The organism is Streptomyces yangpuensis (genome assembly GCF_001005295.1).
Lineage (GTDB): Bacteria > Actinomycetota > Actinomycetes > Streptomycetales > Streptomycetaceae > Streptomyces > Streptomyces yangpuensis.
Genome location: NZ_LBMK01000001.1, coordinates 824485 through 880518 on the forward strand (window position 1 = coordinate 824485; position 56034 = coordinate 880518).

The 56034-nt window shown below is 73.0% G+C and carries 53 protein-coding genes and 1 riboswitch (1 of these 54 only partly in view); of the genes, 32 read left to right on the plus strand and 21 right to left on the minus strand.

The features are described 5' to 3' along the window. Positions 1–195: 195 nt before the first annotated feature. The gene (locus AAT21_RS03715; RefSeq protein ID WP_030036325.1) at positions 196–477 is read right to left on the minus strand and encodes an Lrp/AsnC family transcriptional regulator; all 282 of its coding nucleotides are present in this window, start codon (positions 475–477) and stop codon (positions 196–198) included. Continuing rightward, positions 474–1208 (minus strand): rhomboid family intramembrane serine protease, encoded by a 735-nt coding sequence (locus AAT21_RS03720; RefSeq protein WP_046775210.1) that lies wholly within the window; start codon positions 1206–1208, stop codon positions 474–476. Before AAT21_RS03720 ends, AAT21_RS03715 begins: the two co-directional genes overlap by 4 nt. Before the next feature lie 124 nt (positions 1209–1332). On the opposite strand from AAT21_RS03720, the gene AAT21_RS03725 reads away from it, so the two are divergent. The 7 genes from AAT21_RS03725 (at position 1333) to AAT21_RS03755 (ending at position 9731) form a co-directional block, all read left to right on the plus strand. Further along, the gene (locus tag AAT21_RS03725; protein WP_030036330.1) at positions 1333–1572 is read left to right on the plus strand and encodes a hypothetical protein; all 240 of its coding nucleotides are present in this window, start codon (positions 1333–1335) and stop codon (positions 1570–1572) included. A gap of 43 nt (positions 1573–1615) precedes the next feature. Beyond that, the gene (locus AAT21_RS03730; RefSeq protein WP_046775211.1) at positions 1616–2980 is read left to right on the plus strand and encodes an NYN domain-containing protein; all 1365 of its coding nucleotides are present in this window, start codon (positions 1616–1618) and stop codon (positions 2978–2980) included. A gap of 252 nt (positions 2981–3232) precedes the next feature. Beyond that, entirely contained in the window at positions 3233–4261 is a 1029-nt protein-coding gene (locus tag AAT21_RS03735; protein ID WP_046775212.1) for a C40 family peptidase, read from the plus strand. A gap of 230 nt (positions 4262–4491) precedes the next feature. Next, entirely contained in the window at positions 4492–5553 is a 1062-nt protein-coding gene (locus tag AAT21_RS03740; RefSeq protein ID WP_046775213.1) for a C40 family peptidase, read from the plus strand. Between the two features lie 87 nt (positions 5554–5640). Next, positions 5641–6771 carry a hypothetical protein gene (locus AAT21_RS03745; RefSeq protein ID WP_046775214.1) on the plus strand — a complete coding sequence of 377 codons (1131 nt, stop codon included), beginning with the start codon at positions 5641–5643 and terminating at the stop codon, positions 6769–6771. 20 nt (positions 6772–6791) lie between these two features. Next, positions 6792–7934 (plus strand): glycosyltransferase family 4 protein, encoded by a 1143-nt coding sequence (locus AAT21_RS03750; RefSeq protein WP_046775215.1) that lies wholly within the window; start codon positions 6792–6794, stop codon positions 7932–7934. A gap of 183 nt (positions 7935–8117) precedes the next feature. Further along, the gene (locus tag AAT21_RS03755; RefSeq protein ID WP_046775216.1) at positions 8118–9731 is read left to right on the plus strand and encodes a GMC oxidoreductase; all 1614 of its coding nucleotides are present in this window, start codon (positions 8118–8120) and stop codon (positions 9729–9731) included. A 42-nt stretch (positions 9732–9773) separates the two neighbouring features. Here the strand turns inward: AAT21_RS03755 and AAT21_RS03760 are convergent, their stop codons facing one another. Beyond that, a complete protein-coding gene (locus tag AAT21_RS03760) occupies positions 9774–11570 on the minus strand; it encodes an AMP-dependent synthetase/ligase (RefSeq protein WP_046775217.1) in 1797 nt (598 codons plus the stop codon). A gap of 243 nt (positions 11571–11813) precedes the next feature. Between AAT21_RS03760 and AAT21_RS03765 the strand changes: the two genes are divergently transcribed. The 6 genes from AAT21_RS03765 (at position 11814) to AAT21_RS03790 (ending at position 16885) form a co-directional block, all read left to right on the plus strand. Then, a complete protein-coding gene (locus AAT21_RS03765) occupies positions 11814–12629 on the plus strand; it encodes a metallophosphoesterase family protein (RefSeq protein WP_235438670.1) in 816 nt (271 codons plus the stop codon). 144 nt (positions 12630–12773) lie between these two features. Further along, complete coding sequence (locus tag AAT21_RS03770; protein WP_030765795.1) at positions 12774–13214, plus strand: SRPBCC family protein; 441 nt, start codon at positions 12774–12776, stop codon at positions 13212–13214. A 107-nt stretch (positions 13215–13321) separates the two neighbouring features. Next, positions 13322–14479, plus strand: a complete 1158-nt coding sequence (locus AAT21_RS03775) for an ArsA family ATPase (RefSeq protein WP_046775588.1) — start codon at positions 13322–13324, stop codon at positions 14477–14479. A gap of 75 nt (positions 14480–14554) precedes the next feature. After that, the gene (locus AAT21_RS03780; RefSeq protein WP_046775218.1) at positions 14555–15019 is read left to right on the plus strand and encodes a DUF5304 domain-containing protein; all 465 of its coding nucleotides are present in this window, start codon (positions 14555–14557) and stop codon (positions 15017–15019) included. Between the two features lie 61 nt (positions 15020–15080). Continuing rightward, complete coding sequence (locus tag AAT21_RS03785) at positions 15081–16022, plus strand: ROK family glucokinase (protein ID WP_046775219.1); 942 nt, start codon at positions 15081–15083, stop codon at positions 16020–16022. Positions 16023–16120: 98 nt separating this feature from the next. Then, the gene (locus AAT21_RS03790) at positions 16121–16885 is read left to right on the plus strand and encodes an endonuclease/exonuclease/phosphatase family protein (RefSeq protein ID WP_046775220.1); all 765 of its coding nucleotides are present in this window, start codon (positions 16121–16123) and stop codon (positions 16883–16885) included. Positions 16886–17138: 253 nt separating this feature from the next. Here the strand turns inward: AAT21_RS03790 and AAT21_RS03795 are convergent, their stop codons facing one another. Next, positions 17139–17732: a hypothetical protein gene (locus tag AAT21_RS03795; RefSeq protein ID WP_046775221.1), complete on the minus strand. Its 594-nt coding sequence runs from the start codon at positions 17730–17732 to the stop codon at positions 17139–17141. After that, entirely contained in the window at positions 17725–18504 is a 780-nt protein-coding gene (locus tag AAT21_RS03800; protein WP_046775589.1) for an alpha/beta hydrolase, read from the minus strand. Before AAT21_RS03800 ends, AAT21_RS03795 begins: the two co-directional genes overlap by 8 nt. A 170-nt stretch (positions 18505–18674) precedes the next feature. On the opposite strand from AAT21_RS03800, the gene AAT21_RS03805 reads away from it, so the two are divergent. The 5 genes from AAT21_RS03805 (at position 18675) to AAT21_RS03825 (ending at position 22964) form a co-directional block, all read left to right on the plus strand. Further along, a complete protein-coding gene (locus tag AAT21_RS03805) occupies positions 18675–19433 on the plus strand; it encodes a lysophospholipid acyltransferase family protein (RefSeq protein ID WP_046775222.1) in 759 nt (252 codons plus the stop codon). Positions 19434–19473: 40 nt separating this feature from the next. After that, positions 19474–20691: a MacS family sensor histidine kinase gene (macS, locus tag AAT21_RS03810; RefSeq protein WP_046775223.1), complete on the plus strand. Its 1218-nt coding sequence runs from the start codon at positions 19474–19476 to the stop codon at positions 20689–20691. Positions 20692–20747: 56 nt separating this feature from the next. After that, positions 20748–21392, plus strand: coding sequence for a response regulator (locus AAT21_RS03815; protein ID WP_046775590.1), 645 nt, complete (start codon positions 20748–20750; stop codon positions 21390–21392). A 154-nt stretch (positions 21393–21546) separates the two neighbouring features. Beyond that, positions 21547–22575, plus strand: a complete 1029-nt coding sequence (locus AAT21_RS03820) for a 6-phosphofructokinase (RefSeq protein WP_046775224.1) — start codon at positions 21547–21549, stop codon at positions 22573–22575. An 83-nt stretch (positions 22576–22658) separates the two neighbouring features. Then, entirely contained in the window at positions 22659–22964 is a 306-nt protein-coding gene (locus AAT21_RS03825) for a hypothetical protein (RefSeq protein WP_046775225.1), read from the plus strand. Here AAT21_RS03825 and AAT21_RS03830 read toward each other — a convergent pair. Next, positions 22945–24861, minus strand: a complete 1917-nt coding sequence (locus AAT21_RS03830; protein WP_046775226.1) for an anthranilate synthase family protein — start codon at positions 24859–24861, stop codon at positions 22945–22947. The genes AAT21_RS03825 and AAT21_RS03830 overlap by 20 nt on opposite strands. 331 nt (positions 24862–25192) lie before the next feature. Here AAT21_RS03830 and AAT21_RS03835 point away from each other — a divergent pair, with 331 nt between their 5' ends. Both AAT21_RS03835 and AAT21_RS03840 read left to right on the plus strand, forming a co-directional pair. Further along, on the plus strand, positions 25193–26554 hold the full coding sequence (locus AAT21_RS03835) for a class II 3-deoxy-7-phosphoheptulonate synthase (protein WP_200904322.1): 1362 nt from the start codon (positions 25193–25195) through the stop codon (positions 26552–26554). A gap of 173 nt (positions 26555–26727) precedes the next feature. Beyond that, positions 26728–26994 (plus strand): (2Fe-2S)-binding protein, encoded by a 267-nt coding sequence (locus AAT21_RS03840; protein WP_079025410.1) that lies wholly within the window; start codon positions 26728–26730, stop codon positions 26992–26994. 57 nt (positions 26995–27051) lie between these two features. Here the strand turns inward: AAT21_RS03840 and bfr are convergent, their stop codons facing one another. After that, positions 27052–27528, minus strand: a complete 477-nt coding sequence (gene bfr, locus AAT21_RS03845) for a bacterioferritin (protein ID WP_030037303.1) — start codon at positions 27526–27528, stop codon at positions 27052–27054. 173 nt (positions 27529–27701) lie between these two features. Between bfr and AAT21_RS03850 the strand changes: the two genes are divergently transcribed. Next, positions 27702–28334: a sulfite oxidase-like oxidoreductase gene (locus AAT21_RS03850; protein WP_046775228.1), complete on the plus strand. Its 633-nt coding sequence runs from the start codon at positions 27702–27704 to the stop codon at positions 28332–28334. 121 nt (positions 28335–28455) lie between these two features. Here AAT21_RS03850 and AAT21_RS03855 read toward each other — a convergent pair whose 3' ends face one another. The 5 genes from AAT21_RS03855 to thiO all read right to left on the minus strand — a co-directional run bounded on the left by AAT21_RS03855 (position 28456) and on the right by thiO (position 33596). Further along, positions 28456–29316: a deoxyribonuclease IV gene (locus AAT21_RS03855; protein ID WP_046775229.1), complete on the minus strand. Its 861-nt coding sequence runs from the start codon at positions 29314–29316 to the stop codon at positions 28456–28458. Positions 29317–29322: 6 nt separating this feature from the next. Continuing rightward, entirely contained in the window at positions 29323–31233 is a 1911-nt protein-coding gene (pknB, locus tag AAT21_RS03860) for a Stk1 family PASTA domain-containing Ser/Thr kinase (RefSeq protein WP_046775230.1), read from the minus strand. 196 nt (positions 31234–31429) lie between these two features. Then, positions 31430–32224: a thiazole synthase gene (locus AAT21_RS03865; RefSeq protein ID WP_046775231.1), complete on the minus strand. Its 795-nt coding sequence runs from the start codon at positions 32222–32224 to the stop codon at positions 31430–31432. A 5-nt stretch (positions 32225–32229) separates the two neighbouring features. Continuing rightward, a complete protein-coding gene (thiS, locus tag AAT21_RS03870; RefSeq protein WP_046775232.1) occupies positions 32230–32430 on the minus strand; it encodes a sulfur carrier protein ThiS in 201 nt (66 codons plus the stop codon). Continuing rightward, positions 32427–33596, minus strand: a complete 1170-nt coding sequence (thiO, locus tag AAT21_RS03875; protein WP_046775233.1) for a glycine oxidase ThiO — start codon at positions 33594–33596, stop codon at positions 32427–32429. The genes thiS and thiO overlap by 4 nt, the downstream gene beginning before the upstream one ends. After that, positions 33594–33705, minus strand: a riboswitch (TPP riboswitch). (Overlaps the previous gene by 3 nt.) A gap of 81 nt (positions 33706–33786) precedes the next feature. Here thiO and AAT21_RS03880 point away from each other — a divergent pair. The 5 genes from AAT21_RS03880 (at position 33787) to AAT21_RS03900 (ending at position 38160) form a co-directional block, all read left to right on the plus strand. Continuing rightward, positions 33787–35007: an NAD(P)/FAD-dependent oxidoreductase gene (locus AAT21_RS03880; RefSeq protein WP_046775234.1), complete on the plus strand. Its 1221-nt coding sequence runs from the start codon at positions 33787–33789 to the stop codon at positions 35005–35007. Positions 35008–35092: 85 nt separating this feature from the next. Next, positions 35093–35458, plus strand: coding sequence for an Rv2175c family DNA-binding protein (locus tag AAT21_RS03885; protein WP_046775235.1), 366 nt, complete (start codon positions 35093–35095; stop codon positions 35456–35458). Between the two features lie 76 nt (positions 35459–35534). Continuing rightward, complete coding sequence (thiE, locus tag AAT21_RS03890; protein ID WP_046775236.1) at positions 35535–36170, plus strand: thiamine phosphate synthase; 636 nt, start codon at positions 35535–35537, stop codon at positions 36168–36170. A gap of 175 nt (positions 36171–36345) precedes the next feature. Continuing rightward, entirely contained in the window at positions 36346–37260 is a 915-nt protein-coding gene (metF, locus tag AAT21_RS03895; protein WP_046775237.1) for a methylenetetrahydrofolate reductase [NAD(P)H], read from the plus strand. A 42-nt stretch (positions 37261–37302) separates the two neighbouring features. After that, on the plus strand, positions 37303–38160 hold the full coding sequence (locus tag AAT21_RS03900; RefSeq protein ID WP_046775238.1) for a chromosomal replication initiator protein DnaA: 858 nt from the start codon (positions 37303–37305) through the stop codon (positions 38158–38160). Between the two features lie 70 nt (positions 38161–38230). Here the strand turns inward: AAT21_RS03900 and AAT21_RS03905 are convergent, their stop codons facing one another. From AAT21_RS03905 to AAT21_RS03925, 5 genes are all read right to left on the minus strand, one after another. Continuing rightward, complete coding sequence (locus AAT21_RS03905; protein WP_079025411.1) at positions 38231–39649, minus strand: phytoene desaturase family protein; 1419 nt, start codon at positions 39647–39649, stop codon at positions 38231–38233. Positions 39650–39685: 36 nt separating this feature from the next. Beyond that, positions 39686–40312, minus strand: coding sequence for a DUF4126 domain-containing protein (locus AAT21_RS03910; RefSeq protein WP_046775240.1), 627 nt, complete (start codon positions 40310–40312; stop codon positions 39686–39688). Positions 40313–40419: 107 nt separating this feature from the next. Then, entirely contained in the window at positions 40420–40821 is a 402-nt protein-coding gene (locus AAT21_RS03915) for a DUF3040 domain-containing protein (protein ID WP_030663992.1), read from the minus strand. A 292-nt stretch (positions 40822–41113) separates the two neighbouring features. Further along, complete coding sequence (locus AAT21_RS03920; protein ID WP_046775241.1) at positions 41114–41872, minus strand: methyltransferase; 759 nt, start codon at positions 41870–41872, stop codon at positions 41114–41116. Positions 41873–41945: 73 nt separating this feature from the next. Next, on the minus strand, positions 41946–42452 hold the full coding sequence (locus AAT21_RS03925) for an SAV_6107 family HEPN domain-containing protein (protein ID WP_046775242.1): 507 nt from the start codon (positions 42450–42452) through the stop codon (positions 41946–41948). 172 nt (positions 42453–42624) lie between these two features. Between AAT21_RS03925 and AAT21_RS03930 the strand changes: the two genes are divergently transcribed. The 3 genes from AAT21_RS03930 to AAT21_RS03940 are packed head-to-tail and all read left to right on the plus strand — an operon-like array spanning position 42625 to position 46401. Continuing rightward, positions 42625–43674 carry an ATP-binding cassette domain-containing protein gene (locus AAT21_RS03930; protein ID WP_046775243.1) on the plus strand — a complete coding sequence of 350 codons (1050 nt, stop codon included), beginning with the start codon at positions 42625–42627 and terminating at the stop codon, positions 43672–43674. Continuing rightward, positions 43646–45739 carry a YhgE/Pip domain-containing protein gene (locus AAT21_RS03935; protein ID WP_046775244.1) on the plus strand — a complete coding sequence of 698 codons (2094 nt, stop codon included), beginning with the start codon at positions 43646–43648 and terminating at the stop codon, positions 45737–45739. The genes AAT21_RS03930 and AAT21_RS03935 overlap by 29 nt, the downstream gene beginning before the upstream one ends. A gap of 29 nt (positions 45740–45768) precedes the next feature. Continuing rightward, the gene (locus AAT21_RS03940) at positions 45769–46401 is read left to right on the plus strand and encodes a TetR/AcrR family transcriptional regulator (protein ID WP_046775245.1); all 633 of its coding nucleotides are present in this window, start codon (positions 45769–45771) and stop codon (positions 46399–46401) included. A 472-nt stretch (positions 46402–46873) separates the two neighbouring features. On the opposite strand, the gene AAT21_RS03945 is transcribed toward AAT21_RS03940, so the two are convergent. The 4 genes from AAT21_RS03945 to AAT21_RS03960 form a co-directional block, all read right to left on the minus strand. Beyond that, positions 46874–49285: a transglutaminase TgpA family protein gene (locus tag AAT21_RS03945; protein ID WP_046775246.1), complete on the minus strand. Its 2412-nt coding sequence runs from the start codon at positions 49283–49285 to the stop codon at positions 46874–46876. Beyond that, entirely contained in the window at positions 49282–50649 is a 1368-nt protein-coding gene (locus AAT21_RS03950) for a DUF58 domain-containing protein (RefSeq protein ID WP_046775247.1), read from the minus strand. The genes AAT21_RS03945 and AAT21_RS03950 overlap by 4 nt, the downstream gene beginning before the upstream one ends. After that, entirely contained in the window at positions 50649–51659 is a 1011-nt protein-coding gene (locus tag AAT21_RS03955) for an AAA family ATPase (protein WP_037881272.1), read from the minus strand. Before AAT21_RS03955 ends, AAT21_RS03950 begins: the two co-directional genes overlap by 1 nt. 136 nt (positions 51660–51795) lie before the next feature. Further along, complete coding sequence (locus tag AAT21_RS03960; RefSeq protein ID WP_079025412.1) at positions 51796–52377, minus strand: beta-class carbonic anhydrase; 582 nt, start codon at positions 52375–52377, stop codon at positions 51796–51798. A gap of 361 nt (positions 52378–52738) precedes the next feature. Here AAT21_RS03960 and rsmH point away from each other — a divergent pair, with 361 nt between their 5' ends. From rsmH to AAT21_RS03975, 3 genes are all read left to right on the plus strand, one after another. Next, a complete protein-coding gene (rsmH, locus tag AAT21_RS03965; protein WP_046775249.1) occupies positions 52739–53668 on the plus strand; it encodes a 16S rRNA (cytosine(1402)-N(4))-methyltransferase RsmH in 930 nt (309 codons plus the stop codon). After that, on the plus strand, positions 53665–54213 hold the full coding sequence (locus AAT21_RS03970; RefSeq protein WP_235438671.1) for a hypothetical protein: 549 nt from the start codon (positions 53665–53667) through the stop codon (positions 54211–54213). Before rsmH ends, AAT21_RS03970 begins: the two co-directional genes overlap by 4 nt. Positions 54214–54474: 261 nt before the next feature. After that, positions 54475–56034, plus strand: partial view of a peptidoglycan D,D-transpeptidase FtsI family protein gene (locus tag AAT21_RS03975; protein ID WP_107081190.1) — the 5' portion only. 462 nt of this gene lie beyond the right edge of the window; the window shows 1560 of its 2022 coding nt (coding positions 1–1560); it begins with the start codon at positions 54475–54477; its stop codon lies beyond the right edge, outside the window.

The window sequence follows — 56034 nt, forward strand, 5'->3', positions numbered from 1 at the left end:
CGCGCAACCGGGGCCGCCTGGCCGGGGCGTACCCGCACGCGCCGAGCCGAGGAGACACCCCGTACCGGCACCGCTCCCCGACCCGGGCGGAGCCAGAGCCGGACCGCCAAGCCTCCGCAGGGCACCCCCGCCCGGGCGGAGCCAAACCGGCCGCCTGCAGGGAAAGGGCCAGATCCGCAGACCGCGCCGGAGGCGTCAGGCGTCGAGGCCGATGGCGAACGCCGCCTCCAGGTCGTGCTGCGAGTACGTGCGGAACGCCACGTGCGTGTCCGTCGCCTCGACGCCCGGGATCTTGCTGATGCGGCCGGGGATGATGTCGGCCAGGTTCTCGTGGCGGTTCACGCGGACCAGCGCGATCAGGTCGTACGTCCCCGTGACGGAGTAGACCTCGCTGACGCTGTCCAGCGCCGCGATGGACTCGGCGATCTCGGGGATGCGGTCCACGCTGGTCTTGATGAGCACGATCGCGGTGATCACGGCTGGCTGTCTCCCTCGGTGGCCGTCGCTGGTCGCCTCACTCTAGTCGTACCCCGATAGCGGGCCCATGCGTAGAGGAAGCCGAGCGAGAACCCCACCAGATGGGCCAGATAGGCGACTCCCGGCCCGCTGTCGGCGCGGTGCGCCGCCACCCATTGGAGGGCGAACCAGAACAGCAGCACCATCCAGGCCGGGAAGCGCAGCGGCAGGAAGAAGAGGAACGGGAACAGGCTCGTCACCCTCGCCCGCGGGAGCAGGAAGAGGAAGGCGCCCAGGACGGCCGAGATCGCACCGGACGCGCCGACCAGCGTCTGCGCGGACTCCGCGTTGGCCGCCGCGTACGCCGCCAGCGCCAGGTAGCCCGTGCAGAGGTAGAAGACGAGGAACGCCGGACGGCCCATCCGCTCCTCGGCCAGCGCGCCGAAGACGAAGAGGAAGAGCATGTTCCCGAGCAGGTGCAGCCAGCTGCCGTGGACGAACAGCGCGGTCAGCGGCGTCAGCCAGGCGCGTGGGGTGTCCGTGAAGAGCTCGTCCGGGACCACGCCCCAGCGCCGGAAGTACGCGGTGCCCGCGGCCAGCAGGTCGTCACCGGTTCCGTAGCCGGGATCGAGCCCCGACGCGGGGCTCAGCACGAACACCACCGCGCAGCCCGCGATCAGCGCATGGGTGACCACCGGTCCCCGGGCAGCTTCGCGCACGGTCCGCCACCTTACGATCATGTGACAGAGCATGACGCAACGCGACCCCCCTGGAGCGGTGGCAGGCCGTAGGGTTACGAGCTGCGGTGCTCAGGCCGACGCGGACGGCCGAACGGACCGCTTTAATTGAATCAGCTACGAAGGAGAGAGCGGCCCGATGACGGTTCCCCTGCCGACCGACACCACGCGGTGGCGCTGCACCCTGTGCGGCAACCTCACCCGCTTCGACGTCACCCGCTCGTCGAAGGTCGTCGAGTACATCCACCTGGACCTCGCCGGGGAGCCCAAGGTCGAGGAGCGCGAGGTGGTCAATGAGACCATCGAGTCTGTCCGCTGTCGCTGGTGCAACGCGGTGGACCAGATCGAGCTCGTGGACAGGCCGGGCGCGGACTCCTGAAGGAGCCCCGCCCGCAGGTAGACCATCACGGTAGGGGTGACGGATTGTGGAGCCAGCAAGCGGCGCCGGGGCGGCCGACGCGGCCGACGACGCCGCGGAGGCGCTCGACCGCCCGCTGCCGGAAGGCGTGCGGCGCCGGGTCGTCGCGCTCGTCTCGGACGCCTTCGGCGCGCTGACGGTCGCGGACCTGCCGGCGCAGCTGCGCCAGTACGCCCGGTTCACCCCGACCCGGCGCGCCAAGTTCGCGGGCAACGCCATGGCCGCCGCGGTCGAGACCGACCCGGTGTTCCGCAGCAGGGTCGCCGAGAAGCTGCGCGAGGCGCAGTCGGACCTGGCCGGCGCGCTGGAGTCGGGCGCGCCGCCGGCCGCCGCGGACCCGCTGGACGTGGCGGCCGCCGCTTTCGTCCTGCGGCCCGCGGGGTGGGTCAAGCTGGTGGCCGCCGCAGGCGAGGAGGCGCTGCGCGCCGACGCCGAGCGGGTCGGTGAGGAGAGCCGGCGCGAGCTGGAGCGGCTGCGCGAGGAGCTGGAGCACGTACGGGAGCTGCAGCGTACGGGCGGTGAGCAGGTACGGGCCGAGCTGGAGGCGGCGCGCAAGGAAGCGGAATCGCTTCAGCGGCGGCTGCGCAGTGCGCTCAGCGACGTCAAGCGCGGCGAGGCGGCCCTGCGCAAGGTGACCGCCGAGATCGACGGGATCCGAGGCGAGGCCGCGACCCGTGTGGCGGCCGCCGAGAGCGAGAGCCGGCGGCTCAAGTCCCGTCTCTCGGAGGTGGAGACGGCGCTGGAGACCTCGCGCCGGGCCACCCGCGAGGGGCGCAGCATCGAGGACATGCGGCTGCGGCTGCTGCTGGACACCGTGCTGGACGCGGCGCAGGGGCTGCGCCGTGAGCTGGCGCTGCCTCCGGTGAACACCCGCCCGGCCGACACGGTGGACGCGGTGGAGCCGGGCCGGATGACGCCGAAGGACATCGCGGCGCGCGCCCTGTCGGAGACCGATCCGGCGCTGCTGGACCAGTTGTTGGCGCTGCCCCAGGCCCATCTGGTGGTCGACGGCTACAACGTGACCAAGACCGGCTATCCGACGATGCCGCTGGAGAAGCAGCGGCTGCGGCTGCTCGGCGGGCTGTCGATGCTGGCCGCGCAGACGGGCGCGGAGATGACCTGTGTCTTCGACGGCGCGGAGCTGGCGGCCCCGGTGCTGCTCGCGCCGCCGCGCGGGGTGCGGGTGCTGTTCTCCAAGGCCGGGGTGACGGCCGACGAGCTGATCCGGCAGCTGGTGCGGGCGGAGCCGCCGGGCCGGCCGGTGGTCGTGGTGTCCACGGACCGGGAGGTCGCCGACGGGGTGGCCAAGGCCGGAGCGCGGCCCGTAACGTCCGCTTTGTTGCTGAAGCGGCTTTCGCGCGTTTCCTAACTCCCGCACCGAATGCCGGAATTGACGGGTCCTGTCGAGGACGCACCGTCAAGTACCCGGCACGGAGCGTGGGCTGAAGGTAAAGAACCTGGTCGGGGCCCGAGTTTTTTCCCGGCAGGATTTGAACTGATCACAGCTGGGTCACTAGGGTCTGCTCAAACCTTCGTGCGGTAGATCACTCATTCGGGGTGGCAGCGAAGGTGCTGCCGAGTTGCGTTCTTCGGCGGCTCCAGGAAGAAGGAGATCGCCTTCGTGGCGTCCCACCGTCGACCCAAGCAGCCGACCCGCGCTCGTGTGACCGTACTCACCTCGGTCGCGGCCGCAGCCGTCGCCCTCACCGCACAGAGCGCCTCCGCAGCTCCGGCCAAGCCGAGCAAGGACGAGGTCAAGAGCCAGGTCGACGCCCTCTATGAAGAGGCGGAGCAGGCCACCGAGAAGTTCAACGGGGCCAAGGAGCGCCAGGCGACGCTCGAGAAGGAGATCGGGCAGATCCAGGACCAGGTCGCGCGCGGCCAGAGCGAGCTCAACGAGCTGCGCAGCGTGCTCGGTTCGATGGCGAGCGCCCAGTACCGCACCGGCGGCATCGACCCCTCCCTCGCCCTCCTCCTCTCCGAGGACCCCGACAGCTACCTCGACAAGGCCTCCTCCCTGGAGCACCTGAGCGGCAAGCAGGTCGAAGCGGTCCAGAAGATCCAGGCGAAGCAGCGCACCCTCGCGCAGCAGCGCCAGGAGGCTGCCGGCAAGCTCGCCGACCTCGACGCCACCCGCAAGGAGCTCGCCGAGAAGAAGAAGGTCTCGTCCGAGAAGCTCGCCGCCGCCCAGGCCATCCTCAACACCCTCACGGCGCAGGAGCGTGCCGCGCTGAAGGACGAGGAGACGCGCGCCAGCCGCGCCGACAGCCAGCGCGTCGACCTCGGCGACGTCAAGGCCTCGGGCCGCGCGGGAGCCGCCCTCGCCGCCGCCAAGACCAAGGTGGGCAGCGCGTACATCTCGGGCCACGAGGGCCCCAGCTCCTTCGACTGCTCCGGGCTGACGCAGTGGGCGTACAAGCAGGCCGGCGTCAACATCAGCCGTGTGACCTACACCCAGGCCAACGACGGCACCCGCATCAGCCGCAGCCAGCTGCAGCCCGGTGACCTGGTCTTCTTCTACGGAGACCTGCACCACGTCGGCCTGTACGCCGGCAACAACATGACGCTGCACGCCTCGAACCCGCGCGGCGGCGTCAAGTACGAGTCGATGGACAACATGCCGTTCCAGTTCGGTGTCCGCATCGGCTGACGGCCGACGGACGCGCCGTACGCCGCCCATCCGGGCGAATTCCACGGCCCCGCTCTGACCACACGCCCCGCCGGTGACCTGCGTCTCCGGTGGGGCGTCGGCATGTCCGCCCGCCCCCGGTCGTTGGTCGGTGCGTGGCCGCGCGGCTACTGTCTGCCAGCGCGGAACCCGGCACACGGCCGTCCACGGGGGCGGACCCGGGCCCGCCCAGCGGAAGGGAGCGGGTTCACATGGCGTCCCATCGTCGGCCCGGGCTCGGCGGCCTCGACCGGAACACCAAGGTCACCGTCCTCACCGCCGCCGCGGCCACCGCCGCGGTCGCCCTGGCGGCCGCACCCGCGGGCGCGGCCCCGAGCCTCCCGCAGGAGCCCGGCGGCGGCGCGAGATCCGGCGTCAGCGCCCAGGTCGACCGGCTCTACGAGGAGGCCGAGCAGGCCACCGAGCACTTCAACGAGGCGGGCGAGAAGGCCGACAGGCTCCGCACCGAGGTCAACCGGGCCCAGGACGCGGTCGCCCGCGGCCAGGAGCGCATCAACACCATGCGCGGCGTCCTCGGCACCTTCGCCGGGGCCCAGTACCGCAGCGGCGGCATCGACCCCGCCGTCGCGCTGATTCTCTCCCGGGACCCCGACTCCTACCTGGAACAGGCCGCCGCCCTGGACCGGCTGACCGAGCGCCAGGCCCGGCAGCTCGACGAACTGCGCCACGAGCAGCGCCGGCTCGGCCAGGTGCGCGCCGAGGCCTCCCGCAAACTCGCCGAACTCGACGCGCTGCGCTCCGACGTCGCCCGCCACAAGCGCGCCGTCACCGCCAAACTCGCCGCCGCGCAGCGGCTCCTCAACTCCATGCCGTCCGCGGAGCGGGCCGACTTCGAGCGCTCCTCCCGCTCCGGCGGGCGCCACGACGGCCAGCCCGACCTGGGCCCGATGGGCGGCGGCCCCTCCTCCGGCCGCGCCGCGGCGGCCGTGATGGCGGCCCGGGCCGCCATCGGCCGCCCGTATGTGTGGGGCTCCACCGGCCCTTCCGGCTTCGACTGCTCCGGGCTGATGGTCTGGTCCTACCGGCAGGCCGGCGTCTCGCTGCCGCGCACCTCGCAGGCCCAGCGGCACGCCGGGCGCCAGGTGCCGCTGTCGCAGGCCCGCCCGGGCGACCTGGTGACGTACCGCTCCGACGCCAGCCACGTCGGCATGTACGTGGGCAACGGCCAGGTGATCCACGCCCCCTACCCCGGAGCCCGGGTGCGCTACGACCCGGTCGGGATGATGCCGGTGTCGGCGGTGACCCGCCCCTGACCCGGCCAGGGGCGGACCCGCCCCCGCCGCCCGCGGACCGGCCTCCGCCGCCCCCGCCGCCCGCGGCACCCTGCGTACGATCGGCGGATGCTCCCCGTCCGCCGTCCGGCGCGCACCCTGCCGCTCGTGGCGCTCCTGCTGTGCGCGCTGCTCGCCGGCTGCGTTCCGCGGCCGGCCGGCCCCGCCGACTCCGCCGGACGCGACGTCCGCAAGGCCGTCGCCGACTGGTCGCGGGAGACCCCCGAGGGGCTCGCCGGGATCCCCTTCGCCGAGCGGTCGTACGAGGTCTCCTCGGTGCGGCGGGACGGCGCGCGGGCCGTCGCCGCGGCCCGGCTGCGCCACCGCCTGGCCGGCTACGACACGGCGCCCGAGGAGTCCGCGCGCGAGCTGGACCTCGTCCGGGAGGGCGGGGTCTGGCGGGTCGCCGCCGACCGCCCCGCGCCGGGCGCCCTGCCGCAGCTGTGGGACCAGGGCCCGGTGCGGGTGGCCGCCGGTACGCGCTCCCTGGTCCTCGGCGGGGCCGGGCAGAGCGCGCAGACGCTGCGGGAGATCGCGGCCGAGGCCGACCGGGCGGTTCCCGCGGTGAGCGCGGCCTGGCCCGGGCCCTGGGCGGGCCGGGTGGTCGTCCTGGTCCCCGGTTCCCTCGACGCGATGGCGCGGCTGCTGGGCCGCCCCGCCGACACCTACCGGGGGCTGGGCGCCGTCACCACCGGCCGGGTGGGCGCCGGCCCGGCCCCCGCGGACCGGGTCGTGGTCAATCCGGAGGGGTACGCCGGCCTGGGCGCGGAGGGCCGCCGGATCATCCTGACCCACGAGGTCACGCACGTGGCCACGCGCTCGGCGACCTCGGCGGCCACTCCGCTGTGGCTCTCCGAGGGCTTCGCGGACTGGGCGGCGTACCGGGGCGCCGCCACGACCGCCGAGCGGGCCGCCCCGGCGCTCGCCCGGGCGGTGCGGCGCGGCGCGCTGCCGGGGGAGCTGCCCCGGACGGAGGACTTCGCCTTCGGGGGTGACCCGGAGGCGGCGGCGCGGGCGTACGAGGGCGCATGGCTGGCCTGCCGGCTGATCGCGGCGAAGTGGGGCGAGAAGGCCCTGGTGGAGCTGTACGGGCGGGCCGGCCGCGAACCGCTGGAGACCGCGCTGCGGGCGACCCCCGGGGTGGACCGGGCCGGGCTGACGAAGGCCTGGCAGGAGTCCCTTCGCGAGGAGCTGCGCTGAGCGGGTACTGTCGGCAGGCGATGCACAAGACCCTGATCGTGACCAACGACTTCCCGCCGCGACCGGGCGGCATCCAGGCCTTCCTCCACAACATGGCGCTACGGCTGGATCCCGACCGTGTCGTCGTCTACGCCTCCACGTGGAAGCACAGTGCGGAGGGCCGCGAGGCCACTGCGGCCTTCGACGCGGAGCAGCCGTTCCAGGTGGTCCGCGACCGTACGACGATGCTGCTGCCGACCCCGCGCGTGACGCGGCGGGCGGTGGGCCTGCTGCGCGAACACGGCTGCGAGTCGGTGTGGTTCGGGGCCGCCGCCCCGCTCGGGCTGATGGGTCCGGCGCTGCGGCGGGCGGGCGCCCGGCGGATCGTGGCGACCACCCACGGGCACGAGGCGGGCTGGGCCCAGCTGCCGGCCGCGCGGCAGCTGCTGCGGCGGATCGGCGAGGGCACGGACACGCTGACGTACCTGGGGGAGTACACGCGCTCCCGGATCGCCTCGGCGGTCACCGGCCGGGCGGCGGCGCGGATGGTCCAACTCCCGCCGGGAGTCGACGAGAAGACCTTCCACCCGGGGTCGGGCGGCGACGAGGTCCGGGCCCGGCTCGGCCTGACGGACCGGCCCGTGGTGGTGTGCGTGTCGCGGCTGGTCCCGCGCAAGGGCCAGGACACGCTGATCGAGGCCATGCCGCGGATCCTGGCATCGGTCCCCGGCGCCGTGCTGCTGATCGTCGGGGGCGGCCCGTACGAGGCGGACCTGCGCGCGCTGGCCGCGGCCACGGGCGTGGCCTCGTCGGTGGTCTTCACCGGGGCGGTCCCGTGGTCCGAACTCCCCGCGCACTACGGCGCGGGCGACGTCTTCGCCATGCCCTGCCGGACCCGGCGCGGCGGCCTCGACGTGGAAGGGCTCGGCATCGTCTACCTGGAGGCCTCGGCGACGGGCCTGCCAGTGGTCGCGGGCGACTCGGGCGGAGCGCCGGACGCGGTGCTGGACGGCGAGACCGGCTGGGTCGTGCGGGGCGGTGAGCCCGAGGAGGCCGCGGACCGGATCGCGGCCCTGCTGAAGGACCCGGACCTGCGGGCGCGCATGGGTGAGCGGGGCCGCGCCTGGGTCGAGGAGAAGTGGCGCTGGGACCTCCTGGCGGAACGCCTGCGCGAGCTGCTGTAGCCGGTGCGGGTGCGGCGCCGCTGCCGGGGGCCCTGCCCCCGGACCCCCGCGCCTCAAACGCCGGCGGGGCTGAAACTGTCAGCCCGCGCCGGCAACCAGCTGCCCAGCCACGTCTGACTGTTCCTCGGATGTCTGTCAATACCGCGTCTGGGCGGACGGCTTGATTCCGCTCATGATGCGGCCATGGCATCCAATCTGACGCGTCGTCACATACTGGGTCTCGGCGCCCTCTCGACCGCCGCCGCACTCGGTTTCACCCGGATCGGGGCGGCCTCCGCCGCCGCCGCCGAGCCCGCCGCCGTCCCCTACGCCCCCGCCGTCGTCGTCGGCTCTGGCTACGGATCCGCCGTCGCCGCCCTGCGGCTCGGGCAGGCGGGCGTACGGACCGTCGTGCTCGAAATGGGCCGGCTGTGGGACACCCCCGGACCCGACGGCAAGGTCTTCCCCTCCACCTCCGCCCCCGACCACCGCTCCATGTGGTTCCGCACCCGCACCGAGGCCCCGCTCGCGCAGTTCCTCTGGCTCGACGTGGTCAACCGCGACATCAACCCGTACCCCGGCGTCCTGGACCGGGTCAACCACGGGGCCATGTCCGTCTACGTGGGACGAGGCGTCGGCGGCGGTTCGCTCGTCAACGGCGGTATGGCGCCCACCCCGCGGCGCTCGTACTTCACCGAGGTCTTCCCGGGCGTCGACGCCGGTGAGATGTACGGCACCTACTACCCCCGGGCCCGCGCCATGCTCGGTGTGAACGACATCGACCCCGCCTGGTTCGAGTCCACCGAGTGGTACCGGTTCGCCCGGATCTCCCGCAAGCACGCCCACAACACCGGCCTGAAGACCGTCTTCGTGCCCAACGTCTACGACTTCGGCCACATGAAGCGCGAGGCGGCGGGCACCGCGCCCCGCTCGGCCCTGGCCGGAGAGGTCATCTACGGAAACAACCACGGCAAGAGGAGCCTCGACAAGACCTACCTCGCCGCCGCCGTCGGCACCGGCAACGTCACCATCGAGACCATGCAGCGGGTGGTCGGCGTACGGCCCGACCCGGCCGGCGGGTACGTCCTGACGGTGCGCACCAGCGACGTCACCGGAAAGGTCACCCAGGTCCGCGAACTCGGCTGCCGGCAGCTCTTCCTCGGCGCCGGCAGCCTCGGCACCACCGAGATCCTGCTGCGGGCCCGCGAGACCGGTGCGCTGCCCGCGCTCAGCGAGCAGGTCGGGCGCGGCTGGGGACCCAACGGCAACGTCATGACCGCACGCGCCAACCATCTCTGGGACACCGTCGGCGCCCGCCAGGCCACCATGCCCGCCCTCGGCATCGACGACTGGGACAACGCAGCGAACCCGGTCTTCGCCGAGATCGCCCCGCTCCCCATGGGCCTGGAGCACTGGATCTCGATGTACCTGGCCATCACCAGGAACCGGGAGCGCGGGTACTTCACCTACGACGCGGCCACCGACTCCGCCCGCCTCAACTGGCGGCGGGAGCAGAACACGCCCGCGGTCGACGCGGCGAAGAACCTCTTCGACCGCATCAACCGGCGCAACTTCACGATCTACCGCTACGACCTGTTCGGCGGGAACAGGGCCTTCGCCGACGACTTCACCTACCACCCGCTCGGCGGCTGCGTCCTCGGGGACGCGACCGACACCTACGGGCGGGTCAAGGGGTACCAGGGGCTGTACGTGGTCGACGGCTCCCTGGTCCCGGGGTCGCTCGGTGTGAACCCGTTCGTCACCATCACCGCTCTCGCCGAGCGGAACATGGAACGGGTCCTCGCCGACCCCCGCTGACAGCGGCCTCCGGCCGTCGGCGCCGTCGGACCGCGGCCGCGGTCAGCCGCGGTAGAGCGCCTCGATCTCGTCCGCGTAGTCCTTCGCCACCACGTTGCGCTTCAGCTTCAGCGACGGCGTGATGTGACCCGACTCCTCCGTGAACTGGGAGGGCAGAATGCGGAATTTCCGCACCGATTCCGCCTTGGAAACCGCCGCGTTGCCATCGTCGATCGCCTGCTGGACGGCGGCGATCAGCTCCGCGTCCTCGCGCAGCTCCGCCGCCGTCACACCCGCCGGCTTGCCGTTCTCCGCCGCCCAGCGGCCGAGGAACTCCTCGTCGATCGTGACCAGCGCCGCCACGAACGGCCGCCCGTCGCCGACCACCATGCACTCCGCGACCAGCGCGTGCGCCCGGATCCGGTCCTCGATCACCGCGGGGGCCACGTTCTTGCCGCCCGCCGTGACGATGAGCTCCTTCTTGCGGCCCGTGATCGTGAGGTAGCCGTCCTCGTCGAGAGTGCCGACGTCGCCGGTGTGGAACCAGCCGTCGGTCAGCGCCTCGGCGGTCGCCGCCTCGTTCTTCCAGTACCCGGTGAAGATCTGCTCGCCGTGCAGCAGCACCTCGCCGTCGTCCGCGATGCGCACCACGGAGCCCGGCATGGGCTGGCCGACCGTACCGATCTTCTGCTTGTCCCACGGGTTGAAGGTCGTCGCCGCACAGGACTCCGTCAGGCCGTAGCCCTCCAGGACTGTGAAGCCGATGCCGCGGAAGAAGTGGCCCAGCCGCTCGCCCAGCGGGGCGCCGCCGGAGATTGCGAACTCGCCGCGGCCGCCGAGGACCGCGTGCAGCTTGCTGTAGACCAGCTTCGAGAAGATCTTGTGCTTGAGCTTCAGCCCGAAGGACGGGCCGCGCGGAGTGTCCAGCGCACGGCTGTAGGCGATGGCCGTGTCGGCCGCCGCGTCGAAGATCTTGCCCTTGCCCTCGGCCTGCGCCTTGGCGCGCGCCGAGTTGTAGACCTTCTCGAAGACCCGGGGGACGCCGAGGATCAGCGTGGGCCGGAAGGACTGCAGCTCGTCGGTGAGGTTCTTGATGTCCGGTACGCAGCCCAGGCGGATCGGCGCCAGCACGGCCGCCACCTCCACGAGCCGCCCGAAGACGTGCGCGGCCGGCAGGAACAGCAGCACCGAGCACTCGCCGGTTTTGAACAGCGGCTTCAGGCGCTCCACCGCGTTGCCGCACTCCGCGAAGAAGTTGCGGTGGGTCAGCACGCAGCCCTTGGGGCGGCCGGTGGTGCCCGAGGTGTAGACGATGGTGGCCGGGTCGTCGGCGTTCGCGAGGCTGCTGCGCTCGTCGACCTCGGCGTCGGTGACGGCCGCGCCCGCGGCCTTCAGTGCCTCCACGGCGCCCTGCTCGATCTCCCAGACGTCGCGCAGCTCCGGCAGGCGGTCACGCAGCGAGGCCACGGCCTGGCCGTGCCCGGCGTTCTCCACGACGGCGGCCACCGCGCCGGAGTCGCCGAGGATCCACTGGATCTGCTCGGGGGAGCTGGTCTCGTACACGGGGACGGTGACGCCGCCCGCGCTCCAGATCGCGAAGTCGATCAGCACCCACTCGTAGCGGGTGCGGGAGATCAGGGCGACCCGGTCGCCGGGGCGGACGCCGGCCGCGATCAGGCCCTTGGCCGTCGCACGCACCTCGGCCAGGAACTCGGTCGCCGTCACGTCCTGCCACCGGCCGTCGGCCTTGCGGCTCATGACGGCGGTGTCTGGGTGCTGGGCGGCGTTGCGGCGGATGAGATCCGTCAGGTTCCCGTCCGACGGGACCTCGTACAGGGCCGGAAGGCTGAACTCGCGCAAGACTGCTGCTCCTCTGGGCGCCATCGCCACCATGTGGACCGACCGGACGTTACCCACCGGTAGTGGGTTCCCGATAGAGGGAACCGGCCAGATGTTCCGTGCGTCACATTCTGCACTCACAGGGTCCGTCCCCGACGGGCCGACAGTAGTCGACCCCCTCGCAGACTCGGAAGTAACCGCAGGTAGGCCCCGCTTTCACAAGCCCACTACCAGCTCCTCACCGGCCCCCCTAGGGTTGGCCGCATGGCTGGCAGCATGCGGGGCGGGAAGAACGGCACGAGCGGATCGAGCCGTACACGGGTCCACGTCGTGAGCGACGTGCACGGCAACACCGAGGCCCTCGCCCGCGCCGGCGACGGCGCGGACGCCCTGATCTGCCTCGGCGACCTCGTCCTCTTCCTCGACTACGCCGACCACTCCCGCGGGATCTTCCCCGACCTGTTCGGCGTCGAGAACGCCGACCTCATCGTCGAGCTGCGCACGCAGCGCCGCTTCGAGGAGGCCCACGCCCTCGGCCGGCGCCTGTGGGCGGGCCTCGACCGCGAGCGCATGATCGAGGACGCGGTACGCCGCCAGTACGCGGAGATGTTCGCCGCCTTCCCCCGCCCCACCTACGCCACCTACGGCAACGTCGACATCCCGGACCTGTGGCCCGAGTACGCCGACCGCCACGGCCTCACCGTCCTCGACGGACAGCGGGCCGAGATCGCCGGCCGCGTCTTCGGCTTCGTCGGCGGCGGACTCCCCTCACCCATGCGCACCCCCTACGAAGTGGACGTGGAGGAGTACGCCGCCAAGGTCGAGGCCCTCGGCGAGGTCGACGTACTGTGCTCGCACATCCCGCCGGAAGTCCCCGAGCTCTGCTACGACACCGTCGCCCGCCGCTTCGAACGCGGCAGCGAGGCCCTGCTGGCCGCCATCCGCCGCACCCGGCCCCGCTACGCCCTCTTCGGCCACGTCCACCAGCCGCTCGCCCGCCGCATGCGGATCGGAGCCACCGAGTGCGTGAACGTCGGGCACTTCGCCTCCACCGGCCGCCCCTGGGTCATGGAGTGGTGACAGCGCCGGCGACCGACCGGTTCCGGACGCCCCGCGGCGGACCCGGGGAGCCACTGGAGTGGCGGCGTCCACACGCGCGGTAGCCTTCACGCGGCGGCCGGAGGCCGTACACATCCTCGAACAATCTCCGGAGGAGCGACCGCGATGGCGGAACACACCAGCTCAAGCATCACGATCGACGCCGCGCCCGGCGACGTGATGGCCGTGATCGCCGACTTCGCCCGCTACCCCGAGTGGACCGGCGAGGTGAAGGAGGCCGAGGTCCTCGCCACCGACGCCGACGGCCGGGCCGAGAAGGTCCGGCTGCTGCTCGACGCGGGCGCGATCAAGGACGACCACACCCTCGCCTACACCTGGAAGGGCACCGACGAGGTCAGCTGGACCCTGGACAAGTCCCAGATGCTGCGCCAGCTCGACGGCTCCTACCGGCTCGCCCCGGTGGACGGCGGCAAGCGCACCGAGGTCACCTACCAGCTGACCGTCGACGTCAAGATCCCCATGCTCGGCATGATCAAGCGCAAGGCCGAGAAGGTCATCATCGACCGCGCACTGGCGGGCCTGAAGAAGCGCGTCGAGTCCGTCTGACCCAGCCGGGAAGGTGCCGTGCCCGGCCGCCGGACACGGCACCTCCCATGGGATCCCGCCGCGGACCCCGCACGGCGGCGCACCCCACCGACCCGGAGCAACCGCACATGCACACCTTGCTCATCACCGGCCCCGGCGGGGCCGGGCGGACCACCGTGGCGGCGGCCACCGCCCTCGCCGCGGCCCGCCGGGGCAGGCAGGTGCTGCTGCTCTCCGGCGACCCGGGCGACCCGCTCGCCGAACTCCTCGGCGACCCGCTCCCGCCCGGCCTGAGCGTCGCCGCGGTGGACTCCGGCCAGGAGTTCCGCGACGAGCTCGCCGCCCTCCAGGAACGCGGATCCGCCCTGCTCTCCATGGTCGGAGCCCGGCCGCTGGGCGCCGAGGAACTCACCGAACTGCCCGGCTCCGAACAGTTCGCCCTGCTCCGCGCCCTGCGCCGGGCCGCCGCCGCACCCGACACCGACCTCGTCGTCGTCGACCTGCCCCCGCTCCACCAGGCCGTCGCCACCCTCGCCCTCCCCGCCCAGCTGCGCCGCTACCTCGCCCGCCTGCTCCCCGCCGAGAAGCAGGCCGCCCGCGCCCTGCGGCCCGTACTGGCCCAGCTGGCCGGCGTACCCATGCCCGCCCAGTGGCTCTACGAGGCCGCCGCACGCTGGGACGAGGAGCTCGCCGCCGTCCAGGCCGTCATCGAGGCGGACACCACCGAGGTACGCCTGGTCGCCGAGCCCGGACCGGCCGCCGCCGACGCGCTCCGGACGGGACGGCTGGGCCTCGCCCTCCAGCAGCTGGCCGTCCGCGACGTCGTCGCCAACCGGACGGTCCCGCCCGGCTCCGCCGACCCCTGGCTCGCCGGGCTCGCCGCCCAGCAGGAGAAGTACGCCGCCCAGTGGGCCGGCGACGGCCCCGTCGTCACCCTCGCCCACCTCGGACCCGACCCCCAGGGCCAGGACGACCTCGACCGGCTCGCCGCCCCCGGCGGACTCGTCCCGGACCCGCCCGCCCCCCGCCGGGCCTGGCCCGTCGAGGACCGGCTCGCCGAGGACGGCGTCCTCGTCTGGGTGGTTCCGCTGCCCGGCGCACACAAACGCGACCTCGACCTCGTCCGCCGCGGCGACGAGCTGCTGCTCACGGCGGGCCCGTACCGAAGGATCGTTCCGCTGCCCTCGGCGCTGCGCCGGTGCACCGTCTCCGGTGCCGCCCTCACCGAGGGCGAGCTCCGCGTCCGCTTCACCCCGGACCCGGGCCTGTGGCCCCGTACGCGCTGAACCGGATACCCCCGTTCGGGTACCGTCGAAGGTAGACAGCACGCACGCCCAGCAGCCGCCTCAGGAGAGTCCGCCATGAGCGAGGCCACCGACCGCCCCACCGACGACGACGCCTGGGCCAAGGCCTGTGCCGAGGACCTCGCCGCCGAGAAGGAGCGCCTGCGCGGGCAGGGCCAGGCGGGCCCCGGCGCCACCGGGACCGCCGCCGAGGAGCTCTTCAAGCTCTTCGAGGCCGTCGCCGACAAGGTCTCCGGACTGAACAACCCGCTGTTCGGCGTCGCCGCCCAGGGCGCGGTGCGTCAGATCGTCGACCAGGCCAAAAGCGCGGCGAAGCCCGTCATCGAACGCAACCCCGAGGTCTTCGACCACCTCGCGGCCGCCGGCTCCGAGCTCCTCGCCGCCTACCGCTCCGCCGTCGAGGGCCACGAGGGCCGGTGGACCCGCGGCGAGACCGGCACCCCCCGGCAGGCGCCCGCGGACCGCGACCCGCGCGGTGACGGCCCCGAAGACGGCCCGGCGGAGCGGATCGATCTCGACTGAGCCCGCGGCGCCCTCGGGTACCGTTGGCCGTGGCGGGGTTTGACCGGAAACCGAGGGACTAATGGGACTCACCATCGGCGTCGACATCGGCGGCACGAAGATCGCGGCCGGCGTGGTCGACGAAGAGGGCACGATCCTTGAGACGTACAAGGTGCCCACCCCGCCGACCGCGGACGGAGTGACGGAGGCCATCTGCGCCGCCGTCTCCGAGGTCAGCAGCAACCACACCATCGAGGCCGTCGGCATCGGCGCCGCCGGATACGTCGACGACAAGCGCGCGACCGTACTCTTCGCGCCGAACATCAACTGGCGCCACGAGCCGCTCAAGGACAAGGTCGAGCAGCGCATCGGCCTGCCCGTCGTCGTCGAGAACGACGCGAACTGCGCGGCCTGGGGCGAATACCGCTTCGGCGCCGGCCAGGGCCACGACGACGTCATCTGCATCACGCTCGGCACCGGCCTGGGCGGCGGCATCATCATCGGCAACAAGCTGCGGCGCGGACGCTTCGGCGTCGCCGCCGAGTTCGGCCACATCCGGGTCGTCCCGGACGGTCTGCTGTGCGGCTGCGGCAGCCAGGGCTGCTGGGAGCAGTACGCCTCCGGCCGCGCGCTCGTCCGCTACGCCAAGCAGCGCGCCAACGCCACCCCCGAGAACGCGGCGATCCTGCTCGCGCTCGGCGACGGCACCCCCGACGGCATCGAGGGCAAGCACATCAGCGAGGCCGCCCGGCAGGGCGACCTGGTCGCCGTCGACGCCTTCCGCGAACTGGCCCGCTGGGCCGGCGCGGGCCTCGCCGACCTGGCGTCCCTGTTCGACCCCTCGGCGTTCATCGTCGGCGGCGGCGTCTCCGACGAGGGCGACCTCGTACTCGACCCGATCCGCAAGTCCTTCAAGCGCTGGCTGGTCGGCGGCGCCTGGCGTCCGCACGCCCAGGTGCTCGCCGCGCAGCTCGGCGGCAAGGCCGGACTCGTCGGAGCGGCCGACCTGGCCCGCCAGGGCTGACGCCGCCTGGGCTGACGCCGCCCGGGCCGATGCCTTCCACCCGGACCGCCCGCCGCGCCCCTTGGGGGAGCGGCGGGCGGCTGCGTATCTTGCCGTACATGGACCAGTCGCCGCTGCCCTCGCTGCCGAAGTCCCGTACGGAGCCGGACGGTTCCGCCGTGATCCGGGTGCTCGGATACAACGTCCGCTCGCTGCGCGACGACGAGGAGGCGCTGGTCCGGGTCATCCGCGCCTGCGAGCCGGACCTGGTCCTCGTACAGGAGGCGCCGCGGTTCTTCCGGTGGCGCAAACACGCGGCGAGGCTGGCCAGGAAGTGCGACCTGGTGGTGCTGGGCGGCGGCGCGACGGCGACCGGACCGCTCCTGCTGTGCTCGCTGCGGGTCTTCGTGGAGCGGACACAGGACGTACTGCTGCCGCACACACCCGGACTGCACCGACGGGGCCTGGCCACCGCGGTCGTGCGCATCGGGGGCGTGCGCGTGGGTGTGGTCTCGGCGCACCTGTCCCTGGACCGGGCGCAGCGGCGGGCCCAGGCGGACCTCGTCCTCGACGGGGTGGCCGCGCTGGACACCCCGTACGGGATCGTCGCGGGGGACGTGAACGAGGGCCCGGACGGCCCCGCCTTCGGACGGCTCGCCTCCGTGCTGCAGGACTGCTGGGCGGTGGCGCCGTGGGGCGGGCAGCGGACCTTCCCGGCGACGGCGCCGGACCGGCGGATCGACGCGGTGTTCGCCACGGCGGGGGTGGAGGTGCTGGCCTGCGGGGTCCCTGCGGGGCTGGCGGGGGTGTCCGGGGCGGACCTGCGGTCGGCCACGGACCACCTGCCGGTGCTGGCGGTGCTGCGGCTGCCGGCTGTCGCGTAGCTCCGGGGTCCGGGTGCGGCGCTGCTGCGGGGGCCCTGCCCCCGGGCCCCCGCGCCTCAAACGCCGGCGGGGCTGAGAAGAGCGGGGCTCCGCCCCGGGCCCCGCGCCTCAAACGCCGGCGAGGCTGAAAGAGCGCCGGCGAGGCTGAGAAGAGCGGCGGCGGGGCTGAGAAGAGCGCCCCGGGGCTGGAGAGAGCGGCGGCGCTGCCCCGGACCCTGCGCCTCAAGCGCTGGAGGGCAGCCCCGCCGGTCGGTCAGACGACCGCGCCGCGGCCCGGGTCGTCGTCCTCGTCGTCACCGTGCTGCATGCGGGCGACCAGCGTCGCGAAGCCGCCCAGGAAGCCGCCGATGCCGAGCGTCGTCAGCCACCAGGTCATGTCCCACTGCAGCAGCACCGCCAGCAGCAGGAGCACCGGGCCGCCGACCACCGCGAGCCACGCGAACTTCGCCGTCGTGTCCGCCGGCGGGAGCTCCGGCTCGGGCTGGACGAAGTGACCCTCGTCCGCCGGCGTCAGGTCGTCGTCGTCCGGCTCCGCCAGCGAGTGGTCACGCGGGCCCGCCATGCCCACGCCCGGGGCGAACACCACCGAGCTGCCCAGCGCGGGCGCCGGCGCGGCCGGCGGCTCCGGCTCGGGCTTGGCCTTGGACTCCGGCTCGGCGTCCTGGCCCGGCTCCGCAGGCAGCGGTTTGACGTCCTCCTCGGGCAGCAGGAGATTCTCGATGGGCCGGAACGGCCGGGACCCCGGCGGGTCCGGCGGCTCCTGCCCGTATCCGGCCACGATCGCGGCCCACGCCGCTTCCTCGTCCAGCGGCGGGATGCCGCCCGACTGCTCCTCGTGCTCAGCCACCGGCCTCCGCCCCCTCCCTGCCCACGCTCTCCGCCAGTCGGCCGACGAACGCAAAACTGTCCGCGAAGATCCGCTCCGCGTCATGGTCCAACGTCGCGACGTGGTAGCTCTGTTCCAGCAGGGTCTCCGTGACGTCCGTCGACGAGACCCGGGCCAGCACCCTCGCCGAGTCGACGGGCGGCACCACGTGGTCCTGCGGGCTGTGCAGGAGCAGCAGCGGCTGCGTCACCTGCGGCAGCTCGGCGTCCACGAGCTGCAGGAACTTCCGCAGCGAGTGCGCGGCCCGCGTCGGGACCCGGTCGTAGCCGACCTCCACCGAGCCCGGCTTCGCGATGTCACTGGCGATGCCGGGGGTCGAGCGGACGAAGTGCTGTGCGACCGGCAGGGCGAAGGCCAGCGGGTCGTGCACCTTGTTGGCCGGGTTGACCAGCACGACGCCGCTGATGGCGTCCCCGTGCTTGGCCGCCAGCCGCAGGGCCAGCGCGCCACCCATCGACAGCCCGAAGACGAACACCTGCTCACACCGGTCCAGCAGCTCGCGCAGGGCGCGGTCCACCTCGGCGTACCAGTCCTGCCAGCCCGTGAGCTGCATGTCCTGCCAGCGCGTCCCATGCCCGGGCAGCAGCGGCAGCGACACCGTCAGGCCCCGCCCGGCGAGGTACTCGGCCCAGGGGCGGAGGGACTGCGGGGAACCGGTGAAGCCGTGGCAGAGGAGGACGCCGACCTCTCCGCCCTCGTGGCGGAACGGCTCGGCTCCAGGGAGGACGGGCACCAGGGTCTCCTTGATCATGACGTACGTCGGGCGGGTGCGTTGCTCTGTGTGACTTCACCGTACGCGACCGGGGTGGCACCGGCCAGGGTCGTCGGGCCTCTGCAGGCGGGGGCACGGGATAAGGTCTGTTCGACAGACACAGGAAGGCTTTCGAGTTGATCTACGGCGCAATGAAGTTCTCCGTCGGCGGTTCCCTGAAACTCGCTTTCAGGCCGTGGGTGGAGGGCCTCGAGAACATTCCCGCGGAGGGGCCGGCGATCCTCGCGAGCAACCACCTGTCCTTCTCCGACTCCTTCTTCCTGCCGGCGGTGCTGGACCGGAAGGTGACCTTCATCGCGAAGGCGGAGTACTTCACCTCCCCCGGAGTCAAGGGCAAGCTGACCGCCGCGTTCTTCAAGGGCGTCGGCCAGCTCCCGGTGGACCGCTCCGGCGCCCGCGGCGCCGGCGAGGCCGCCATCAAGAGCGGCATCGAGGTCATCGAACGCGGTGAGCTGTTCGGTATCTACCCCGAGGGCACGCGTTCACCCGACGGCCGCCTCTACCGCGGCAAGCCCGGTGGCCTCGCCCGCGTGGCACTGGCCACCGGCGCACCCGTGATCCCCGTCGCGATGATCGACACGGAGAAGATCCAGCCGCCCGGCAAGGTCATCCCCAAGCTCATGCGCCCGGGCATCCGGATCGGCAAGCCGCTGGACTTCAGCCGCTACCACGGCATGGACAACGACCGCTTCATCCTCCGCTCGGTGACCGACGAGGTCATGTACGAGATCATGAAGCTCTCCGGCCAGGAGTACGTCGACATCTACGCGACGGCGGCCAAGCGCCAGATCGCCGATGCCGAGAAGGCCGCCAAGGACGCCGAGAAGGCGGCCAGGGCGGAGAAGGCCGACAAGGGCGACAAGGGCGACAAGGGCGGCAAGGGCGAGTAGCGGCGCGGGCGGCGGGACCGCCCGTCAGGGGGTGGGGGAGATGGCGAAACGCGAACGCGTCGTACGCATGTCGGTCGAGCAGCCGCTCTGGCGCGCCCTGACCGCGTACCGGCTGCTGACCATGGCCTACGCGGTGCTGCTGTTCGCCTCGGCGTACAAGGAGTTCCCGCATCCCTGGCCCGCGGGCGGCTACCTCGCGGTGCTCGCCGTGTGGACCCTCGCCACCTGCCGCAGGGTGTCGAACGCCGCCAGCTGCACCAAGGGGTTCCTGGTCGCGGACCTCGCCGTCGCGATCGTCGGGATCCTGCTCACGCCGATCGTCGACACCCAGGAGCGGATCACCGCCGGCGGCCCCACCCTCCCCACCATCTGGACGGCGGGCGCGGTCCTCGGCTTCGCCATCAAGGGCGGCTGGCGCTGGGCCTGCTTCGCCTCCACCTTCGTGGCCATGGCCAACCTGGTGATCCACACCGGCCAGCCCACCCGGGACACCCTGCACAACGTCCTGCTGGTCTGGGTCGCCTCCGTCGCCATCGGCTACGTCGTCGAGGTCGCCCGGGCCAGCGAGAACACCCTCGCCCGCGCCCTGGAGATCGAGGCCGCCACCCGCGAACGCGAGCGCCTCGCCCGCGACATCCACGACGGCGTCCTCCAGGTCCTCGCCATGGTCCAGCGCCGCGGCGCCGAACTGGGCGGCGAGGCGGAGGAGCTCGGCAGGATGGCGGGGGAGCAGGAGGTGGCGCTGCGCACGCTGGTCTCCAGCGGCCTGGTGCAGCCCTCCCGGGTCTCCCGCGACGAGTCACGCGGCGCGCTGGTGGACACCTACGAGGACGACGAGCCCGGCGCGGACGGCGGCGAGCTGGACCTGCGCTCGCTCCTCGCCCCGCACGCCGGGTCCCGGGTGAGCTTCGCCGAGCCGGGCAGCCCGGTAACGCTGCCCGTCCCCGCCGCGAAGGAGCTGGCGGCCGCCGTCGGCGCAGCCCTCGACAACGTGCGCAAGCACGCCGGGGAAGGTGCCCGGGCCTGGATCCTGGTCGAGGACTGGGGCGACGAGGTGATCGTGACCGTCCGCGACGACGGCCCCGGCATCCCGGCCGGCCGCCTGGACCAGGCGGAGGGCGAGGGCCGGATGGGCGTGGCCCTGTCGATCCGCGGCCGGCTGCGTGACCTCGGCGGTAGCGCCGACCTGGTGTCCGTCCCCGGGCAGGGCACCGAAGTGGAACTGAAGGTACCCAGGGGCAGGACGGACAAGAAGTGAGCGAGCCCGAAGTGAACGACCCGCAGCAGCCGCAGGACCGGAGCGAGCCGAGGGTGATGGTCGTCGACGACCACCCGATGTGGCGCGACGCGGTCGCCCGCGACCTCGCCGCCGCCGGCCTCGACGTGGTGGCCACCGCCGGCGACGGCCCCGAAGCGGTACGCCGGGCCCGCGCTGTCAACCCCGACGTCCTGGTTCTCGACCTCAACCTCCCCGGCATGCCCGGTGTACAGGTCTGCAAGGAACTGGTCGGCGCCAACCCGGCGCTGCGGGTCCTGGTCCTGTCGGCCAGCGGTGAGCACGCGGACGTCCTGGAGGCGGTGAAGTCCGGCGCGACCGGCTATCTGCTGAAGTCCGCGGGCGCCGAGGAACTGATCGACGCCGTCCGCCGCACCGCCGTCGGGGACCCGGTCTTCACCCCGGGCCTGGCCGGGCTGGTCCTCGGCGAGTACCGGCGGCTGGCCACCGACCCGGCGCCGACGGCCTCCGACGAGCCGAAGGCACCGCAGCTGACCGACCGCGAGACCGAGGTGCTGCGGCTGGTGGCCAAGGGCCTCTCGTACAAGCAGATCGCCGAACGGCTCGTCATCTCCCACCGCACCGTGCAGAACCACGTCCAGAACACCCTGGGCAAGCTGCAGTTGCACAACCGGGTGGAGCTCGTCCGGTACGCCATAGAGGCGGGCCTCGACGACGCCTGACCGCCGCTCACGCGGGCGTCGATCGTACTTACGTCCCCGTACGAGTGAACGGGCGTACGCAATGCCCCGCGAATCCACCGGAATTGCCCCCTCCAGGTCCCTTGATGTGACCTGCGTCACCACTAGCGTGACCGTCATGGCGAAGGGAGATGCAATGAAGGTCGGAGTGCTGACCGGTGGCGGCGACTGCCCCGGGCTCAACGCGGTGATCAGGGCAGTCGTCCGCAAGGGCGAGCAGGAGTACGGCTGCGCGTTCGTCGGGTTCAAGGACGGCTGGCGGGGAGCGGTCGAGGGGCGCACGGTCCCCCTCGGCATCCCCGCCGTCCGCGGCATCCTGCCCCGCGGCGGCACCATCCTCGGATCCTCGCGCACCAACCCGTTCAAGACCGAGAACGGGGTGCGCGACATCAAGGACAATCTGGCCAAGTACGAGGTGGACGCGCTCGTCGCGATCGGCGGCGAGGACACCCTCGGGGTCGCCGCCCGCCTCCATGACGAATACGGCATCCCGTGCGTCGGCGTGCCGAAGACCATCGACAACGACCTGTCCGCGACCGACTACACCTTCGGCTTCGACACCGCCGTCGGTATCGCGACCGAGGCCATCGACCGCCTGCACACCACGGCCGAATCGCACATGCGGGTCCTCGTCGTCGAGGTCATGGGCCGGCACGCCGGCTGGATCGCCCTGCACTCGGGGCTCGCTGGCGGCGCCAACGTCATCCTCATCCCCGAGCAGCGCTTCGACGTGGACCAGGTGTGCGCCTGGGTGACCTCCCGGTTCAAGGCGAGCTACGCCCCGATCGTCGTCGTCGCCGAGGGCGCGATGCCCAAGGACGGCGACATGGTGCTGAAGGACGGCACCAAGGACTCCTTCGGGCACGTCCGGCTGTCCGGCGTGGGCGAATGGCTGGCCAAGGAGATCGAGGAACGGACCGGCAAGGAGGCCCGTACGACCGTCCTCGGGCACATCCAGCGCGGCGGCACCCCGAGCGCCTTCGACCGGTGGCTGGCGACCCGGTTCGGGCTGCACGCGATCGACGCCGTCCACGAAGGGGACTTCGGGAAGATGGTCGCGCTGAAGGGCACGGACATCGTCCGGGTGCCGATCGCGGACGCCACGGCGAAGCTGAAGACCGTCGACCCCGCCCTCTACCGGGAAGCCGGCGTCTTCTTCGGCTGAACACGGACCGCCGCACCGCGAGTTCACCCGCACTTCACCGGACGGCCTTACGGGAAGCACGGGCGGCGGACTAGTTTCGGCACGTGGACATTCCTTCCGCGGCCCGGTGGTTCCTGCTCGCCGTCGCCGCCGTGCAGCTCGTGTACGCGGTCCGGGCCCTGCGGCCCGCTCTCCGGGCGGTGCCGGGAGAGCGGGTGGACGCGTGGCTGGCGTTCGCCGACCCCGCCGTCGGCGCGCCGGTGTCCGTGGCGCTGGCCGCCGACCACCTCACCGCCTTCCTCTGCGGGTCGGCGGTGCTGGGCCCGATCCTGACCTGGCAGCTGATCCGGTCGTTCGGCCGGGCCCGGGCATCGACCGGCAGGACACCTTCTAAGCCGGGGCCGGCGTAAGGACGGCGGTGAGGAGGTCGCGCAGCAGGTCCGGGCCGCGCAGGGTGAGGACCGACTCCGGGTGGAACTGCACGCCCGCGAAGCCGCCGCCGGCCGAGCGGAGCGCGTGGACCTCCCCGGTCGCCGGGTCGCGGGACACCTCCACGCCCGCCCGCGCCAGCCGGTCCGCGCCCGCGTCGTCGCAGTGCGCGGTGTAGGTGTTGTAGAAGCCGACCACCTCCTCGGCCCCGAACAGTGCGATCCGGGTCTGCGCGCCCTGCGCCGGCTCCGCCTTGCGGACCAGCGGCAGGCCCAGCTCGGCGGCGATCAGCTCGTGCCCGAGGCACACCCCCAGCAGGCCGTGGCGGTGCCCGGCCAGCAGTTCCGCGGCCAGCCCGCGCAGCAGACGCATCTTCGGGTCGGCGGAGTCCGCCGGGTCGCCCGGGCCGGGGCCCAGCACGATCGGACCCTCCCAGGCCAGGGCCTCCTCCCGCAGCCCCGGCTCGTCGAAGCGCCGTACGGTCACCTCCAGCCCGGCCACCCGCAGCACGTGCGCCAGCATCGCCGTGAAGGTGTCCTCGCCGTCCACCACCAGCGCCCGGCCCGTCACAGCGGCCGGCCGCTCCTGCATCCGCAGCCAGAACGGCGCCAGGCCGGCCCGCCGGGCGGCCAGGGCCGCCCGCACCCTGGGGTCGTCGGCCATCCGCGCGCCCCCGGCCGGCGGCCGCGGCGCCGCCGGCTGCACCCCGAGCGCCGCCAGCACCCCCGCCGCCTTCGCATGCGTCTCGGCGACCTCGCCCGCCGGATCGGAGTGGCGTACCAGCGTGGCGCCCACCGGCACCCGCAGCCGTCCGTCCCGGGCGATGTCGGCCGTCCGGATCAGGATCGGGGAGTCGAGCGTCTGCGACCCCGCGGGGTCCAGGCCCAGCAGGGCCAGCGCGCCCGCGTAGTAGCCGCGCCCACCGCTCTCGTACCGCTCGATCACCCGGCAGGCGTTCTGCACCGGCGAGCCCGTCACCGTCGCCGCGAACATCGTCTCCCGCAGCACCTCCCGCACGTCCAGCGAGGAGCGTCCGCGCAGCTCGTACTCGGTGTGCGTGAGGTGGGACATCTCCTTCAGCCGCGGCCCGACGACGACCCCGCCCCGGTCGCCGACCGTGCACATCATCTTCAGTTCCTCGTCGACCACCATCGACAGCTCCTCGGTCTCCTTGCGGTCACCGAGGAAGGCGAGGAGCGAGTCGGCGGTCGGCCCCGCTGCGGGATGGCGGTACGTCCCGCTGATCGGGTTCATCACGACCGTGCCCCCGGCCATCCGCACGTGGACCTCCGGGCTGGCTCCGACCAGCGTGCGCTCGCCGGTGTGGACGACATACGTCCAGTACGCGCCCCGCTCGCCCTCCAGCAGCCGTCGGAACAGCGCCAGCGCGTCCGCGCGGCCGAAGCCGTCGATCCGGCCCCCGAACGTGCGCCGGATGACGAAGTTCGCGCCCTCGCCCCGGCCGATCTCGTCCCGGATCACCCGCTCCACCGTGTCCGCGTACTCCTCGTCGCAGACGTCGAAACCGCCGTCGTCGACCCGTACCGCGTGCTCCGGCAGCGCGGCCAGCGCCTCGGCGAGCGGGATCTCGTACACCTCCTCGGCGACCAGCGCGCTCAGCGGCGTGCCGTCGTCGCGCACGTCGAACCCGCGCTCCCGGATCTGCCGGAAGGGCACGAGCGCGAGGGTGGGCAGCGGGCCGACGGGCAGGTCGGCGAGGCGCTCGGCCTCGTGGACCGGGCCGAGGAGCACCTCGACGGTGTCGTGGTCGCGGCCGGGGGTCCGCCGACGCAGCAGGGCGAACGGCGGGCAGGCGTCGTCGAGCAGCCGGCCCAGCGGGCCGGGTACGTCGGGTCGGTTCGGTCGGCTGGTGTCCATGGGCGGAGCGTCCTTCCGTCGGGGAGGAGCGGCTCTCGCGGCCGGCGCAGAGGCCGGGAACGCGGAAGGCCGCCCCTCGGGGCGGCCTTCGCGTCGTGTGCGTGTCGTCAGGTACGCGCAGGAAGTGGGCCGCCGGGAGCGGGCCACCACCAGTTCTGGTTCGTAAGCGCGTACATGCGGTGAACCATAGCCCAGACCGGCGCCGCGGCGCCGGATCCGTCCCGGACCCGGGGCCGGGCCAACGATTGCGTTCCGCCGGGCGTCCATGGCCTTCGAGAAATCCGTCTCACGTTGTGGGCGGGGGGCCGGATGCCCCCCGTTACGCCGTAATGTGTACGAGGTGACCGTGAACGCTGAAAACCAAGCCCCCGCCGCCAAGGCGACCTGGCGAGACCTTCCCGCGGCGCAGCAGCCTTCGTACCCCGATGCCGAGGCTCTGCGCGCTGTCGTCGCGGACCTCGAGTCGTATCCTCCGCTCGTTTTCGCGGGTGAGTGCGACCAGCTGCGCGCCCGTCTGGGAGCCGTCGCCAAGGGCGAGGCGTTCCTGCTCCAGGGCGGCGACTGCGCCGAGGCCTTCGACGGTGTCTCCGCCGACCACATCCGAGCCAAGCTGAAGACGCTGCTCCAGATGAGCGCCGTCCTGACGTACGCGGCCTCCGTGCCGGTCGTCAAGGTCGGCCGCATCGCCGGCCAGTACTCCAAGCCGCGCTCCAAGGACACCGAGACCCGCGACGGCGTCACCCTGCCGACCTACCGCGGTGACTCCGTCAACGGCTTCGCCTTCACCGAAGAGGCCCGCGTCCCGGACCCCGAGCGGCTGAAGCGCATGTACAACGCCTCCGCCTCCACGCTCAACCTGGTGCGCGCCTTCACCACCGGTGGTTACGCCGACCTGCGCCAGGTGCACGCCTGGAACCAGGACTTCGTGAAGTCCTCCCCGTCCGGTCAGCGCTACGAGCAGCTGGCCCGGGAGATCGACAACGCGCTGAACTTCATGAAGGCCTGTGGCACCGACCCGGCCGAGTTCAAGGCGGTCGAGTTCTACGCCTCCCACGAGGCGCTGCTGCTCGACTACGAGGGCGCGCTGACGCGCACCGACTCGCGCACCGGCAAGCTGTACGACACCTCCGGCCACATGGTGTGGATCGGTGAGCGCACCCGCCAGCTGGACCACGCGCACATCGAGTTCTGCGCGCAGATCGCCAACCCGATCGGCATCAAGCTCGGCCCCACCACCACGGTGGACGAGGCGCTGACGTACATCGACCGCCTCGACCCCGAGCGCGAGCCGGGCCGGCTGACCTTCGTCGTCCGCATGGGCGCCGACAAGGTCCGCGACAAGCTCCCCGAGCTGGTCGAGAAGGTCACCGCCTCCGGTGCGATCGTCGGCTGGGTCACCGACCCGATGCACGGCAACACCTTCGAGGCGGCCTCGGGCCACAAGACGCGCCGTTTCGACGACGTGCTCGACGAGGTCAAGGGCTTCTTCGAGGTCCACAAGGGCCTCGGCACCCACCCGGGCGGCATCCACGTCGAGCTCACCGGTGACGACGTCACCGAGTGCGTGGGCGGCGGCGACGAGATCTTCGTCGACGACCTGCACCAGCGCTACGAGACGGCCTGCGACCCGCGGCTCAACCGCAGCCAGTCGCTGGACCTGGCCTTCCTGGTCGCGGAGCTCTACCGCGACTAGCCGTCGCGATCAGTAGGTGCGTTCCTACGACTGTGGGGCGCGGATCGATGTGATCCGCGCCCCACTGTCGTACCCGGGGCTTTTAGGCCACCCTAACTTTGGGTACGGTTAGGTAAGCCTCACCGAATAGGGGATGGCTCGCCGCACCACTCAGGACCACTCAGCGCCAGGAGGTGAACCGCGTGTACGTCTGCTCTTGCTTCGGGATCACCGACAAGCAGGTCAAGGAACACGCGGCTGCCGGGGCCTGCACGCCCCGCCAGATCGCCTCGGCCACCAAGGCCGGAACCGACTGCGGTTCCTGCGTGCGCACCATCCAGGGCATCCTCGGCCGCGGGGCCTGTCCGCGCAGGGAGCTGCTGGAGAAGGGCGACACGGTGTCCGTGCTCGCGGCGGAGCCGGAGCCGGTGCGCTCGCCCGAGCTGGCGGAAGTGGCGTAGCAGCGGGGCCCAGGCTGTCCGGGGACCGCAGGCGGCCCGCAGCGGCTCGCCGGAGGGTCAGCTCGGCTGCTCGATGAGCTGCGCGATGTAGAGCGCCTCGCCCAGGGACTCGATGAGCTCCAGCTGGGTGTCGAGATAGTCGATGTGGTGCTCCTCGTCCTCCAGGATCTCCTCGAAGAGCCGGGCCGAGGTGATGTCGCCCTTCCCGCGCATGACCTCGATGCCGCGCTTGAGCCGGTCGATGGCCTCGACCTCGACCTGGCGGTCCGCCTGGAACATCTCGGTGATCGTCTGCCCGACGCGCACGTGGAAGAGACGCTGGTAGTTCGGCAGACCGTCGAGCATCAGGATCCGCTCGGTGATCTTGTCCGCGTGCTTCATCTCGTCGATGGACTCTTCACGCGTGTACTTGGCGAGCTTGGTCCAGCCCTTGTTGTCCTGGATGCGGTAGTGCAGCCAGTACTGGTTGATGGCCGTCAGCTCGCCGGTCAGCTGCTCGTTCAGAAACTCAAGGACCTCGGGGTCGCCCTGCATCGCAGAGGCTCCTTCCAGGCAATGTCAGCTATGTGACGGGGCAGTTGCGCGCATCCTTGCACCGCCACTGGGGGCCGTCCAGTAAGTGCCTCCTTAGTGGGAGTTGCTGTGACTTGCCCGAATCGGCCCAGACCTGGTCATGACCACCCTGCCCAGTCTGTCACCATGGAGTCATGGGTCAGCCGGAAAGCCGGGAATCTCCGGGAGCAGAGCAGCTGGAGCTTCCACCGGGGCAGAGGCTGCAGAAGGGCTGGCCCGTCACCCACTACGGTCCCGTGCCCAAGTTCAAGCCGGACCGCTGGGAGTTCCGCGTCTTCGGCGCGACCGCCGACGGCGACAAGCACTGCTGGAACCACGAGGAGTTCACGGCCCTGCCGTTCTCCACCGTCGTGGCGGACCTGCACTGCGTCACGAAGTTCAGCATGCAGGGCGCCGAGTGGGGCGGTGTGCTCGCCCGCGAAGTCCTCGCCCTGGCACCGCCCGCGCCGCAGGTCACGCACGTGATGGTGTGGGCCGAGTACGGCTTCAGCTCCAACCTGCGGCTGGCCGACTTCGCCTCCGACCGGACCGTTTTCGCCACCCACGAAGGCGGCGAACTGCTCACCGCCGAACACGGTTTCCCGGTCCGGCTCGTGGTCCCGCACCTGTACGCCTGGAAGGGCCCCAAGTGGGTCCGCGGCATCGAGTACATGACCGCCGACCGCCGCGGCTTCTGGGAGGAGCGCGGCTACCACAACATCGGCGACCCCTGGCGCGAGCAGCGCTACTCGTACCAGGAGGAGCCGGGGGAGGGCCCCGAGCTCTAAGGCGTGTCCGCCAAGGCGTCTCCGCGGCGAGAGTCACCCGGACGGATGCAGGCGGACCGGCGCGCGGACCGGCGCCGACGGCGCGGGCCGCCGGCTGGGGCCGCCGGCTGGGGCCGCCGGGTCACTGCGGGCCGCGCAGCTCCTTCAGCAGTGCCACGTCCGCCGCATGGCCTTCCTTGCCGCCGGGCGTCTCGATGACCAGCGGAACGCCGTCCATCGCCGGGTGCGTGAACAGCTCGGCGAAGGCCTCCCGGCCGATGTGGCCCTGCCCGACGTTCGCGTGCCGGTCCTTGTGCGCGCCCACGCCCTCCTTGGAGTCGTTCGCGTGGACCAGCTTCAGCCGGCCCTCGCCCACGGTGTCCACCAGCAGGTCCAGCGTCACCTTCGTCCCGCCCGGCTCCGCCAGGTCGTGACCGGCCGCGAAGATGTGGCACGTGTCCAGGCAGACGCCCAGCTTCGGATGGTGGTCCAGCGCATCGAAGTACGGGCCGAAGTCCTCGGCGAGCGAGCACAGCGAGGAGCCCTGCCCGGCCGTCGACTCCAGTAGCAGGAACGGGTCGTCGTCATGCGTCAGCTCGTCCAGCAGCGGCAGCATGTACTCGCTGATCTGCGCGTACGCCGCCTCCCGCGGGCGCCCGCCGGTCGCCGAGCCGGTGTGGACGACCACCCCGAGCGCACCGATCCGCCGCGCCCGGCGCAGCGAGTGGCGCAGCGACTCCACCGACCTCTCCACCGTGGCGGCGGTGTGCGAGCCGAAGTTGATCAGGTACGGCGCGTGCACGTACGCCGGGATGTCCTCCCGCGCGCACTCCTCGCGGAACCGCTCGTCCTGTGCCGGATTGCCGACCGGGGTGGCCCAGCCGCGCGGATTGGCGACGAAGACCTGGACGGCCTCGGCGCCCATCTCCCGGGCGTACGTCAGCCCGACCGACGCCAGACCGCCCGCGACGGGAACGTGCCCGCCCACCGGATTGCGTACCACGTGCGCTTACAGCCCCTTGATCCGGATGGTGATCGTCAGACCCTCGGCGGCGGTCTGCCCGCCCAGCACCGACTGCGCGTCCACGGTCCTGCTGAAGGAGATCAGCGGGCGGTCCACCTTCACCTTGAAGCCCGCGGCCTCCAGGGTCTTGCGGGCCGTGTCCACGTCCTGGCCGACCACGTTCGGGACGGGGAGCTGGCGCGGGCCCTTCGACACGGTCAGCGTGACCGTGTCCCCGGCCGCCGCCTGGGTACCGGCGCCGATCGACTGGTTGGCGACCGTACCGGGGTCGGAGGGCGCGTTGACCTGCTCGGGGGCCGTCGCCACCTTGAGGCCCAGCCCCTCCAGGGTGGCCTTCGCCTGCTCGAAGGGCAGACCCGTCACCCCCGGCACCGGCACCGGCCGGCCCTTGCTGACGACGAACGCGACCGCCGTGTCGGGGGCCCGCTTCTCGCCGCCCGCCGGGTTGGTGCTGATCACCGAGCCCTGGGCGACGTCCTGGCTGAAGGCCTGGGTGACCATCCCGGGAGCCAGCCCGGTCCTTGCCAGCTCCTCCTTGGCCTCCTCCAGGGGCCTGCCCTTGAGGTTCGGCACGGACACGACCTCGGGGCCGCGGGAGATCGTGATCGTCACCGCGCCGTTGCCGCGGATCCGCCGGCCGCCCGCGGGGTCGGTGCTCATCACCGTCCCGCGCTCGAAGGCGTCGCTGAACCTGCGGTCGACCCCCTTCACGCCGAGTCCGGCCTCGGACAACTGGGCGCGGGCCTGCTCCTCGGTCTTGCCGAGCAGGTTGGGGACCTTGGTGAACTGGCCGGAGTTGATGTACCAGACGCCCGTACCGATGCCCAGCGCCAGCAGCACGCCGACGACGACCAGCAGCATGCCGCGGCGCGGCCGCCCGGGGGCCGCGCGGCGCACGGGCGGGGCGGGCGGGTCCAGCGGGGGCGTCTCGAACCGGGAGGTGAGGTTCACCGGCTCCGCGGTCACCGGGCGCGGGATCACGCCGGTGCGGTCCTCGGCGGACGACCGCTCCACCGCGTACGCCTGCGGCGGTACGGCGTCCAGCTCGTCGGCGGTGAGTCCGGCGCGGGCCTCACGGGTGAGGCCGAGCAGGGCAGCCGCGTCGTAGGGGCGCAGTTCGGGGTTGCGGGCGGTGGCCGACGCCACGAGAGCGTCCAGACCGGCAGGCAGTCCGGGGACCGCGGCGGACGGCGGCGGGACGTCCTCGTGGAGGTGCTGGTAGAGCACCTGCGCGGGGGAGTCGCCGAGGTGGGGCTTGGAGCCGGTGAGCATCTCGTACAGGACAACACCGCAGGCGTAGACGTCCGCGCGGGTGTCGGCGATCCCGCTCTCGATCTGCTCGGGGGCCAGGTAGGAGACGGTGCCGAGGACCGAACCGGTGGTGTTGGTGACCGAGTCGACGGACCGGACCAGGCCGAAGTCGGCGACCTTGACCCGGCCGTCGTCGCCGATCAGGACGTTCTCGGGCTTCATGTCGCGGTGCACGAAGCCGGCCCGGTGGGCGGCGCCGAGGGCGGCGAGGACGGGTTCGAGGATGTCGAGGGCCGCCCGGGGCTGGAGCGCGCCGCGCTCGCGCAGCACGTCGCGCAGGGTGCAGCCGGATACGTACTCCATCGCCAGGTAGACATACGGCCCGTCCGTGCCCTGGTCGAACACGGCGACCACGTTGGGGTGCGCGAGGCGCGCCACGGACTTCGCCTCGCGGATGAACCGGTCGACGAAGGCGGCGTCGGAGGCGAGCGCCGGATGCATCACCTTCAGGGCGAGGATCCGGTCCAGGCGGGTGTCGACGGCCCGGTAGACCGTGGCCATGCCGCCGGCCGCGATGCGGGCATCGATGCGGTAGCGGTCGTCGAGCACGCGCCCGACGAGCGGGTCTTCCAGGGTCGTATCCACCCGCCGATTCTACGAGCCGACGCCGGGACCCCGGCGGGGGCGGGTCGCCTTGCAGCGCAGCTGTGACGTGGGGAGGGGGGCGGGGCAGGGCCCCACCCCCTCGTGGACCGGCGGCCCGAAGGCCTGTGACCAGCACCCTTCGGGGCCGGAAGGCGCGCCGGGCCGGAGGCCGTCGGGACGTGCGCGGGCCGCCGGCTCAGAACGCCGGGCGTTCCGGGTCCAGGGCGGCCCGGCCCTCCGTGGGGGAGGAGGCCTCGGCGAAGCGGCGCTGGGGGATGCGGCCCGCGCGGAAGGCCAGCCGGCCCGCCGAGACGGCGTCCCGCATGGCGGACGCCATCAGGACCGGCTCCTGCGCCCGGGTCACGGCCGAGGCCAGCATCACCGCCGCGCAGCCCAGTTCCATGGCCAGCGCGGCGTCGGAGGCGGTGCCCGCTCCGGCGTCCAGGATCACCGGGACCCCCGCCCGCTCCGTGATGAGCTCGAAGTTGTGCGGGTTGCGGATGCCCATCCCGGATCCGATGGGGGAGCCGAGCGGCATGATCGCCGCGCAGCCCACGTCCTCCAGCTTGCGCGCGAGCACGGGGTCGTCGCTGGTGTACGGCAGGACGGTGAAGCCCTCGTCCACCAGGACCTCGGCGGCGTCCAGCAGTTCGACGCCGTCGGGCAGGAGGGTCCGCTCGTCCGCGACCACCTCCAGCTTGATCCAGTCGGTGCCGAGGGCCTCCCGCGCCAGCCGGGCCGTGAGGACGGCCTCGCCCGCGGTGAAGCAGCCCGCGGTGTTCGGCAGGACCGAGATGCCGAGCCCGGTCAGGACGGAGAGGACGGAGCCTTGCACCGTCGGGTCCAGGCGGCGCATGGCCACGGTGGTCAGTTCGGTGCCGGACGCGACCAGCGCGCGTTCCAGCACGTCCAGGCTCGGGGCGCCGCCCGTGCCCATGATCAGGCGGGAGGAGAAGGTCCGGTCGCCCAGGGTGAAGAGGTCGTCGGCCATGCCCGTCAGCCTCCCTGGACCGCGGTGAGGATCTCCACGCGGTCGCCGTCGCCCACGGGGGTGGCCGGCCACTGGCCGCGCGGGACCACGGTCTCGTTGAGTGCGGCGGCCACCCCGGAGGTGGCCGCGGTCAGGGTGGCGACGACGGTGTCGAGCGTGGCGCCGGCCGCGACCTCGCGCGGCTCGCCGTTGACGGAGATGGTCATGCGTACGACTCCTGACGTGCGGCGGAGAAGCGGCGGGGGGCGAAGGGGCGTGCGATCTCGGGCAGTTCGCCGGTGACCAGCAGCTCGGCCATCACCTCGCCGGTGAGCGGGGTCAGCAGCACCCCGTTGCGGTAGTGCCCGGTGGCCAGGTGCAGGCCGGGCAGGTCGGTCGGGCCCAGCAGGGGCGCGTTGTCGGGGGAGCCGGGGCGCAGCCCCGCCCGGGTCTCGGTGAGCGGGAGTTCGGTGATGCCGGGTACCAGCTCGTGGGCGTCGCGCAGGAGTTCGTAGACCCCGCCCGCGGTGACGGTGGTGTCCCAGCCGAGTTCCTCGCTGGTGGCGCCGATGACGAGTTCGCCGTTCTCGCGGGGCACGAGGTAGACGTGGCTGCCGCGCACGACCGCCCGTACGGTGCGGGAGAGGAACGGCGCGTAGGCGGGGGGTACGGCGAGCCGCAGCACCTGCCCCTTGACCGGCCGCACGGGCGGCAGCACCTCGGCGGGTACGCCCGCCAGCCTGCCGCTGAGCGAGCCCGCGGCCAGGACCACCTGGCCGGCGCGCAGCTCCGTACCGTCGTCGAGGAGCGCGCCGGTCGCCCGGTCCGCGGTGGTGAGCAGCTGTTCGGCGGCCGCCCGGTGGACGGCCACCCCGGCGCTCTCGCAGGCGGCCAGCAGGGCGGCCGCGAGCCGGCGCGGGTCCACCTGGTGGTCGCCGTCGACGCGCAGCCCGCCGCGGACGCCCGGGGCGAGCATGGGTTCCAGGCGGCGGCACTCGCGGCCGGTGAGCCATTCGGGATCCAGGCCGCAGCGGCGCTGGAGGGCGTGCAGTTCGCGCAGGTGGAGGCGGTCGTCGGCGTCGAGGGCGACGGCGAGGGTGCCGCAGGCGCGGTAGCCGATGTCCATGCCGCCGCTCGTGTCGGTGAGCTCGGCCGCGAACTGCGGATAGCGTTCGGCGGAGGCGAGGCCGAGGCCGAGGAGGGCTTCCTCGCCGTAGTGCAGTTCGGTGACGGGGGCGAGCATGCCGGCCGCGACCTGGGCGGCGCCGCCGCCGGGTGCCGGGTCGGCGAGTACGGTGCTCAGTCCGCGGGCCGCGGCCCGCCAGGCGGTGACCAGGCCGATGATGCCGCCCCCGATGACGAGGACGTCGGATCCCTTTCGAGACGAGTGCATGGGCGTCCAGCCCCTCCCTTCGCCGGCATGACCCGGATCAGGTTCGTACGGTCGGAGGCCGGCCAGCCTCCCTCTCAGCCCGGTGCGCCGGACTCCCGCGATAGGTACGGTTGCCAGACTATCCCGGCCGTGGACGGCGGGTAAGGCGGCACCTGTTCCTGACGGAGCGTCAGGTGATTAGGGTGGCCGCGTGAGCGAGCAGACGGAACACAATCAGCGCGGCATCGTGATCGCCGGCGCCGGAATGGCCGGGGTGCAGACCGCGGTCGCCCTGCGCGAGCAGGGCTTCACGGGCCCCGTGACCCTGCTGGGAGCCGAACCCCACCAGCCCTACGACCGCCCCCCGCTGTCCAAGGCGGTCCTGCTCGGCAAGGCCGAGGACTCCGCCTTCGACGTGGACTTCGAAGGCCTGGACATCGACCTCCGTCTCGGTACGGAGGTCACCGGACTGCGGGCCGCCGACCACGAGCTGGACACCGAGGCGGGACCGGTCCCGTACGGGGTCCTCGTGCTGGCGACCGGCGCGCAGCCGCTGACCCTCCCCGGCACCGAGGGCGTCCCCGGCGTCCACCTGCTGCGCACGCTGGACGACGCGGCACGGCTGCGCCCGGTCCTGACGGCCGCCTCCCGGATCGTGGTCGTCGGCGCGGGCTGGATCGGCGCCGAGTTCGCCACAGCCGCCCGGGAGGCCGGCTGCGCGGTGACCGTCGTCGAGGCGGCCGACCGGGTGCTGGCGGGCGCCCTGCCCGCCGAGGTCACCGAGCCGATGGCGCGCTGGTACGGGCAGGCCGGCGCCGAACTGGTCACCGGCGCGAAGGTGGCCGCCGTGGAGGAGGGGCGGGTCCTGCTGACCGACGGCAGCGCGCTGCCCGCCGACGCGGTGGTCGTGGGGATCGGCGCGCGCCCCGCCACGGCATGGCTGGCCGGGTCCGGCGTGGAACGCGGAGCCGACGGCTCGGTCACCGCGGACGCCCACCTGCTGACCTCCCTGCCGGGGGTGTACGCGGTCGGCGACTGCGCCTCCTTCCCGTCCGGGCGCTACGGGGCGCGGCTGCTGGTCCACCACTGGGACAACGCCCTCCAGGGCCCGCGGACCGTCGCGGCGAACATCCTGGCCGGGGAACCCACCGCGGTCTACGACCCGGTGCCGTACTTCTGGTCCGAGCAGTTCGGGCGCTTCGTGCAGTACGCCGGCCACCACGGCGGGGCCGACACCCTGGTCCGGCGCGGCGACCCGGACGAGGAGACCTGGTCGGTGTGCTGGCTGCGCGGCGGCGCCCTGGTAGCGGTCCTCGCGGTCGGCCGCCCCCGCGACCTGGCGCAGGGCCGCAAGCTCATCGAGACCGGCGCCCCGATGGACCCGGCCCGGGTCGCCGACCCCGGCACCCCGCTGAAATCGGCCACCGCGTAGCCCGGTGACCCGGGCGGTCCGGGCGGCGTGCCACGGACGGGCCGCCCGGCTACCGGCTGTCGGTGGGAGGTGGCAGGCTTGGACCGTGACCGAGATTGACGCAAAGATCGATTCCCTCGTCCCCGACTGGCTGTACCTCCCCGACATCGCGGAGATGCTGGACGTCGAGGTGACGCGGGTCCGCCAGATGGTCAAGGAGGGGCAGCTCATCGCCGTCCGCCGCGGCGAGAACCGGGCCCTGCAGGTTCCGGCGCCGTTCATCGACGGCGACAAGGTGGTCAAGGGCCTCGTCGGCCTCCTGACCGTCCTGCGCGACGACGGCTTCTCCGACGAGGAGATGCTGGAGTGGCTCTTCACCGCCGACCCGACCCTGCCGGGCACCCCCGCCCAGGCGCTGAGCGAGAATCGCGGCACGGAGGTGAAGCGCCGCGCTCAGGCGCTCGCCCTCTGACCTGATCCGCAGTAGCTCCACCGCGGTGTACGGGCCCCGCGCCCGTACACCGCGGTCCATCACGGGGGGTACACCCATGCAGCTGTCCGACGCCCGGCTCTACCTGTGCACGGACGCCCGCAAGCGCCAGGGTGACCTCCCCGAGTTCCTCGACGCCGTCCTGGCCGGGGGCGTGGACATCGTCCAGCTCCGCGACAAGGGCATGGAGGCGGGCGAGGAACTGGAACACCTCCAGGTGTTCGCCGACGCCGCGCGCCGCCACGGCCGGCTCCTCGCCGTGAACGACCGCGCCGACGTCGCCCACGCCATCGGCTCCGACGTCCTGCACCTCGGGCAGGGCGACATCCCGGTCCCCGCAGCCCGCGCCATCCTCGGCGGTCAGGTGCTCATCGGCCGTTCCTGCCACGCCGAGGACGAGGTCGCCGCGGCCGCCGCCGAACCGGGCGTGGACTACTTCTGCACCGGACCCTGCTGGCCCACCCCCACCAAGCCCGGCCGCCACGCCCCCGGCCTGGAACTGGTTCGCTACGCGGCCTCCCTGGAACAGAACCGGCCCTGGTTCGCCATCGGCGGCATCGACGCCGGGAACCTGGACGAGGTGCTCGACGCCGGCGCCACCCGCGTCGTGGTGGTCCGCGCGATCACCGAGGCCCCCGACCCCGGTGCGGCCGCCGCGGACCTCGCCAAGCGCGTCCGCGCCCGCCTCGGCTGAGCCCCGGCCCGGCCCCCGACCCCCGCGCTGCACCCCTGCTCCACCCGTGGCATTCCGCGCCGCCATGGCCCGTACAGGCCCTTACCGGCCAGAGGTGAGGCCGCGGGTGTCCAAAAACGTGTCCAAAAGGCGGACGCCACTTCGGGGAGCGCCGGGCCGCGTCTAACCTGCCCCCATGGCCTCTGGTACCGCTTCCACCTGGTCGGACCGCGCACACACGGTCCGCGACCTCCTCGCGTCCGGGCGCTCGTACTCCTTCGAGTTCTGGGCCCCGAAGACCGAGAAGGGCGAACGCAACCTCTGGAACGCCCTGCGCCGGGTCGAGGCGGTATCCCCGAGCTTCGTCTCCGTGACCTACGGAGCCGGCGGCTCCACCCGCGGCGGCACCGTCAAGGCCACCCAGGAGATCGCCGCGGACACCACGCTGACCCCGGTCGCGCACCTCACCGCCGTGGACCACTCCATCGCCGAGCTGCGCCACGTCATCGGCCAGTTCGCCGACGCCGGCATCCGCAACATGCTCGCCCTGCGCGGCGATCCGCCGGGCGACCCGATGGCCGACTGGGTGCCGCACCCCGAGGGCGTGCACTACGCCGCCGACCTGGTGCGGCTGCTCAAGGAGTCCGGGGACTTCTGCGTCGGCGTCGCGGCCTTCCCCGAGATGCACCCGCGCTCGACGGACTGGGATACGGACATCCGGCACTTCGTGGACAAGTGCCGCGCCGGCGCCGACTATGCGATCACCCAGATGTTCTTCGATCCGGAGAATTATCTGCGGCTGCGCGACAGCGTCGAGAAGGCCGGCTGCGAGACCCCGATCATCCCCGAGGTCATGCCTGTTGTGGGTATCAAGCAGCTCGACCGACTGCCCCAGCTGAGCACCGCGGTCTTCCCCTCGGATGTGAAAGACCGCATGCTCGCGGTCAAGGACGACCCGGCCGCTGTACGCTCCATTGGCATCGAGTTCGCCACGGAGTTCTGCGCGCGGCTGCTGTCCGAAGGTGTACCGGGACTGCACTTCATCACGCTGAACAATTCCACGGCGACTCTCGAGATCTACGAGAACCTGGGCCTGCACCAGCGGGCCTGACCGGCCGTACCCGTGTGACGGCCGTACCGAGAGGGGCCTTGCATGGGTATGACGGTCCTCTACATCGCGTTCGGAATCGTCGCGTTGTGGCTGCTTGCCGAGGTACTGATGCAGTACAAGGCCCGGCTTCGCTGGCGCCTGCTCGCCTTCGCCGGCTTCCTCGGCGTGGTCGCCGGGGTGATACTGCCCTCGGTGCCGGTCATCGGCGCCGGTGCCGCCGCGTTCGCCGTGGGCCAGACCCTGGTGACGCTCTCCTTCCGCAAGGGTTTCGTCGCCGGCTGGGCACTGCGCCGCGGCGGGGAGCCCGTACGGAAGGCGGGACGCCGCCGGTCCGGGACCGCGACGGCAGAGCCGGCGCTCCAGGTCACCGCCCTGGAGTACGACGACGTGGACGGGGCCCCGGACGAGCGGCGGCCGTCGCGGGCCGCGGCCGAGGAGGTCTACAGCCCGGAGCCGGTGCCCGAGGACACCGGGTCCTACGGGATACAGAGCTTCTCCACGCCTGCCCCGGAGGCCGGCCAGACCGCGGCCTTCGCCTCGCCGTTCACCACCGCCGAGCAGGACGCCCACCAGTACGCGGCGTACTACGACCCGCAGAACCAGGGCGGTTACGACTACTCCGGCGGCTATCCGACGGGCGACCAGCAGCAGGTCTACGCCGCCTACTCGGACCCGTACATCGGCACCGGCGGCGGCGTCGTCCCGCCCCAGCCCTACGACTACACCCCGTACGCCGACTACGGGCAGCAGCAGTACGCCACGGACACCCCGCCCGGCGGCGTCTGGGTCCCGCAGCAGCGGTCCACCGAGGGCGGCCAGCCCTACCCGGCGGACGGGCAGGGCGAGCCTCCGCAGCAGTACCCCTACCAGCAGGGCGGATACGAGCAGTACCGCTACTGAGCCGGTCCCGCGGCCACGGGCGGTCCTGCGGCCACGGGCGGCTCCGGCCGGGGCCGGGGACGCGGCCCGGTCACTGGGAGCCGCGGAAGTCCGCGCCCTCCACGATCAGCCCGGCCACCAGGGCCCCGGTCATCCCGGCGTGCGCGAGCCCGCCGCCGGGGTGGGCCCAGCCGCCCGCCAGGTACAGCCCGGGCAGGGCCGTGGAGTTGGCCGGGTACAGCAGCCGGCCCCCCGCGCCCGCGAGGGCGGGCGGGGGCACCGCGCCGCCGAGCGCACCGGTCGCGGCCTCCACATCGGCCGGGGTGCGCACCTCCTGCCACAACAGCCGCTCCCGCAGCCCCTGTACGGCCTTCTCCGCGAGGTTCAGCAGCTCTCCGGGCTCCGAGGTCCCCGCGCCGTCCACGGCGCTCACGGTGACCGCCTCGTGCTCCGCGTCGGGCCGGGTGGCGGGATCGTCCGGCCGCATCACGGTGACCTGGGTTCCGGCGGCGTGCACCAGGGTGCGGTGGACGGTCCCCGCGGGGCGCGCGCCGCGCAGCGCGAGCAGCAGCGTGATCCGGCCGGGCACGCCGTCGCCGCGGGCCGGGACCGCCTCGGCGGGCCACGGCGGCGAGCCGGCCGGCAGCCGCCGCGGGTCGATCCCGCAGACGACGGAGTCGGCCGCCGCCTCGGTGCCGTCGGCCAGCAGCAGCCCGGCCGCCCGGCCGTCCCGCACGAGCACCTCCCGCACCTCCGCACCGAAGACGAAGGCGACCTTCCGCTCCAGGCAGCGCTCGTACACGGCGGTGGCCAGCGCCCGCATCCCGCCGCGCACGTACCAGCTGCCGAAGGTCTGCTCCATGTACGGGAGCACGGCCGCCGAACCGGGTGCGGTGGCGGGGTCGAGCCCGTAGCCGCGGACCACGCCGGTCAGCACCTCCGCGAGCGGGCCGCCCAGCTCCCGGCCGGCCACCTCGGCGAGGGTCGGCGTACGGCGGCGGAGCAGGCCGCTGCGCCGCAGGGCCGGGTACGGGTCGCCGCCCAGCGCCCGCCGGGCGCCGCCTGGCAGGGGCTCCTCCAGCAGCGGGCGGCGGGTGGCGTCCCAGGCGTCGCGGGCCCGGCCCAGCACACCGTTCCAGCGCTCGCCGGCGCCCTGGCCGAAAGCGGCGTCGAAGGCGGCGGCGACACCGCCGTGCGAGGCACCGGGGAGGGTGACGTCGATGCCGTGGCCGGGCAGAACGTGCCGGACGGCGGGGTCGGCCTGCGCCATGTCGACGCAGTCCTCCAGCGGCCGCCTGCCGGTCTTGACGAACAGGTCCCGGTAGACGGCGGGCAGGTGCAGCAGCCCGGGACCGGTGTCGAAGGCGAAGCCGTCGCGCTCGTACCACCCGACGGCCCCGCCGTAGGTGGCGCCCCGCTCGTACACCGTCACCCGGTGCCCCGCCACGGCCAGCCGGGCCGCCGTCGCCATCGCGCCCATGCCGGCGCCGATCACCGCAATTCGTGCCATGCGGCCGAGCCTATGGCCCCGTCCGGGCGCCCGCGGTCAGTGGGGTGGGGCCCCGGTGACCGCGCGGGCCTCGGCGGCCAGCCGCTTCTCCTCGCGGCGCTGGGCGCGCCGGCGCAGGAAGCGGCGGATCCGGCTCCAGAGGAAGACGACTATGGCCAGCCCGACGACCAGCAGGGAGCCCGCGATGATCGCGGCGGGGACGGGGTAGAAGATCGCGAGGGTGACGAGGCCCGCCACGCCGAGGTCCTCGGCGATGCTCATCGCCACGTTGGTGAACGGCTCGGGCGAGGTGTTGATCGCCATCCGGGTGCCGGCCTTCACGAAATGGCTGGCCAGCGCCGTGGAGCCGCCGATCGCCCCGGCGGTGATGTCGGAGAGCGAGCCGCTCTGCCCGGCCAGCAACGCGCCGATCACCGCACCCGTGAGCGGGCGGACCACGGTGTGGACGCCGTCCCATATCGAGTCGACGTACGGGATCTTGTCGGCGACCGCCTCGCAGAGGAAGAGCACGGCGGCGGCGATCAGCACGTCCGTGCGCTGGAGGGCCGCGGGGACCTCGTCGGTCAGGCCGGTACGGCCGAAGATGCCGAGCAGGAGGACCACGGCGTAGGCGTTGATCCCGCTGGCCCAGCCGCTGGTGAAGACCAGGGGGAGCACACTCATCGGATCATCATGCCGTACGGGTGTACCGGCGAACCGCAGGGCGGCGCAGAACAGTGAGGGGACGGCCGCACGGCAGCGGCCGTCCCCTCACTCACGCGGTCCGGGGGCTACTGCCCCTGCTCGTCACGGCGGCGCTGCCACCGGTCCTCGATGCGGTTCATCATCGACCGACGCTGCCGGTTGTGGCCGCGGGCCGAACCGCCGGTACTTCCGGAGACGGGCTGTTCGCCTGGCTTGGGTGCCTTGCGCCAACCGGTGACCACCAGGACCGTACATCCCAGCATGACGAGGAAGCCCACCACACTGATCCAGAGCACGTTCGGAATGATCACACCGGTCATGAGGAGCGCGATACCCACAACAATGCCTGCGACTGCCTGGTAGACCCGTCGCCGGGTGTACGTACGCAGTCCGCTGCCCTCAAGCGCTGTCGCGAACTTGGGGTCTTCGGCGTACAGCGCTCGCTCCATCTGCTCGAGCATTCGCTGCTCGTGCTCCGAGAGCGGCACGGGAGTCCTCCTCATCCGTCGGTCGCGGGGGTAGCGACCAGGGGTCCCCTTCAGGATAGGCGGGGAATCGCCCCCGTGACACCCGCCCTCAACGCACACGTTCCAAAATGACAAAGCACAGAAAGACAGAGCCGGTGAAGCCACTGCCAAAACCGTACCGCCGCGGGAGCGGTCACTGAGGCCGTTATTCCCCAATGGCCCGTTCACCATGCCGGTCACTGCTTCCGATCATACGGGGCGGACCGGCCGAGCGGAGGGTGAGCGGCAGACTCGGTGCGCGGAAGAGCGCAGTTCAGGCCTGCTTCTCGCCCAGGACGTGCAGCTGCGTGGCCACCGCGTGGAAGGACGGCAGCTCCGCTGCGGCCTCCTCCAGACGCAGCAGCGCCTCCACCGCGCCCGGCTCGGTGTCCACCAGGACGCCCGGGACGAGGTCGGCGAAGATCCGCACGCCGTGCACCGCGCCGACCGACAGGCCGGCCCCGGCGACCAGCTCGGACAGCTGCTCGGCGGTGAAGCGGCGGGGCACCGGGTCGCCGGAGCCCCAGCGGCCGGCCGGGTCGGTGAGGGCGTTGCGGGCCTCCGTGAAGTGCCCGGCGAGCGCCCGGGCGAGCACGGCCCCGCCGAGGCCGGCGGCCAGCAGGCTGAGCGTGCCGCCGGGGCGCAGGGCCGCCACCGCGTTGGCCACGCCCTCGGCCGGGTCGTCCACGTACTCCAGGACGCCGTGGCAGAGCACCACGTCGTAGGCGCCCCGCTCCACCACGTCCAACAGGCCCTGGGCGTCGCCCTGGACGCCGCGGACCAGGTCGGCGACACCGGCCTCGGACACCCGGCGCTCCAGCCCGAACAGTGCGTTCGGGCTGGGGTCGACCACGGTGACCCGGTGGCCCAGGTGGGCCACCGGCACGGCGAACTTGCCGGTGCCGCCGCCGGTGTCCAGCACGTCCAGCACGTCCCGCCCGGTCGCCTTCACCCGACGGTCGAGCGCCTCCTTGAGGACCTCCCACACCACGGCGGTGCGGAGGGAGGCACGGGGGCGGGAAGTGTCCGACACGGCTGATGGCTCCTCGGCGCGGTAAGGGTGAGCGGTCTGTGCCCCACCCTATTGCCTTCCGCAGCCGGGCAGGTCATCCCGCGTCCGGACGCTCCGGCCGTGGCTGCGGCAGGGTCTCTCCCGGACTCCGGGGCGGGGCCTGGGCGGGCGTCCGTACGGCGAGCATCCGCTCCACCAGGCGCAGGAACATCGAGGCGGCGCGCAGCAGGTCGTCCGCGTCCCGGGCGCTGGCCGCGTCCGCTATCCCCGCCTCGGCCCGGGCCCGGCGGGCGGCGCCGGAGGCGAAGAGCGCGCTCCACTCCGCCAGCTCCGGTGCCAGCTCCGGCAGCACCTCCCACGCGCTGCGGATCCGGGGCCGCCGCCGGGGGCTCACCGGCTCGGGCCGTGCGTGCGCGGCGAGCACGGCCGCGGCGGTGCGCAGCGCCGAGAGGTGGGCCGTGGCGTAACGCTCGTTGGGCCGGGTCAGCCGGGCGGCCTCGGCCAGGCCGCTGCGGGCCTTGTCGAGAAGGTCGAGGGCGGCCGGTGGGGCCGCCGACTTCCGCAGGACGGGGTGGACAGGGGACGGGGACGGTGTGGCCATGACGAACCTCCTGTCGTTGCGTTGCCTCCATCGTGACGGGCCCCACTGACAATCGCCCCGACCTGCGTTTTTGCCGTCATATGCATAGCAACTGCCCCCTCCTGCACGCCTGGTGCGGAATGAGGTGGTAGTTTTTGAACTGACCGGTCAGTTCAAAAAGAAGGGGGACGGCGTGGACAGCCCGCACGGCGCGGCCGTCAAGGCCGAGAACTTCGGACTCAAGGGCCCGCGAGGCTGGGCCTTCCGGGGGGTCGGTCTCGACGCGGCGCCCGGCTCGCTCATCGCGGTCGAAGGCCCCTCCGGCAGCGGCCGGACCTGCCTGCTCCTGGCCCTCACCGGACGTATGAAGCCCACCGAGGGCCACGCCGAGATCGGCCGGCACCGGCTGCCGAAGAAGATGGCCGCGGTCCGCCGGATCGCCGCCCTCGGCCCGGTCCCCGGGGTCAACGACCTCGACCAGTCCCTCACCGTCGCCGAACAGCTGCGCGAGGGCGCTCTGCTCCACCGCCACTACGACGCCCCGATCCGCTCCCTGCTGCGGCCCCGGGCCGAGCGCCGGGCCGCAGCAGTCGCCCGGATCGCGGCAGCCCTGGACACCGCCGGGCTGGACCTCGCCACGCTGCCCAAGGGCGAACGCACCACCGTCCGGGACCTGGAGCGCCTGGAGGCCGTCCGGCTCTCCGTCGCCATCGCCCTGCTCGGCTCCCCGCGGCTGCTCGCCCTCGACGACCTCGACATGAAGCTCTCGGACACCGAACGCACCGAGGTCTGGACCCTGCTGCGGTCGATCGCGGCCCGGGGGACCACCGTCGTGGCGGTGTGCAGTGAGGCGCCCGCCGACGCCGTGGTCCTGCGGACCGGCCCGCAGGAGGACGGCGGCGCACCGGAGGCCGGACCGTCCGCCCCCGCTGCCGCCACCCCGAAGGTCACGTGGGGCGGCCGGGCGAAGGACAAGGCCGAGAAGGGGACCGAGGCCGAGGCCCCCGGAGCCGCGGAGGACCCCAAGCCGGCGCCGAAGCCGGCCCCGAAGGCCGAGGCGAAGCCGGCCTCGAAGGCAGCCCCGAAGCCGGCCCCGAAGCCGGACCTGAGGAAGGCGTCCGGGACGGAGCGGGACGCGGACGCCGACGCCGCCGGCGAGGCCTGCGCCGGCACCACCGAAGACACCGACAACGACGACACGAAGGGGGCGGACGATGCGCTCGCCGAAGCTGGCCGCGCTTGAGCTGAAGCGGTTCGGGCGGGGGAAGCTGCCCCGGGCCGCCCTCGTCGCACTGCTCCTGCTGCCACTGCTCTACGGAGCCCTGTACCTCTGGTCCTTCTGGGACCCGTACAGCCGCCTCGACAAGGTGCCCGTCGCCCTCGTCAACTCCGACCGGGGTGCGACCGTCGACGGCAAGCACCTGGACGCGGGCGGTGAGATCACCAAGAAGCTCCGCGACAGCAAGACCTTCGACTGGCGGGAGGTGAGCCCGGAGAAGGCGGCCAAGGGTCTGGAGGACGGTACGTACTACCTGACCCTGACCATGCCGGCCGACTTCAGCGAGAAGATCGCCTCCAGCTCGGGCGAGGACCCCGCGACCAGCGCCCTGCAGGTCCGCACCAACGACGCCAACAACTACGTCGTCGGCTCGATCTCGCGCACCGTCTTCTCCGAGGTCCGCTCGGCGGCGTCCGCCAACGCCTCCCGCGGCTTCCTTGACAAGATCTTCGTCAGCTTCTCCGACCTGCACGACAAGACCGCGGAGGCCGCCGACGGCGCCGACAAGCTTAAGGACGGCGCCGGCAAGGCCCAGGAGGGCGCCAAGGAGCTCGCCGACGGCCTCGACACCGCCGGGGAGAAGAGCGGCGAACTCAACAGCGGCCTGAAGAAGCTCAACTCGGCCGCCGGCAAGCTGGAGACCGGCACCCGGGACATCGCGAACGGCACCCAGGTCCTCGCCGACAAGGTCAACGGCGCCGCCGACAAGGCCCGCCCCTTCGTCAAGGACCCCAAGAGCCTGGCCGCCACCGCCGTACTGGTCGCCGACAGCGCGAAGGTCGTCAACAACCACCTGGACAAGTTCGTGGAGAAGGCGCCGGCCGCCGCGGCCGTCGCCAAGCGGGCCTCCACCGGCGCCGACGCCTACTACACCAAGCACTGCGTCACCCCCGGCGGCGAACCGCACCTCGCCTCCTGCCCCGACCTGAAGAAGGTCCGGGACGACGCGGCCGAGGCCGCCCTGCTCAGCGGTGACGTCAGCACCCTGGCCAAGAACGCCGGCGGGGACGTGGCCAGGCTCCGCAGCCAGCTGACCGACCTGGAGAGCAAGGCCCGCGAGCTCGCCGACAAGGCCCCCCACCTCGCGAGCGACCTCGACGCGGCCGTCGCCAAGGTCAACGCCCTCAACACCGGCGCCCACAAGGTCGCCACCGGCATGTCCCAGCTGCACACCGGCCTCGGCACCGCCACCACCGGCTCCGGCGCCCTCAGCGACGGCGTCGGCAAGCTCGGCGACGGCGCCCACCGCCTCGACGGCGGCATGTACAAGCTCGTCGACGGCACCGGCGAACTCGCCGGCGGCCTGCACGAGGGCGTGGGCAAGATCCCCGACTACGACCAGCAGCAGCGGGACGCCCGCACCGAGGTCATGGCCGACCCGATCAAGCTCGCCAACCAGTCCCTGCACAAGGCGCCCAACTACGGCACCGGCTTCGCGCCCTACTTCATCCCGCTGTCCCTCTGGGTCGGCGCGATGGTCGCCTACATGCTGATCGCCCCGATGAACAAGCGGGCCCTGTCCGCGGGCGCCTCGCCCTGGCGGATCGCCCTCGCCGGCTGGCTGCCCGTGATGGGCATCGGCGCCGCCCAGGTCACCCTGCTGATGTCCGTCCTGCACTGGGCCCCGGACCTCGGCCTCAAGATGGCCAACCCGGCCCTCACCATCGGCTTCCTGCTGCTGGTCACCGGCTGCTTCGCGGCGATCATCCAGTGGCTCAACGCCAAGTTCGGCGCGGCCGGGCGGATCCTCGTCCTCGCCGTCCTGATGCTCCAGCTGACCTCGGCCGGCGGCACGTACCCCGTCCAGACCAGCCCGGACTTCTTCAACGCCGTCCCCCCGTACCTGCCGATGTCCTACGTCGTGGAGAGCCTGCGCCGCCTGATCACCGGCGGCGACCTCACCCCGGTCTGGCAGGGCAGCCTGGTCCTGGTGGCCTTCACCGTCGGCGCCCTCGCCCTGACCGCGCTCGCCGCCCGCGGCAAGCAGGTGTGGACGATGGACCGGCTGCACCCCGAACTGAGCCTGTAGGGATGTGTTGACCTGTGACAATCAGCGCCATGGACAGCAGCAGCACCGGTACGGGTACCGGCGGGGGCCGTCGTGCGGCCACCCGGCAGAAGCTCTACGAAGCGGCCGTCACCCTCATCGCGGAGAAGGGCTTCTCCGCGACCACGGTCGATGAGATCGCCGAGCGGGCGGGCGTGGCGAAGGGCACCGTCTACTACAACTTCGCGAGCAAGAACGAGCTCTTCGAGGAGCTGCTGCGGCACGGCGTCGGGCTGCTGACCGCGTCGCTGCGGGCGGCGGCGGAGGAGACCGAGGCACGCGGCGGCAGCCGGGTCGAGGCGCTCGACGCGATGATCCGGGCGGGCCTGGTCTTCATCGACCGCTACCCGGCCTTCACCCAGCTCTACGTCGCCGAGCTGTGGCGGACCAACCGCACCTGGCAGTCCACGCTGATGGTGGTCCGCCAGGAGGCGGTGGCCGTCGTGGAGAAGGTGCTGCGCGAGGGCGTCGAACGCGGGGAGCTCAGCCCCGAGATCGACGTACAGCTCACGGCGGCCGCGATGGTCGGGATGGTGCTCGTGGCGGCCCTGGACTGGCAGTCCTTCCAGCGGGAGCGGTCCCTCGACGACGTGCACTCGGCGCTGTCGCTGCTGTTGCGCGGCCGGGTCAGCGGCAACCGCTGAACCGCGCGTCACCCCCCACTCGGCGGTGCCGCGCGGGCGCGACAGCCCGTACAACTGGTGGGGCCCGCCGCGGCCGCTGAGTATCCGTACCTAGGCGCGGAAATGAGTACGCACGCGGATGGGCTCCCACCTGCGAGGACGTCAGACTGGGAGCAACGGACAGGGGGCCTGGTCCGCACCGCCGACACGGGGCTGCGGAGCGGACCGGGTACCTCCTTCCGGAACCGGGAGAAGGTACGGGGGACCCGGTAGCAGAAGCGAGAACGCGGTGGGGCCCGGGGGGATCGGGCCTCGCCGCGTTCTCGCGTCCGCGGGTTCTGCGGATTGCCGGTGCCGGGTGCGGCGCCGTTGCGGGGGCGCTGCCCCCGGACCCCCGCGCCTCAATCGCCGGCGGGGCTGAAGGAGCGGGGCTCCGCCCCGGGCCCCGCGCCTGAGACGCCGGCGGGGCTGGACAGTGCTGCCGGGCCGGTTGCTAGCCGCGACCTCGGAGGGGGAGGCGGAGGCGGAGAGCTGTCAGGCGGGTCGAGACCGCGGAGGTCAGGGCCGAGCGGCGGGCCGAGAGCGCCCAGGCGATACGGGCCGCCGACCGCGGCAGCAGCAGGGCGCGCAGCCGGGGCAGGCGTCCCGCCGAGGCCAGCAGGCCCGCCCGGGCCTGCCGTACGTCGTCCGCCAGGCCCGCGTACGAGACCTCCGCGCCCGGCGGCGCGTACAGGGCCCGCTCCACCGCACCCGCCACCCGGTGCACCGCCGCGGCGGCGTCCGGCTCCAGCGGGCCCAGCTCCACGACCCGGCTCGCCGCCCGGCGCGGGGACAGCGCCTCGTCCGGGGTGACGCCCACGTCCCAGGCCGCGTCGCCCAGCTCCCGCCAGGCCGCCAGGACCTCGCCGGACGCCAGACGGCGGGCCCGCAGCCGGTTGCGCCACAGCAGCGGGAGCAGCGGCAGGCCCACCACCGCGAGCACCAGCGCCGCCCAGCCGAGGACCGCCGTCACCGACGGCCCGGCGCCGGCCGCCGCGTTCTGCTGCGGGGCGGCCGGCCCGCACTCGCCGAGCCGCTTGAGTGCCGGCGGGCACTCGGCGGACGCCGAGGGAGCCGGAGCCGGCTGCACCGCACCCTGCGAGGGCAGCGGCGCCGGCGCGGACGGCTGGGCCGCGGGGGCCGGCGGCCGGGAGTAGTCCGGCACGTTGAGGCCCGACCGGGGCGTCGGCTCGAACCGGGTCCAGCCCACGCCCTGGAAGTACAGCTCGGGCCAGGCGTGCGCGTCCCGCATCGACACGTTCACGATGCCGTCCGGCTGCCTCTCGCCCGGGGTGAAGCCCACCGCGACGCGCGCCGGGATGCCCAGGGTGCGGGACATCGCCGCCATCGAGAAGGCGAAGTGGATGCAGAAGCCCTCCTTGTCCGCGAGGAAGCGGGCGACGGCCTGCGGCCCCGTCCCGGAGGTGGTCTGCGTGTCGTAGCGGAATCCGCCGCTCACGGCGAAGAAGTCCTGCAGCTTCACCGCGCGCGAGTAGTCGTCCTTCGCGCCCTGCGTGACCTGACGGGCCGTGTCGCCGACCACCTGCGGCAGGTTGTCCGGGACCCTCGTGTACTCCTCGCGGACCGCCGGGTCCGGCGCCGGGGCCTTCTGGAGCTGCTGGGCGGTGGGCTTCAGCAGCAGGCTGCGCACCTTGTACTCGGCGCCCTGCACGGTCTGGAACCTGTCGCGGGCCAGCTGGTCCCCGACCAGGGTCCGGCCGACGGGCTCGAACCGCCACTTGCCGGGGATCTCCACCGCGGTCGCCGGATACGGCATGGGGAGGTAGCGCTGGGTGTAGCCCTCGGAGGCCGTGATGTTCGTGGTCACCTCGGTCGCGCCGAGGCGGACCTGGTCACCGAGACCGGGCGGGACCGGCATCTGCTGCGGTACGTCGGTCAGCGCGCGCCCGGACGCCTCCCACTTGACGCCGTTGAACTCGTCCAGGGCCACGATGCGCAGGTACTGGTCGCTCTGCTGCGGGTTGTCCGTGCGGTACCTGAGCACCACGCGGTTGTCCTGCGCGTTCAGGTTGCTCTGCAGGGAGACCAGCGGGTTGACGGCCGAGATCGTGCCGCCGGAACCGCCGCTGCCCTCGCCCTCCTTCGGGCCGCCCAGCAGACCGTCGTCGAGGGCGGGCAGCGCCGCCGGCACCACCAGCGCCATGCCCAGGGCCAGGGCGCCGATCCGCCGGCCGAACCGCACCGGGGCCGTCGCCCGGACGCCGCCGCTGCTGATGCCGGAGTCGGCCGGCGCGCGTCCGCCCGGGGCGGCGCCGAAGACCCGCCCCCACTGGGCGAGCCGGTCGCGGCCCTCGGACAGCAGCAGCATCAGGTAGCCGCAGCCCGCCAGGAGGAAGGAGAACCAGGAGGCGTCCCCGCCGCCCGACAGGCCCGCGGCGACCGAGTACAGCGCGAGCAGCGGCAGACCGGCCGCCGCGGCCGTACGCGCGGTCACCGCCAGCAGGTCCACCAGCAGGCCGATCACCAGCACCCCGGACACCAGCAGCAGCTGGATGCCGTCCGTGAGCGGGGCCGGTATCGCGAACTCGCCCACGTCGTGGAGGCCCTGGGCGAACAGCGAGCCGAAGTCCGTCACCAGGTAGGCCAGCGGCCCGCTGCCGGTGGACTCCACTTTCCCGGCGAAGAACAGCGCGAGCAGCAGCAACGACACCAGCAGCTGCGCGGCCACGGTCAGCGACCGCGCCAGCGGCACCCGCCGGGCCCCCGCGCCCACCGCGCTCTGCACGGTGAGCAGCAGCGCGGCCTGGAGCAGCCAGGCCTGCGACTCCACCAGCGGGCTCAGCGACCAGGAGGTGAGCAGCGTCGCCAGCGCCGCGAACACCGTCAGTTTCGCCCGTCCGCTCATGCCAGGCCTCCGCTCGTTCCCGTACCGACGCGCGCGGTCCCGGCCTGGCGCCACAGTTCTCCGAAGGCGACCCCGGGGGCGGCGGCGAGTGCCGTCCAGCCCGCGTCGCGCAGCCTGCGCAGCCGCTCCTCCAGGGGGACGACGTCGTGCCCGGGCGCGGGCCGTCCGCCCCAGGCCCCGGTGTCCAGGACGAAGGCCACGGCGCCGGAGGCGCGCTGGCGCATCCTGGCCGCCAGTTCGGTCTGTACGTCGTCCAGGTCGCCGAAGAAGGCGATGAGGAGCCCGTCGCCGCCGCCCTCGCCGAAGCCGCCGCCGCGTACGGCGTCGTAGGCCCGGGAGAGCCCGGCGCCGTCGGAGTGCCCGACCACGGCGAGGGTGTCCATCATCAGCCCGGCGGCCTCCGCGGACTCGTGTCCGCCGGCGGAGAACCCGCCGCCGCCCTCGCCGGGTGCCGCGCTCCCGGTGTCGGTGAGCAGCCGTGCCGAGAAGCCCTGTTCCAGGACGTGCACGAGGCTGGAGGCGGCCGCGGAGACGGCCCATTCGAAGGCGGAGTCCGGTCCGGCGCCGTCGAAGGCGAGGCGGCGGGTGTCGAGCAGGACGGTGGCCCTGCTGCGCTGGGGCTGTTCCTCGCGGCGGACCATCAGCTCGCCGTAGCGGGCGGTGGAGCGCCAGTGCACGCGGCGCAGGTCGTCGCCGCGCCGGTAGCCGCGCGGGATCACGTCGTCGTCGCCCGCCAGGGCCAGGGAGCGGCGGCTGCCGTCGCCGTAGCCGTTGGACTCGCCGGTCAGCCGGACCGGGGGCAGGGGCTCGGTGCGCGGAATGACGGTGAGGGTGTCGTAGGCGCTGAAGGAGCGGGTCAGCTCGACCAGCCCGAAGGGGTCGGTGAGCCGCAGCTGGAGCGGGCCCAGCGGATAGCGGCCGCGCAGGTCGGAGCGGACCCGGTAGGACACCTCGCGGCGGCCGCCGGGCTCGACCCGGTCCAGGACGAAGCGGGGACGCGGGCCCAGTACGTAGGGCACCCGGTCCTGGAGCATCAGCAGGCCGGTGGGCAGCCGGGAGACGTTGTCCATGCGCAGCTGCACCCGGGCCTCGGCGCCCGCGGGCACCCGGCCGGGGGACAGCCGGCGGCTGCCGGAGACCCGGTGGCGGGTGCGGTGCAGGGCGTAGACGCAGATCAGCGGCAGGAGGGCGAGCAGCAGGCCGACGCGCAGCAGCGCGCCCTGGCCGAGGACGTAGGCGCAGACGGCCGCGGCGATCCCGGCGGCCACGAACGAACGGCCGCGGGTGGTCAGCCCGGACAGCGACGCGCGCAGCCCGCCGCCGTTTCCCGGGCCGCCGGCGCCGGGTGCGGCACCGGCGCTCATCAGAAGCCCCGGACGCCGGCGGCGGGCGGCATCTCGCCGCGGCCGTGCGCGGCCGGGACGGGGGTGCGCTGGAGGATCTCGCCGACGACCTGCTCGGAGGTGCGGCGGTTCAGCTGGGCCTGCGCGGTGGGCAGCAGCCGGTGCGCGAGGACCGGTGCGGCCAGGGACTGCACGTCGTCGGGCAGGACGTAGTCCCGGCCGGAGAGCGCGGCGGAGGCCTTCACGGCGCGCAGGAGGTGCAGGGTGGCCCGGGGCGAGGCGCCGAGCCGCAGGTCGGGGTGGCTGCGGGTGGCGGAGACCAGGTCGACGACGTAGCGCCGGACGGGCTCGGCGACGTAGACCTCGCGCACGGCCTCTATCAGCTTGACGATGTCGTGGGCGTGCGCGACGGACTGGAGGTCGTCGAGCGGGTTGACGGCGCCGTGCACGTCGAGCATCTGGAGCTCGGCCTCGGGGCTGGGGTAGCCGACGGAGACGCGGGCCATGAAGCGGTCGCGCTGGGCCTCGGGCAGCGGGTAGGTGCCCTCCATCTCCACCGGGTTCTGGGTGGCGACGACCATGAAGGGGCTCGGCAGGGTGTAGGTGGTGCCGTCGATGGTGACCTGGCGTTCCTCCATCGACTCCAGCAGCGCCGACTGGGTCTTCGGCGAGGCGCGGTTGATCTCGTCGCCGATGACGATCTGCGCGAAGATCGCGCCCGGCTTGAACTCGAACTCGCGGCGCTGCTGGTCGTAGATGCTGACACCGGTGATGTCGGAGGGCAGCAGGTCGGGCGTGAACTGGATGCGCTGCACCGAGCAGTCGATGGACTTGGCCAGCGTCTTGGCCAGCATCGTCTTGCCGACGCCGGGCACGTCCTCGATCAGCAGGTGCCCCTCGGCGAGGAGCACGGTCAGCGCGAGGCGGACGACCTCGGGCTTGCCCTCGATCACGTTCTCGACCGACTGGCGGACCCGCTCCGCCGTGCTGGTCAGATCCGCGAGGCTCGCTCGGTCGTCATACGTCGTCACCTGGTTCTCCTCGGCCATCTCCCAGGGCCGACGCCCTTGGCGCATGACCGGCCCACCCCGAAACACGGACACCGGATGCGGGGGTTCCCGGGTGGTGTCTCCCCGCATTCTTGACGGCGCCTGGGCCTTGTGTCACTCAGGAGCTGGGATCGATCTCCCGCAGGAGTCCGGTGTGCACGTCGAAGACGAAGCCTCGCACATCGTCCTTGTGGAGCAGGAACGGGTTGGTGCGGACGCGCTGCATGGACTGGCGGACGTCCTGGTCGACGTCACGGAAGGCCTCGACGGCCCAGGCGGGACGCTGGCCGACCTCGTCCTCCAGCTCGTGCCGGAAGTCCTCGGTCAGACGTTCGAGGCCGCAGCCGGTGTGGTGGATCAGTATCACCGTGCGGGTGCCGAGGGCCCGCTGGCTGATGGTGAGCGAGCGGATGGTGTCGTCGGTGACCACGCCGCCCGCGTTGCGGATGGTGTGGCAGTCGCCGAGTTCCAGGCCGAGCGCGGCGTGGAGGTCGAGCCGGGCGTCCATGCAGGCCACGATGGCCACATGGAGGACCGGGCTGGCGTCCATGCCGGGGTCGGTGAACTTGGCCGCGTAGCGCTGATTCGCCTCGACCAGCCGGTCGGTGACGGATCCGCCGGCGGATGCCTCGGATGCGGAGTCTGCAGGCAGGGATGCGGAAGTCGTCATGGGTACGACGTTAGTGGTCACGGGCGGCATCGGCCTTGCGTGAGGGGGGACAAAGAACGTCAACGGGGCTTGTTGTGAGCTAACCCACAGGGGTGGGCGGAGGGCCGCCATCCGGGTGGTCCGGCACCATTTGCGGCTTCGGTCCGAGCGGCGCGTACGGCGCGCGGGCCGGTTCGTTGACCGCGGCGACCGTTGCACTAAAGTGACGCGAACCGGCCGGAGCCCGGCCCTGACCGGCCTCCCGGCCACCGATGAAGACTCCGCGTGCGCGGCGCGTACGTACGGCCCGGCCCTCTTCCGCTCACCGGCCGGGGGAGCGGGCGGTGCGTACGCCTGCCGCGCCGTTATCTGAGAGGGCGCTTTGACTAGCGAGTCCCGACATGTCCCGGTGATGCTCCAGCGGTGCCTGGACCTGTTGGCCCCGGCGCTGGAGAGGCCCGGGGCCGTCGTCGTCGACTGCACCCTCGGCCTCGGCGGCCACAGCGAGGCCCTGCTGACCCGGTTCCCCGAGGCCCGCCTGATCGGCCTCGACCGCGACAAGGAGGCCCTGCGGCTCTCCGGCGAACGGCTCGCCCCCTTCGGCGACCGGGCCACCCTCGTCCACGCGATCTACGCCGACCTCGCCGAGGTCCTCGACGGCCTGGGACTCCCCTCCGTCCAGGGCATCCTCTTCGACCTGGGCGTCTCCTCCATGCAGCTGGACGAGGCCGACCGCGGCTTCGCCTACGCGCAGGACGCCCCGCTGGACATGCGCATGGACCAGACGACCGGCATCAGCGCCGCCGAGGTCCTCAACACCTACGCGCCGGGCGAGCTCGTCCGGATCCTGCGCCAGTACGGCGAGGAGAAGCAGGCCAAGCGGATCGTGTCCGCGATCGTCCGGGAACGCGAGAAGGCACCCTTCAGCAACAGCGCCCGGCTGGTCGAGCTCATCCGCGACGCACTGCCCCAGGCCGCCAAGCGGACCGGGGGCAATCCCGCGAAGCGCACCTTCCAGGCGCTGCGGATCGAGGTCAACGGCGAGCTCTCCGGCCTGGAGCGGGCCATCCCGGCAGCGGTCGACCGCATCGCGGTCGGCGGCCGGATCGCGGTGCTCTCCTACCACTCGCTGGAGGACCGGCTGGTCAAGCAGGTCTTCGCGGCCGGCGCGACCTCCACCGCCCCGCCCGGACTGCCGGTGGTGCCGGAGAAGTACCAGCCGAAGCTCAAACTGCTCACGCGAGGAGCGGAGCTGCCGACCGAGGAGGAGATCGCCGAGAACCGGCGGGCCGCCCCGGCGAGGTTCCGGGGGGTCGAACGCATCCGGGAGGCGCGACTGTGACCACGGCCGGGAAGGTCGCCACGCTGACCCGCGGGCAGGCGGCCCGCATCGGCCGGGCCCTCGGCGCCCGCCCGGCCGGCCCGCGGCCCGGCGGGCAGGCGGCGCGGATGCCGTTCGTCCTGCTGGTCGTGGCGCTGCTGGCCGGCGGCCTGATCAGCCTGCTGCTGCTGAACTCGGCCCTCAACGAGGGCTCCTTCCAGCTGAGCCGGCTGAAGAAGGAGACCACCGCCCTCACCGACGAGGAACAGGCCCTCCAGCGCGACGTGGACGCCTACTCGGCCCCCGGCGCACTCCAGCGGCGGGCGCGCGAACTGGGCCTGGTCCCGGGCGGCAGCCCCGTCTTCATCGGCCCGGACGGCAAGGTCTCCGGCAGCGTCTCGGTCGCCGAGGCACCGCCGTCACCGACCCCGACCCCGCCCCCGGCGCCCGCACAGGCCGGACCGGGCCGGTCCCCGGCCCCGGCCGTACCGAACCAGTCCGTCCCCCCGGGTGCCCCGGCGGCGCCCGGCCCGACACCGCAGCCCCACCAGCCTGCCGGAAGGTGACGTCGTGACGCGGATTCCCGCGGGGGCCCAGGCCACCCCGCCCTGCCCCCGGCCACCGCGCGGAGGCGCCCCCGCCTCCCGCGGCCCCGCCCGGGCCCGTGCTCCCCGCGCGTGCCCCGGGCCCGCCGCCCCCGGCCCGTACGCCGGTCCCCACCGGGCACCGGCCCACCCGGCCCCGCGGCCCGGCCTTGCCACGGCACCGGCCGGCGGCCACCACGCCGGCCCGGGAACCCGTACCGCCGCACCGCGGACGGTGGCCGGGTGAGCCCGCAGGAGCCGCCACGACGGCGGGTGCCCGGCCCCGCCAGGCCGTCGCGGCCCGGCGACCGGCCCCGCGCCACAGCCCGCCCGGCCTCCCGCCCGGCGACCCGACGCCCCGCGGGCCCCCGCACACCGCACACGATCCGGCTCGGCAGCCCCCGGCCCCGGCTGCGCCTGGTCGGCGTCGGACTGACCCTCGTCATGCTCGCCTTCGTCGTCCGGCTGCTGCAGGTGCAGGCCGTCGACGCCTCCTCCTTCTCCGCCGCGGCCTCCAAGAACCGCTACACCAACGTCAAACTGGCCGCCGAACGCGGCGAGATCACCGACCGCAAGGGCGTGGCCCTCGCCACCAGCGTCGACGCGTACGACATCACCGCCGACCCGAAGATGTTCACCCCGCAGGACAGCAAGGCCCCGGACGCCCCCGAGCAGGCCGCGGCCCTCCTCGCGCCCATCCTCGGCAAGGACCCCAAGGAGCTCACGGAGAAGCTCAAGGCCAAGAACAGCCGGTACGTGGTCCTCGCCCAGCGCCAGACCCCGCAGGTCTGGAACCAGATCAAGGACCTCAAGCGGGTCTTCTCGGAGAAGGCGACCGCCGACAAGAAGAACAACGCCCCCGGCGCCAACGTCCTGGCCGGCGTGTTCAAGGAGGACAGCAGCAAGCGCGTGTACCCGGGCGGGGACCTCGCCGCCGGGATACTGGGTTACGTCAACGCCGAGGGCAAGGGCGCCGGCGGCCTGGAGTCCTCCCTCGACAAGAAGCTGGCCGGCAAGGACGGGGAGATCACCTACGCCCAGTCCGGCGGCCGCAAGGTGCCCACCGCCGGCTCCAGCGAGAAGCCCGCCGTCCCCGGCGACGACATCGAGCTGACCATCGACCGGGACATCCAGTGGGCGGCGCAGAGCGCCATCGCCGAACAGGTGCAGAAGTCCGAGGCCGACCGCGGCTACGTCATCGTCCAGGACACCCGCACCGGCGAGGTGCTGGCCATGGCCAACGCCCCCGGCTTCGACCCCAACGACCTGACCCGGGCCAGTACGGCCGCCATGGGCAACGCCGCCCTCCAGGACGTGTACGAGCCCGGCTCCACCGCCAAGGTGATCTCGATGGCGGCCGTGCTGGAGGAGAAGAAGGCGACCCCCGACACCCGCGTCGAGGTCCCCAACCGGCTGCACCGCGGCGACCGGCTGTTCAAGGACGACATCGACCACCCGACCTGGTACCTGACCCTCAACGGCGTCCTCGCCAAGTCCTCCAACATCGGCACCATCCTGGCCACCGGCCAGCTCGGTCCCACCCAGTCCGAGGCCAATGAGGTCCTGCACTCCTACCTGACCGAGTTCGGCATCGGCCGGCCCACCGGCCTGAACTACCCGGGCGAGTCCCGCGGCATCCTCGCCGAGCCCCGGAACTGGTCCACCTCCCAGCAGTACACGATCCCTTTCGGCCAGGGACTGTCCGTCAACGCCATGCAGGCGGCCTCCGTGTACTCCACCATCGCCAACGGCGGGGTCCGCATCACACCGACGCTGGTCCGCGGCACCAAGGGCCCCGACGGC

What these genes read in the sequence shown, in the direction of transcription:
- macS (WP_046775223.1), top strand. Translation starts at nt 19,474, where the DNA reads ATGGCGAAACGCGAACGCGTCGTACGCATGTCGGTCGAGCAGCCGCTC.
- AAT21_RS03900 (WP_046775238.1), top strand. Translation starts at nt 37,303, where the DNA reads ATGGGTATGACGGTCCTCTACATCGCGTTCGGAATCGTCGCGTTGTGG.
- AAT21_RS03815 (WP_046775590.1), top strand. Translation starts at nt 20,748, where the DNA reads ATGGTCGTCGACGACCACCCGATGTGGCGCGACGCGGTCGCCCGCGAC.
- AAT21_RS03720 (WP_046775210.1), bottom strand. Translation starts at nt 1,208, where the DNA reads ATGCTCTGTCACATGATCGTAAGGTGGCGGACCGTGCGCGAAGCTGCC.
- AAT21_RS03850 (WP_046775228.1), top strand. Translation starts at nt 27,702, where the DNA reads ATGGGTCAGCCGGAAAGCCGGGAATCTCCGGGAGCAGAGCAGCTGGAG.
- AAT21_RS03765 (WP_235438670.1), top strand. Translation starts at nt 11,814, where the DNA reads ATGGCTGGCAGCATGCGGGGCGGGAAGAACGGCACGAGCGGATCGAGC.
- AAT21_RS03935 (WP_046775244.1), top strand. Translation starts at nt 43,646, where the DNA reads ATGCGCTCGCCGAAGCTGGCCGCGCTTGAGCTGAAGCGGTTCGGGCGG.
- AAT21_RS03820 (WP_046775224.1), top strand. Translation starts at nt 21,547, where the DNA reads ATGAAGGTCGGAGTGCTGACCGGTGGCGGCGACTGCCCCGGGCTCAAC.
- AAT21_RS03830 (WP_046775226.1), bottom strand. Translation starts at nt 24,861, where the DNA reads ATGGACACCAGCCGACCGAACCGACCCGACGTACCCGGCCCGCTGGGC.
- thiO (WP_046775233.1), bottom strand. Translation starts at nt 33,596, where the DNA reads ATGCACTCGTCTCGAAAGGGATCCGACGTCCTCGTCATCGGGGGCGGC.
- AAT21_RS03785 (WP_046775219.1), top strand. Translation starts at nt 15,081, where the DNA reads ATGGGACTCACCATCGGCGTCGACATCGGCGGCACGAAGATCGCGGCC.
- AAT21_RS03780 (WP_046775218.1), top strand. Translation starts at nt 14,555, where the DNA reads ATGAGCGAGGCCACCGACCGCCCCACCGACGACGACGCCTGGGCCAAG.
- AAT21_RS03770 (WP_030765795.1), top strand. Translation starts at nt 12,774, where the DNA reads ATGGCGGAACACACCAGCTCAAGCATCACGATCGACGCCGCGCCCGGC.
- bfr (WP_030037303.1), bottom strand. Translation starts at nt 27,528, where the DNA reads ATGCAGGGCGACCCCGAGGTCCTTGAGTTTCTGAACGAGCAGCTGACC.
- metF (WP_046775237.1), top strand. Translation starts at nt 36,346, where the DNA reads ATGGCCTCTGGTACCGCTTCCACCTGGTCGGACCGCGCACACACGGTC.
- AAT21_RS03775 (WP_046775588.1), top strand. Translation starts at nt 13,322, where the DNA reads ATGCACACCTTGCTCATCACCGGCCCCGGCGGGGCCGGGCGGACCACC.
- AAT21_RS03755 (WP_046775216.1), top strand. Translation starts at nt 8,118, where the DNA reads ATGGCATCCAATCTGACGCGTCGTCACATACTGGGTCTCGGCGCCCTC.
- AAT21_RS03805 (WP_046775222.1), top strand. Translation starts at nt 18,675, where the DNA reads ATGAAGTTCTCCGTCGGCGGTTCCCTGAAACTCGCTTTCAGGCCGTGG.
- AAT21_RS03790 (WP_046775220.1), top strand. Translation starts at nt 16,121, where the DNA reads ATGGACCAGTCGCCGCTGCCCTCGCTGCCGAAGTCCCGTACGGAGCCG.
- AAT21_RS03925 (WP_046775242.1), bottom strand. Translation starts at nt 42,452, where the DNA reads ATGGCCACACCGTCCCCGTCCCCTGTCCACCCCGTCCTGCGGAAGTCG.
- thiE (WP_046775236.1), top strand. Translation starts at nt 35,535, where the DNA reads ATGCAGCTGTCCGACGCCCGGCTCTACCTGTGCACGGACGCCCGCAAG.
- AAT21_RS03960 (WP_079025412.1), bottom strand. Translation starts at nt 52,377, where the DNA reads ATGCCGCCCGTGACCACTAACGTCGTACCCATGACGACTTCCGCATCC.
- AAT21_RS03905 (WP_079025411.1), bottom strand. Translation starts at nt 39,649, where the DNA reads ATGGCACGAATTGCGGTGATCGGCGCCGGCATGGGCGCGATGGCGACG.
- AAT21_RS03745 (WP_046775214.1), top strand. Translation starts at nt 5,641, where the DNA reads ATGCTCCCCGTCCGCCGTCCGGCGCGCACCCTGCCGCTCGTGGCGCTC.
- AAT21_RS03950 (WP_046775247.1), bottom strand. Translation starts at nt 50,649, where the DNA reads ATGAGCGCCGGTGCCGCACCCGGCGCCGGCGGCCCGGGAAACGGCGGC.
- thiS (WP_046775232.1), bottom strand. Translation starts at nt 32,430, where the DNA reads ATGACCATCTCCGTCAACGGCGAGCCGCGCGAGGTCGCGGCCGGCGCC.
- AAT21_RS03740 (WP_046775213.1), top strand. Translation starts at nt 4,492, where the DNA reads ATGGCGTCCCATCGTCGGCCCGGGCTCGGCGGCCTCGACCGGAACACC.
- AAT21_RS03940 (WP_046775245.1), top strand. Translation starts at nt 45,769, where the DNA reads ATGGACAGCAGCAGCACCGGTACGGGTACCGGCGGGGGCCGTCGTGCG.
- AAT21_RS03750 (WP_046775215.1), top strand. Translation starts at nt 6,792, where the DNA reads ATGCACAAGACCCTGATCGTGACCAACGACTTCCCGCCGCGACCGGGC.
- AAT21_RS03865 (WP_046775231.1), bottom strand. Translation starts at nt 32,224, where the DNA reads ATGGCCGACGACCTCTTCACCCTGGGCGACCGGACCTTCTCCTCCCGC.
- AAT21_RS03910 (WP_046775240.1), bottom strand. Translation starts at nt 40,312, where the DNA reads ATGAGTGTGCTCCCCCTGGTCTTCACCAGCGGCTGGGCCAGCGGGATC.
- AAT21_RS03945 (WP_046775246.1), bottom strand. Translation starts at nt 49,285, where the DNA reads ATGAGCGGACGGGCGAAACTGACGGTGTTCGCGGCGCTGGCGACGCTG.
- AAT21_RS03725 (WP_030036330.1), top strand. Translation starts at nt 1,333, where the DNA reads ATGACGGTTCCCCTGCCGACCGACACCACGCGGTGGCGCTGCACCCTG.
- rsmH (WP_046775249.1), top strand. Translation starts at nt 52,739, where the DNA reads ATGCTCCAGCGGTGCCTGGACCTGTTGGCCCCGGCGCTGGAGAGGCCC.